The organism is Arthrobacter sp. P1_B9, assembly GCF_056406495.1.
The window spans coordinates 1-54790 of sequence record NZ_JBFUAA010000013.1 but is presented as its reverse complement, the minus strand read 5'-3'; the positions used below and the strand labels follow the sequence as shown (position 1 = coordinate 54790).

Annotated in this window: 56 protein-coding genes and 1 pseudogene; 24 read left to right on the top strand and 33 right to left on the bottom strand. The window is 66.4% G+C overall.

The genetic code is table 11. The annotated features are described in order from the left end of the window. Window positions 1-110 precede the first annotated feature (110 nt). The gene (locus AC1D1A_RS16680; protein WP_476948223.1) at window positions 111-491 is read right to left on the bottom strand and encodes a VOC family protein; all 381 of its coding nucleotides are present in this window, start codon (window positions 489-491) and stop codon (window positions 111-113) included. 375 nt (window positions 492-866) lie between these two features. Between AC1D1A_RS16680 and AC1D1A_RS16675 the strand changes: the two genes are divergently transcribed. From AC1D1A_RS16675 to AC1D1A_RS16665, 3 genes are all read left to right on the top strand, one after another. Continuing rightward, window positions 867-1349, top strand: a complete 483-nt coding sequence (locus tag AC1D1A_RS16675) for an SRPBCC family protein (RefSeq protein WP_476948222.1) — start codon at window positions 867-869, stop codon at window positions 1347-1349. 209 nt (window positions 1350-1558) lie between these two features. Beyond that, window positions 1559-2638, top strand: coding sequence for a glycerophosphodiester phosphodiesterase family protein (locus AC1D1A_RS16670; RefSeq protein WP_476948221.1), 1080 nt, complete (start codon window positions 1559-1561; stop codon window positions 2636-2638). A gap of 169 nt (window positions 2639-2807) precedes the next feature. After that, window positions 2808-4052, top strand: a complete 1245-nt coding sequence (locus AC1D1A_RS16665; RefSeq protein WP_476948220.1) for a flavin-containing monooxygenase — start codon at window positions 2808-2810, stop codon at window positions 4050-4052. Between the two features lie 140 nt (window positions 4053-4192). On the opposite strand, the gene AC1D1A_RS16660 is transcribed toward AC1D1A_RS16665, so the two are convergent. The 4 genes from AC1D1A_RS16660 to AC1D1A_RS16645 form a co-directional block, all read right to left on the bottom strand. Then, entirely contained in the window at window positions 4193-4612 is a 420-nt protein-coding gene (locus AC1D1A_RS16660) for an ester cyclase (protein ID WP_476851622.1), read from the bottom strand. 456 nt (window positions 4613-5068) lie between these two features. Next, window positions 5069-5209, bottom strand: a complete 141-nt coding sequence (locus tag AC1D1A_RS16655) for a hypothetical protein (protein WP_476948219.1) — start codon at window positions 5207-5209, stop codon at window positions 5069-5071. Window positions 5210-5583: 374 nt separating this feature from the next. Further along, on the bottom strand, window positions 5584-6366 hold the full coding sequence (locus AC1D1A_RS16650) for a hypothetical protein (RefSeq protein ID WP_476948218.1): 783 nt from the start codon (window positions 6364-6366) through the stop codon (window positions 5584-5586). A gap of 397 nt (window positions 6367-6763) precedes the next feature. Beyond that, a complete protein-coding gene (locus AC1D1A_RS16645; RefSeq protein WP_476948217.1) occupies window positions 6764-6943 on the bottom strand; it encodes a hypothetical protein in 180 nt (59 codons plus the stop codon). A gap of 3 nt (window positions 6944-6946) precedes the next feature. Here AC1D1A_RS16645 and AC1D1A_RS16640 point away from each other — a divergent pair, with 3 nt between their 5' ends. After that, on the top strand, window positions 6947-7510 hold the full coding sequence (locus AC1D1A_RS16640; RefSeq protein WP_476948216.1) for a hypothetical protein: 564 nt from the start codon (window positions 6947-6949) through the stop codon (window positions 7508-7510). Window positions 7511-7820: 310 nt separating this feature from the next. On the opposite strand, the gene AC1D1A_RS16635 is transcribed toward AC1D1A_RS16640, so the two are convergent. Next, window positions 7821-7949 carry a hypothetical protein gene (locus AC1D1A_RS16635; RefSeq protein ID WP_476948215.1) on the bottom strand — a complete coding sequence of 43 codons (129 nt, stop codon included), beginning with the start codon at window positions 7947-7949 and terminating at the stop codon, window positions 7821-7823. 58 nt (window positions 7950-8007) lie between these two features. Here AC1D1A_RS16635 and AC1D1A_RS16630 point away from each other — a divergent pair, with 58 nt between their 5' ends. After that, window positions 8008-8265, top strand: coding sequence for a hypothetical protein (locus tag AC1D1A_RS16630; RefSeq protein ID WP_476948214.1), 258 nt, complete (start codon window positions 8008-8010; stop codon window positions 8263-8265). Between the two features lie 220 nt (window positions 8266-8485). On the opposite strand, the gene AC1D1A_RS16625 is transcribed toward AC1D1A_RS16630, so the two are convergent. After that, window positions 8486-8899 carry an ester cyclase gene (locus tag AC1D1A_RS16625; RefSeq protein WP_476948213.1) on the bottom strand — a complete coding sequence of 138 codons (414 nt, stop codon included), beginning with the start codon at window positions 8897-8899 and terminating at the stop codon, window positions 8486-8488. Window positions 8900-9199: 300 nt separating this feature from the next. Here AC1D1A_RS16625 and AC1D1A_RS16620 point away from each other — a divergent pair, with 300 nt between their 5' ends. Beyond that, window positions 9200-10264, top strand: a complete 1065-nt coding sequence (locus AC1D1A_RS16620; protein ID WP_476948212.1) for a sigma-70 family RNA polymerase sigma factor — start codon at window positions 9200-9202, stop codon at window positions 10262-10264. A gap of 25 nt (window positions 10265-10289) precedes the next feature. Here AC1D1A_RS16620 and AC1D1A_RS16615 read toward each other — a convergent pair whose 3' ends face one another. From AC1D1A_RS16615 to AC1D1A_RS16585, 7 genes are all read right to left on the bottom strand, one after another. Continuing rightward, entirely contained in the window at window positions 10290-11651 is a 1362-nt protein-coding gene (locus AC1D1A_RS16615) for an MFS transporter (RefSeq protein WP_476948211.1), read from the bottom strand. Window positions 11652-11739: 88 nt separating this feature from the next. After that, on the bottom strand, window positions 11740-12549 hold the full coding sequence (locus AC1D1A_RS16610) for an alpha/beta fold hydrolase (protein ID WP_476932129.1): 810 nt from the start codon (window positions 12547-12549) through the stop codon (window positions 11740-11742). 79 nt (window positions 12550-12628) lie between these two features. Next, window positions 12629-13231, bottom strand: coding sequence for a class I SAM-dependent methyltransferase (locus AC1D1A_RS16605; RefSeq protein ID WP_476948210.1), 603 nt, complete (start codon window positions 13229-13231; stop codon window positions 12629-12631). An 84-nt stretch (window positions 13232-13315) separates the two neighbouring features. After that, the gene (locus AC1D1A_RS16600) at window positions 13316-14083 is read right to left on the bottom strand and encodes an amino acid ABC transporter ATP-binding protein (RefSeq protein WP_476948209.1); all 768 of its coding nucleotides are present in this window, start codon (window positions 14081-14083) and stop codon (window positions 13316-13318) included. After that, a complete protein-coding gene (locus AC1D1A_RS16595; protein WP_476857462.1) occupies window positions 14080-15099 on the bottom strand; it encodes an amino acid ABC transporter permease in 1020 nt (339 codons plus the stop codon). The genes AC1D1A_RS16600 and AC1D1A_RS16595 overlap by 4 nt, the downstream gene beginning before the upstream one ends. Window positions 15100-15105: 6 nt before the next feature. Further along, the gene (locus AC1D1A_RS16590) at window positions 15106-16008 is read right to left on the bottom strand and encodes an ABC transporter substrate-binding protein (protein WP_028277463.1); all 903 of its coding nucleotides are present in this window, start codon (window positions 16006-16008) and stop codon (window positions 15106-15108) included. Window positions 16009-16086: 78 nt separating this feature from the next. Continuing rightward, on the bottom strand, window positions 16087-17361 hold the full coding sequence (locus tag AC1D1A_RS16585) for an alpha-hydroxy acid oxidase (RefSeq protein WP_476932132.1): 1275 nt from the start codon (window positions 17359-17361) through the stop codon (window positions 16087-16089). Window positions 17362-17495: 134 nt separating this feature from the next. Between AC1D1A_RS16585 and AC1D1A_RS16580 the strand changes: the two genes are divergently transcribed. Continuing rightward, window positions 17496-19124, top strand: a complete 1629-nt coding sequence (locus AC1D1A_RS16580) for a PucR family transcriptional regulator (protein WP_476948208.1) — start codon at window positions 17496-17498, stop codon at window positions 19122-19124. Window positions 19125-19161: 37 nt separating this feature from the next. Here AC1D1A_RS16580 and AC1D1A_RS16575 read toward each other — a convergent pair whose 3' ends face one another. The 3 genes from AC1D1A_RS16575 to AC1D1A_RS16565 all read right to left on the bottom strand — a co-directional run bounded on the left by AC1D1A_RS16575 (window position 19162) and on the right by AC1D1A_RS16565 (window position 21359). Beyond that, the gene (locus AC1D1A_RS16575) at window positions 19162-20538 is read right to left on the bottom strand and encodes a diacylglycerol/lipid kinase family protein (RefSeq protein WP_230009345.1); all 1377 of its coding nucleotides are present in this window, start codon (window positions 20536-20538) and stop codon (window positions 19162-19164) included. Window positions 20539-20607: 69 nt separating this feature from the next. Next, a complete protein-coding gene (locus AC1D1A_RS16570; RefSeq protein WP_026538519.1) occupies window positions 20608-20943 on the bottom strand; it encodes a cupin domain-containing protein in 336 nt (111 codons plus the stop codon). A 98-nt stretch (window positions 20944-21041) separates the two neighbouring features. Then, on the bottom strand, window positions 21042-21359 hold the full coding sequence (locus tag AC1D1A_RS16565; protein ID WP_043436330.1) for an acylphosphatase: 318 nt from the start codon (window positions 21357-21359) through the stop codon (window positions 21042-21044). A gap of 229 nt (window positions 21360-21588) precedes the next feature. On the opposite strand from AC1D1A_RS16565, the gene AC1D1A_RS16560 reads away from it, so the two are divergent. After that, window positions 21589-21864 (top strand): YegP family protein, encoded by a 276-nt coding sequence (locus tag AC1D1A_RS16560; RefSeq protein WP_476948207.1) that lies wholly within the window; start codon window positions 21589-21591, stop codon window positions 21862-21864. Window positions 21865-21884: 20 nt separating this feature from the next. On the opposite strand, the gene AC1D1A_RS16555 is transcribed toward AC1D1A_RS16560, so the two are convergent. Next, complete coding sequence (locus AC1D1A_RS16555; RefSeq protein ID WP_476948206.1) at window positions 21885-22823, bottom strand: hypothetical protein; 939 nt, start codon at window positions 22821-22823, stop codon at window positions 21885-21887. Between the two features lie 15 nt (window positions 22824-22838). Then, window positions 22839-23594 (bottom strand): hypothetical protein, encoded by a 756-nt coding sequence (locus AC1D1A_RS16550; RefSeq protein ID WP_476948205.1) that lies wholly within the window; start codon window positions 23592-23594, stop codon window positions 22839-22841. A gap of 265 nt (window positions 23595-23859) precedes the next feature. On the opposite strand from AC1D1A_RS16550, the gene AC1D1A_RS16545 reads away from it, so the two are divergent. After that, entirely contained in the window at window positions 23860-25107 is a 1248-nt protein-coding gene (locus tag AC1D1A_RS16545) for a mechanosensitive ion channel family protein (protein WP_476948204.1), read from the top strand. A gap of 169 nt (window positions 25108-25276) precedes the next feature. Further along, a complete protein-coding gene (locus AC1D1A_RS16540; RefSeq protein ID WP_476948203.1) occupies window positions 25277-27157 on the top strand; it encodes an alpha-glucosidase in 1881 nt (626 codons plus the stop codon). A 303-nt stretch (window positions 27158-27460) separates the two neighbouring features. Here AC1D1A_RS16540 and AC1D1A_RS16535 read toward each other — a convergent pair whose 3' ends face one another. Continuing rightward, window positions 27461-28258, bottom strand: a complete 798-nt coding sequence (locus AC1D1A_RS16535) for an alpha/beta fold hydrolase (protein ID WP_476948202.1) — start codon at window positions 28256-28258, stop codon at window positions 27461-27463. Window positions 28259-28459: 201 nt separating this feature from the next. Continuing rightward, window positions 28460-29371 (bottom strand): pullulanase X25 domain-containing protein, encoded by a 912-nt coding sequence (locus tag AC1D1A_RS16530; protein WP_476948201.1) that lies wholly within the window; start codon window positions 29369-29371, stop codon window positions 28460-28462. A gap of 345 nt (window positions 29372-29716) precedes the next feature. Between AC1D1A_RS16530 and AC1D1A_RS16525 the strand changes: the two genes are divergently transcribed. Further along, complete coding sequence (locus tag AC1D1A_RS16525) at window positions 29717-30544, top strand: CPBP family glutamic-type intramembrane protease (protein ID WP_476851638.1); 828 nt, start codon at window positions 29717-29719, stop codon at window positions 30542-30544. Window positions 30545-30571: 27 nt separating this feature from the next. Here AC1D1A_RS16525 and AC1D1A_RS16520 read toward each other — a convergent pair whose 3' ends face one another. The 3 genes from AC1D1A_RS16520 to AC1D1A_RS16510 form a co-directional block, all read right to left on the bottom strand. Next, on the bottom strand, window positions 30572-32302 hold the full coding sequence (locus tag AC1D1A_RS16520; RefSeq protein ID WP_476851639.1) for a SulP family inorganic anion transporter: 1731 nt from the start codon (window positions 32300-32302) through the stop codon (window positions 30572-30574). Window positions 32303-32529: 227 nt separating this feature from the next. Beyond that, window positions 32530-32955, bottom strand: coding sequence for a DUF302 domain-containing protein (locus AC1D1A_RS16515; protein ID WP_476948200.1), 426 nt, complete (start codon window positions 32953-32955; stop codon window positions 32530-32532). 28 nt (window positions 32956-32983) lie between these two features. After that, a complete protein-coding gene (locus AC1D1A_RS16510) occupies window positions 32984-33241 on the bottom strand; it encodes a metal-sensitive transcriptional regulator (RefSeq protein ID WP_476851641.1) in 258 nt (85 codons plus the stop codon). A 189-nt stretch (window positions 33242-33430) separates the two neighbouring features. Between AC1D1A_RS16510 and AC1D1A_RS16505 the strand changes: the two genes are divergently transcribed. Further along, window positions 33431-34840, top strand: a complete 1410-nt coding sequence (locus AC1D1A_RS16505) for an MBL fold metallo-hydrolase (RefSeq protein WP_476948199.1) — start codon at window positions 33431-33433, stop codon at window positions 34838-34840. A gap of 96 nt (window positions 34841-34936) precedes the next feature. After that, entirely contained in the window at window positions 34937-36241 is a 1305-nt protein-coding gene (locus AC1D1A_RS16500; RefSeq protein ID WP_476948198.1) for an MFS transporter, read from the top strand. On the opposite strand, the gene AC1D1A_RS16495 is transcribed toward AC1D1A_RS16500, so the two are convergent. From AC1D1A_RS16495 to AC1D1A_RS16480, 4 genes are all read right to left on the bottom strand, one after another. Continuing rightward, on the bottom strand, window positions 36238-36681 hold the full coding sequence (locus AC1D1A_RS16495; protein ID WP_476948197.1) for a universal stress protein: 444 nt from the start codon (window positions 36679-36681) through the stop codon (window positions 36238-36240). The two genes, AC1D1A_RS16500 and AC1D1A_RS16495, sit on opposite strands and share 4 nt — an antisense overlap. 538 nt (window positions 36682-37219) lie before the next feature. Beyond that, window positions 37220-37984, bottom strand: coding sequence for a sulfite exporter TauE/SafE family protein (locus tag AC1D1A_RS16490; RefSeq protein WP_476851644.1), 765 nt, complete (start codon window positions 37982-37984; stop codon window positions 37220-37222). Beyond that, the gene (locus AC1D1A_RS16485; protein WP_476948196.1) at window positions 37981-38589 is read right to left on the bottom strand and encodes a rhodanese-like domain-containing protein; all 609 of its coding nucleotides are present in this window, start codon (window positions 38587-38589) and stop codon (window positions 37981-37983) included. The genes AC1D1A_RS16490 and AC1D1A_RS16485 overlap by 4 nt, the downstream gene beginning before the upstream one ends. Window positions 38590-38745: 156 nt before the next feature. Next, entirely contained in the window at window positions 38746-39048 is a 303-nt protein-coding gene (locus AC1D1A_RS16480) for a rhodanese-like domain-containing protein (RefSeq protein ID WP_476851646.1), read from the bottom strand. 235 nt (window positions 39049-39283) lie between these two features. Between AC1D1A_RS16480 and trxA the strand changes: the two genes are divergently transcribed. Continuing rightward, window positions 39284-39649: a thioredoxin gene (gene trxA / locus AC1D1A_RS16475; protein WP_230007315.1), complete on the top strand. Its 366-nt coding sequence runs from the start codon at window positions 39284-39286 to the stop codon at window positions 39647-39649. A 302-nt stretch (window positions 39650-39951) separates the two neighbouring features. Next, window positions 39952-40926 carry an aldo/keto reductase gene (locus AC1D1A_RS16470; protein WP_476948195.1) on the top strand — a complete coding sequence of 325 codons (975 nt, stop codon included), beginning with the start codon at window positions 39952-39954 and terminating at the stop codon, window positions 40924-40926. A gap of 89 nt (window positions 40927-41015) precedes the next feature. Here AC1D1A_RS16470 and AC1D1A_RS16465 read toward each other — a convergent pair whose 3' ends face one another. Beyond that, window positions 41016-42068: an adenosine deaminase gene (locus AC1D1A_RS16465; protein WP_476948194.1), complete on the bottom strand. Its 1053-nt coding sequence runs from the start codon at window positions 42066-42068 to the stop codon at window positions 41016-41018. A 48-nt stretch (window positions 42069-42116) separates the two neighbouring features. Here AC1D1A_RS16465 and AC1D1A_RS16460 point away from each other — a divergent pair, with 48 nt between their 5' ends. After that, the gene (locus AC1D1A_RS16460; protein ID WP_476948193.1) at window positions 42117-44732 is read left to right on the top strand and encodes an excinuclease ABC subunit UvrA; all 2616 of its coding nucleotides are present in this window, start codon (window positions 42117-42119) and stop codon (window positions 44730-44732) included. 301 nt (window positions 44733-45033) lie between these two features. Further along, window positions 45034-45684, top strand: coding sequence for a transglycosylase family protein (locus AC1D1A_RS16455; RefSeq protein WP_476948192.1), 651 nt, complete (start codon window positions 45034-45036; stop codon window positions 45682-45684). Between the two features lie 119 nt (window positions 45685-45803). On the opposite strand, the gene AC1D1A_RS16450 is transcribed toward AC1D1A_RS16455, so the two are convergent. Further along, window positions 45804-46331, bottom strand: coding sequence for a hypothetical protein (locus AC1D1A_RS16450; protein ID WP_084476203.1), 528 nt, complete (start codon window positions 46329-46331; stop codon window positions 45804-45806). Window positions 46332-46636: 305 nt separating this feature from the next. On the opposite strand from AC1D1A_RS16450, the gene AC1D1A_RS16445 reads away from it, so the two are divergent. Then, window positions 46637-47533 (top strand): MSMEG_6728 family protein, encoded by an 897-nt coding sequence (locus AC1D1A_RS16445; protein WP_476857480.1) that lies wholly within the window; start codon window positions 46637-46639, stop codon window positions 47531-47533. Between the two features lie 144 nt (window positions 47534-47677). Here AC1D1A_RS16445 and AC1D1A_RS16440 read toward each other — a convergent pair whose 3' ends face one another. Then, complete coding sequence (locus tag AC1D1A_RS16440) at window positions 47678-48157, bottom strand: hypothetical protein (RefSeq protein ID WP_476948191.1); 480 nt, start codon at window positions 48155-48157, stop codon at window positions 47678-47680. A gap of 194 nt (window positions 48158-48351) precedes the next feature. Here AC1D1A_RS16440 and AC1D1A_RS16435 point away from each other — a divergent pair, with 194 nt between their 5' ends. After that, complete coding sequence (locus AC1D1A_RS16435; protein WP_476948190.1) at window positions 48352-49371, top strand: response regulator transcription factor; 1020 nt, start codon at window positions 48352-48354, stop codon at window positions 49369-49371. Here the strand turns inward: AC1D1A_RS16435 and AC1D1A_RS16430 are convergent. Then, the gene (locus AC1D1A_RS16430) at window positions 49368-49847 is read right to left on the bottom strand and encodes a signal peptidase I (protein WP_476948189.1); all 480 of its coding nucleotides are present in this window, start codon (window positions 49845-49847) and stop codon (window positions 49368-49370) included. The genes AC1D1A_RS16435 and AC1D1A_RS16430 overlap by 4 nt on opposite strands. Before the next feature lie 275 nt (window positions 49848-50122). Beyond that, window positions 50123-50740 carry a TasA family protein gene (locus AC1D1A_RS16425; protein WP_476948188.1) on the bottom strand — a complete coding sequence of 206 codons (618 nt, stop codon included), beginning with the start codon at window positions 50738-50740 and terminating at the stop codon, window positions 50123-50125. A gap of 188 nt (window positions 50741-50928) precedes the next feature. Between AC1D1A_RS16425 and AC1D1A_RS16420 the strand changes: the two genes are divergently transcribed. The 5 genes and pseudogenes from AC1D1A_RS16420 to AC1D1A_RS16400 all read left to right on the top strand — a co-directional run. Beyond that, complete coding sequence (locus AC1D1A_RS16420; RefSeq protein ID WP_476948187.1) at window positions 50929-51873, top strand: SDR family oxidoreductase; 945 nt, start codon at window positions 50929-50931, stop codon at window positions 51871-51873. 37 nt (window positions 51874-51910) lie between these two features. Continuing rightward, the gene (locus tag AC1D1A_RS16415) at window positions 51911-52300 is read left to right on the top strand and encodes a DUF1622 domain-containing protein (protein ID WP_476851652.1); all 390 of its coding nucleotides are present in this window, start codon (window positions 51911-51913) and stop codon (window positions 52298-52300) included. Between the two features lie 40 nt (window positions 52301-52340). Then, complete coding sequence (locus tag AC1D1A_RS16410) at window positions 52341-53129, top strand: isocitrate lyase/PEP mutase family protein (protein WP_476948186.1); 789 nt, start codon at window positions 52341-52343, stop codon at window positions 53127-53129. A gap of 171 nt (window positions 53130-53300) precedes the next feature. Continuing rightward, window positions 53301-53990, top strand: coding sequence for a YqjF family protein (locus AC1D1A_RS16405; RefSeq protein WP_476948269.1), 690 nt, complete (start codon window positions 53301-53303; stop codon window positions 53988-53990). Window positions 53991-54098: 108 nt separating this feature from the next. After that, window positions 54099-54790, top strand: a pseudogene (locus AC1D1A_RS16400) (hypothetical protein); the annotation flags it as partial.

Below are 54790 nucleotides of genomic sequence, written 5' to 3'. Positions count from 1 at the left end.
AGCCCGGCGCTAAAACCGGCTCCCGCTTTGGTGGCGGGAGCCGGTTTCTCTCCGGCTTCGTAGCCGGCGGCAGCGACGCTTTGCGTCGTTGATCGGTGCCAGACTCCGGCCTACGCGCGCTGCGAGATGTTGAAGATGTTCCCCTCGCTGTCCAGGAACCAGGCTGCCTTCCCCCAGGATGCGGTGGCAATGCCGTTCTCCGTCTTCAGGCCGGGAAAATCGTAGTCTTCAAAGACGACGCCGCGGCCCCGCAGTTCTTCCATCTCACCTTCGAGATTGTCCGTTTCCCACCCAATCTGGGTGTTCTTCGCGGTCCCGGCATTGTCTGTCTGGTAGACAAGGAAGCGGGTTCCTTGGCCGCAGCTGTACATGACGCTGCCCTCCTCCATGGACTCGGAGGGTTCGATTCCCAGCTTGTCCCGGTAGTACTCCTTCGCCCTGTTGATGTCCCTCGCGGGGAGGACAGCGATGATGTTTGAATCCTTGAGCATGATGATTCCCTTCAGTGCGTTGATGACCGCAGCGATGGCGATGCTCCCCCCGGTTTCGGTCCCCGGAGTACCTGTCCGGAGCCCGTGACCGCCCCTGCGCCGAGCCGGGGGCAGCCACCTGGGACTCTTCAACGCCGCGCCACCCATCACCAGCGTGAGGGGTCCCCGAAGTTATGTGGCCATTATGGACCGATTTGGTCTTGCGGAAACAGGGGTGACTGGCATTGGGCTGAAGGGACGCTCTTCGAACAGTGAGCGACAAGGCGCCGGTCCAAGGGGGGCGTGACGGAACGCAGGCTGCTGGCGCCTGCGGCGTGACGGGCGGCGGCCGCCGGTCCGCTTCCGCCAGTGGCCGCACGATGCCAGAGTTGAAGGATGAATGCGGAGTCCGTTAATACGGGAACCGGGAATGAGGAAACTGGCGGCCTGGTCCTGAACCTGGAGTGCACGCTCGCCGCTCCCCCGGATGAAGTCTTCAGGATGCTGACGGAACCGGCCGAACTGGTGAAGTGGTGGGGTCCGCACGGCTTCATCATCCCTTCAGCCGAAGTCAACCTCGCCGAAGGCGGCCGCTACCGATTCAGCATGACCCCACCGGACGGCGAACAGTTCCACCTCTCAGGCGAGTTCCTGGAGATCGATCCCCCTTGGCGACTGATGTACACCTTCCGCTGGGAGGAACCGGCGCCGGACGACCGGGAAACCGTCGTCGACCTCTCACTCGGGAGTACCGGCACAGGCACGCGCCTGGTGCTTTCGCAGGGACCGTTCCTGACGGACGAACGCCTCGAACTGCACCGCAACGGATGGACCGAGTCGTTCGAGAAATTGCAGGCGGTCCTGGGTGGCGGCACCTAAGGAAGCCTGACCCGCTGCAGAGTTCCTGCAGGGTCATGATCCGTCCGAAACACGAACGGTCTTTCGCGTCTCCAGGCCCGTCACCCTGCCCGGTTTCCTCGTGTTCACTCCCGGTCCAGCTCCCCGCACACAACAGTCCATCTCACCTCCCTACGGTGGTCGGGTCGCCGGCACGACGCCGGTAACGTCACCCGGGAGGAACCATCACCATGCGCACACCCCTGACTGCCGTGGCCACCGCCGCGCTCATCGCCTCGCTGGCGAGCCCCGCCGTCGCCGCTTCAAACCCCGAAGCCGGCTCGCCGTCGTCGAACGCCGCCACAACAAAGGCCGCAGAGGCAACAACGGCAATCAAGACCAACGAGAGCAACGGCTCCTTTGACCTGCAGGCGCACCGCGGCGGCCGCGGCGAATGGACCGAGGAATCGCTGGCCGCGTTCGCCAACTCGCTGAAGCTCGGGGTGACCACGCTGGAACTGGACACCCACCTGACCACCGACGGCAAGGTGATCGTCTGGCATGACGACACCATCCAGGCGGACAAGTGCCGCGACACCGCGCCGGCGACTCCCGGCGATGCGCAGTACCCCTACGTCGGTGACCGGGTCGCCGACCTGTCGCTCGCGCAGATCAAGACCCTGGACTGCGGATTCACCCAGTTGAAGGGGTTCCCGGAGCAGGACGTGATCGAGGGCAACCGGATCGCCGAGCTCAAGGACGTCTTCCAGCTGGTCCGCGACGCCGACGCCAAGAAGGTCCGCTTCAACATCGAAACCAAGGTGGAGGACGGGAAGTCCGGCGGCGAGGGCATGGTGGCCCTGACCAAGGCCGTGGTCACGGAGATCTACACCGCCGGCATGGCCGGGCGCAGCACCGTGCAGTCATTCGACTGGTCCTCGCTGAACCTGACCAAGAAGATCTCCCCGCAGCTGCCGCTCGTCGCCCTGTCCAGCGGCGACGCCTGGCTCGAGGTCGGCAAGCCCGGCGCCAGCCCCAACCTCGGCGGCATCGACATCGACACCTACGGCGGATCCCTCGCCAAAGCCGCGGCAGCCCAAGGCTACGACGTCATCTCCCCCACCTTCAGCTCCGTCACCCCGGGCATGATCAAGGAAGCCCACGAGCTCGGCCTGCCGGTCATCCCGTGGACCGTCAACACCACGGCGGACATGACACGGCTGATGGACCTCGGCGTGGACGGCATCATCAGCGACTACCCCACCCGACTGCGCACCGTTCTGGAAGAGCGCGGCCTGAAGCTCCCCAAGGCCTACCCGGCTGCGAGCTAGCACCTCGATAGACGGGGCGGCCACTGAAGTGGCCGCCCCGCCGTCGTCTAAACCCCTACGCCTGGACCCAGACCCGGCGTAAGCTCCTCGCATGGAGGCCTTCGCGGGCCAGGATTCTCCCGGGATCGCGCTCCTCGCGCATGTGCACTGATCGAGGTGGTGGGCGGAAATGGACGCTGAAGTGGACACGCTCGTTGTGGGCGGAGGCCAAGCGGGTCTGGCCATGAGCTACTGGCTCGACCTGGCCGGCGTCGCGCATCAGGTACTGGAACGGCGCGCCACCCTGGGCGGTGCCTGGCAGGACCGGTGGGATGGGTTCTACCTGAACACCCCGAATTTCTCGCTGTCGCTGCCGGGCATGCCCTTCTCCGGTCCGGACCCGGACGCCTTTATGCCGCGCGATGCCGTGGTGGACTATTTCCGGCACTACGCGGAGGCCATCGGCGCGCCGGTCCGCACCGGCACGGACGTCACGCGCATCGCCGCCGCGGACAGCGACGCCTTCGCCGTGGAAACAACCCAGGGCAGCTGGCGCGCGCGCAACGTGGTGCTGGCCACCGGCGGCTTCCAGAAAGCGAAAATCCCCGCGTTGTCCGCACGGCTGCCGGGGCACATCGTGCAACTTCACACCGACGAATACCGCAACCCGGGCCAACTGCCGGACGGCGCTGTGCTAATTGTGGGCACCGGCCAGTCGGGCGGCCAGATCGCCGAGGAGCTGCTGGCGGCTGGCCGCGAGGTCCATCTGGCGGTGTCCACCTGCCCGGAGGCGCCGCGCCGGTACCGCGGCAGGGACACCTTCTACTGGATGATGCAGCTCGGACTGCACGGTCCCGAGCACGGGCTGAACGGGCTTTCCGTGGAGCGGCTGCCCTCACCCGCGGCTCGGTTTGCCTGCAACCCGCTGTTGTCCGGCGCCGACGGCGGCCATGACATCCACCTGCGGGATTTGGGCCGCCGCGGAATCCGGCTGCACGGCCACCTGGACGCAGCCGACGACGGCGACCTCGTCTTCAGCGATGACCTCGCCGAACGCCTCGCCACCATTGAGGCCGGCTTCAGCCAGCGCCTCCGACCGATGCTCGATGCGTACATTGCCGCTGCTGGGATCGAAGCGCCGGAGGCTGAACTCCGGCCGACCGACGACTGGGTTCCCTCAGAGCCGGCGCGGCTGAACCTGGCAGCGGAGGGCGTTACGTCCGTCCTGTGGGCCACCGGATACCGGCTCGACTTCGGCTTCCTCGACATCCCCGTACTGGACGAATGGAACTACCCGCGCCACAGCCGCGGCGTCACGGACTACCCGGGCCTCTACGCCGTGGGCCTGCCGTGGCTCACCGGGCACAGCTCGGCGGTCGTGGCCGGTGTGGGACGCGATGCCGAGTACATTGCCGGGCACATCGCCGGGCGCTGACAGCACCTCTGATCGAACCGCCGTCGACGTCGAACGGCTGTCCGCGTTTCCCTGTGGGGAACGTGGACAGCCTTTTTATTGCGTGCTGATATTGCGTGTTCCGGCCGCGATCGCGCCGGCCCTGTTGTTTGTCGCCTGGTTCAGGCAACGGCCACGGCACCAATCTGCTGCATGAGGCCCAGGTTGTCCGTCGTGCCCCAGTGCTCGGCCACTTTTCCGTCCTCGACACGGATGATGTCAGTGCAATCGAACTCGACGCTCTTGCCCGTTGCCGGGATGCCGGCCAGTTCCCCGCGATGCGTACCCGTGAGAATCACATGGCATGCCTCCAGGTTTCCAGCCATCACCTTGGGCTCGATCTCTTTGACCTTGATGTCCGGGAAAGCCGACCGCATCGTGTTCACGAAGAACTTGACGCCGTCCTTGCCCGGCGGTTGCCCGGGCAGGGCCTCTTCGTGATCCACATAGCTGTCCGCGGCCAACTCATCAACGAGGGCGAGGTTTCCGCTCTCAATGACGTCCCTGTAAAACCGCTCAATCAATCCAACACCTTCAGACATTTCCGACTCCTTGTGGGCGCGAGACCGAATTTTGATCCCCCCAGCGCAGTGCCCCGGCAGCATGCGCAGACCACCCCGGAGGGACCCCCCGTTTTGACTCAGCAGGCAGGTCTGGCTCCGCAGGCAGGCATCAGCGATCTGCGTAGAGCGCCGAGCAACAGTGTGAAAATTCGAGTGAGGAACGGGCGAAACGCCTCGTTAAGGCAGAACATATTCCGGTGCTTCGAGGGTGTCAAGGTGCCTGAGTCACGCATAGAAGCCCTCTGCCTAACCGGATACCTTTGCCACTTTGGAAATCCACCAGCAGCCTGGGACAGCCCTGCTGCCGCATGCAGCAGGACTGCCCAGAGCCGGACCAACGCGGCGCTTGGGCAGCAGCGCATTCGAAGAGTTGGTCCAAGCCTCTAGTCGGACTCGACCCCTTCAGACATGCTCGACAACCCCGCCGTCTTGACGCTACTTCTTGGCAGTGCGGGTAACTAGCGTTCCGCCCAATTTCGACTGCTGCTGGGCCACGTTTTCGTCATTGATGATCCAGTTCTCGCCAACGAGGACGTGCATGCCGACCATATCCGCGAACTGCTTCATGCCGTCCACAACCGCATCCCTATCGGACGCCGAAGAGTACACAGAGAGGACAGACCCCGTCCCACAAGTTCCAGACTCCGCGGCTCGTGTCACGTTGTTGGTTTGCTCGAATCCTGAGCAGTCTCCACCCGCATCAACAAATGCATTCTTCAACGAAACTACAGAACTCTGGTGCTCACCATTCGCCGGGACTGTCTTCGTAGGTGTGGATGAAGACGTAGGGGCTGTGCTCGTGAACCCCTCCCCTCCTGCACATCCGGAAAGCGCGATTACGCCTATCGCGCATGCGATTAGTAGTGATCTCTGGTAATTCATGAATATTCCTTCAAAATAGCGAGGGGTAGAAGCACGGCCTGCTCCACAAAGTGATATCCGGCGGCGGATTACTGCTTCATCCAGTTGCCGCACCGTGAGGTGTTGAAGTCTTGGCCGACAGAGAGGGTCACCGAAGGTCGGCCCCCGCTCACGATGTCGTTTTCGATGATGTCGGACCCGTTTGAGCCGGTTCGGTAGATCCCCCAGTAGCAACCCGAGGTGACGTTTGCGACTGCACGGTAGGTCCCGGGCTGAATGTCAACACCGACGGTCCAGGTTCCCTCCTCGATTGTGTTCGCGGCCTGCGTCTTTTCTGACGTCGTCACGGCTTCCTCGCGCTTCTTGACCGCCGCATCGGCCGTCTTCACAGCGGCATCGGCCTCAGTCACCGCATCCTCGCGGGCCTGAACACTGGCCTCCCGCCCCTTGATGTCAGCATCGAGCGTGTCGTACCTGCTTTGAAGGCTCGTCATATCCGACTGCAGTCCCTGCTTTTCGGCCGTGACGGCCAGAAACTCCTTGCTACTTTTCGGATCCGGCAACGTCGTCCCGACTCCGACACCGACTGCCAGGAGCAGCGCGGCGGCTCCGGCCAACCAATACCAGGGAAACTTTCTTCGGCCTTTGGTGGCTCCATCAGGCATAGTCGCCGTGCGCGGTCGCGACGCGCTGTCGGGCCCCGACGCTTCGGACTGCTTCTTAGGGCGCGGCCGCCATCCGAACTTGGACGCGACGTTCTTGACGCGTGCAGGGTGGTCGGAGACCATGGTGTCGCCTCCGTGCCCCTCGTTGACCAATGGCGGATTCACCGGTTTAGCGGGAATCCCCGCTTCGGAGTTGTTTTCAGTCATGATGTAGTTCCCCATTGGTGGTTGCAAATGATTTCTCGGGTCCAGCATTCGCAAGGTTGTTTGCTGATCAAACGCCAGACCGCAGACTGAACTTACAGCCAAGGTATGACGCTCACGTAATACGCCGCCCCGTACAGCACCTAGTGACTTTGGGCCTCAGCTCGCGGCAGTGGCTGGATTCTGCGGGTAAGACCTTCTCGTTTCCCAAGATTCATTTGCTGGAAGACGAACGTGACAGCGCAAAATTGGCTCCCTGGCGTCATTTCGCAGCGATTCTTGACGAACGGCGCTCGGGGTGCAGACATGAATGACGCCAACACGTTCTTTGTCTGCGCCACCGTATATGCTTCAGCTTGAACCACGGAACGCAACTGAAATCCGCGAATCGCCTATGTGATCAAGCAAGCAGCATCTTGCCGGCAAACCGCACAGCATTGCGGCGGATCGCTTGCTTCAGTGCCTTGGCGCAGCCGCGTTCCGGCAGGGTCTCAAACCACTGAAAAAATAGGGGAAAACTATGTCCGATATCAGAAATGACTTGGCACCTTCGGCAACGCCGGAACAGCCACAGATTCACCACGTGCAGCTTGTCGAGGACAAACGAAAGAATGGCCTCGGCCTGGCATCTTTCGTCGTGGGTATCGTCGCCGCCGCCTTCAGCATCATTCCGTTGGTCGGTATGATCGCTTTCTTCCTCGGCCCCGTCGCCATCATTCTCGGCCTCATCGCCGTGTTCCTCAAGAACCGTAAGAAGGGCCTGGCGATCACCGGGCTCATTCTTGGAGTCGTCAGCCTCATCGTCGCCGGCGTCATGACCGCCGCCATCGGCGCGGCTGCCAAGTCCGTCGATGACAGCATCAACGCTGAGCACACCGTGGAGTATGTCGTCACAACCTCCGGGCCGGCCAGCATTTCTTACTGGACTGCAGGTGGAAGCTCGACCGAGGACATTACTGCTAACTGGAAGAAATCGATCACTTCCAAGGAATTCAATATCACCAGCCTCACGGTGACCGGTGATTACAGCGACAAGGCTGGCGCCGTCACTTGCGAGATCCTGATCGACGGCAAGAGCGCAGGCAAGAACACCGGCAAGGGCGCGGGTGCCCACGCTTCTTGCTCAGGGAACACCTGGAACAAGTAACCTCAGTCGGGGCTGGTACGGGACGCTAAAGCGCGCCCGTACCAGCCAGTTTTATGCCCGAATCTTTCGGTGCCGGCCCAGCGGTCCCGCCACGGCAACTGACGCCGCATACCCATCCGCCACAAGCGGTAACCGTGAACGCCATGGGCACCATCAGTCGGATGACCTGGTGGCGTCGCTTCATTTCATGAGCCCGCTGCCACGTCGGCCGCCAGCCGAGTCTCCGGTCCGCACGGCACGGGAAATTACGACGAGCTGGAGCCGAAACGTTCATGCCGCCAGGTTTTCCATGATGGATTCAGACCACAACTTAGAAGATGGAAACAATGAGAAGATCCATAGCCGCTTTGATTTTTATGCCAGCTTTGGCATTGGTCGGGTGCAGCCAGCAAGCAGCATCAGATTTTGCGGCCTCGGCCCCGACATCTGCCGCACCCACGGCTAGCTCCTCGCCCACGCCCACGCCCACGCCCACGCCCACGCCCACAACATTGGCAGTGTCCGAGAAGGCTACCTGCACGTTGCTGGTTGGCCCAAAGGAAGATGGCCCCCTCATTCAATACATTAATGGCGTTACTGGCTTTGACGCCGCAAACCAAGCCGCAATAGCCAAGACGGCGGAGGCTCGCGACGATGTGAAGGACATTGCCAAGAGTGCGAATCCCGAGATGAAGGTGCTACTGACAGCCCTCTTCTCCGAGGACTTCAACGAATTTAAGGCCTCAGGAGTGGACCTTCTTACCCGTTGCTCGTAGGGCATTCATCCGCATCTGCTTTTCCTCACGTGACATTTCTCGTTCAGTAAATAGGCACCCGTCGACGACGAGTGCCTAGACTCCGCTTCCGGGTCTTCGAGGGTGTCAAGATGCCTGGCTGCCCACCGATCCCGGCCCAGCGGCGACACGCCAACACCATGACGGCAAGGGGCCCTTCCGTGCGGAAGGGCCCCTTGCTGCGGCCTAGTTAGGTGCTGCCTTACTCCGGTACGGCGCCGATTTGCTGCATGAGGGTCATGGTGTCCGTGGCTCCCCAGTGCTCGACGACTTTGCCGCCGTCGACGCGTATGATGTCTACGCCGCTGAACTCGACGCTGCGCCCGGTGGGCGCGACGCCCATCAGTTCTCCCTGATGCGTTCCGGTCAGGACCACGTATTGCGCCTCTAGATTTCCATCTACCAGCGCCGGTTCGGTGATCTTGGCCTTGAGATCCGGGAATGCCGCCCTCATCGTGTTGACGAAGTATGCGACTCCGTCCTTGGCGGGCGATTGTCCGGGAAGGGGGTCGTGATCGACGAAATCATCACTGACCAGTTCATCGATGAGGGCGAGGTTTCCGTCCTCAATCACCTCTGTGTAAAACCGCTTGATCATTCCAGTCCCGTCAGCCATTTCCGACTCCTTGCAGGCGCGAGACCGAAATGGATCCCCCAGCGCGTTGTTCGACGGGCCGCAAAACCACGCCGCCAGCCATTCCGGGCAAGGGCCGCGCGGGGTGCCGAGAAGACTGTGAAAAATCGGATGGAACGGGCGAACTGGCCCGCTAAGGCCGAAGATATTCCCGGCGTTTGAGAGTGTCAAGATGCCTCGTCTATCGCCTTTTTGCAAGGTCCGCCCCCAGCCCCGCCGAATATTGTCACACCGTCCACGTAGTCTGCCTTCACGAGCATGAACCGTCCGGCAGGGGATGACATGGCTGACCCAATCCACGAGGCAATCGGCAGGGCACCGTCCCTGCCCGCGGCAGGTGCTTGGGTCCCTGAAGCGTTCGATTCGGATGACGCTGGCCGGGCGCAACATCCGCAAGCCGGTGGCGGGTTGACCGATGACGCCGTCGCTGACTACCTGCGCCGCCTGGGCCAATACGATTTGCTCACCGCCGAGCAGGAAGTGGAACTGGCGCAAGAAATCGAGGCGGGGCTATTCGCGGAACGGCTCTTGGCGGATGGCACATCGCGGCCCGGCCAGGATACAGCCGACCTTCGGACCATCATCCTTCTGGGCCAGCGTGCCGCCGACACGTTGTTCCACGCCAACCTCCGGCTCGTCGTGTCGATCGCCAAGCACTACACCCACCGGGGCCTCGACTTTGAGGACTTGATCCAGGAAGGAAACCTGGGACTCCACACGGCTGTCTGCAAGTTCGACTTCACCAAGGGTTTCAGATTCTCCACCCACGCCACATTCTGCATCCGCGGCGGCATCCTCAAGGCGCTGACTGAACAGGCACGCCTGATCCGGCTGCCGGGCAACGCCGTCGACCAGCTGCAGAAGATACGGTCAGCGCAACGGACGGCCGCCATGACAGGGACCGTCTGCAACAAGGAAGATCTCAGCCAACTGACCGGAATTCCAACCGGAAAGGTTGAGTGTCTGCTTTCCGTGGACCGGCCGGCCTGTTCCTTGGACTCGTGGGTGCCCGACGGCCGGGGCGGGACCGAAGCCCTCGCCGAACAGCTGTTGGTTTCCTCCGACCACGACGCAACCGATGCGCTCTTCCATCAACAGATGAATACACAGGTACATGCCGCACTCAGCACGCTCGAGGTCCGGGAAGCCCAGGTCATTGCGATGCGCTTCGGCATCACGGGCGGCGGAGCGAAAACCTTAGCCGCGGTAGCGGAAACCTACGGCATGACCCGAGAAAGCATCCGCCAGATCGAGGTCACCGCGATGGAGAAGCTCAGACACCCGTCCCGGTCCGACTCCCTGCGGCAGTATCGGATTGACAGTCAGGGCCCATCCGGCGGGGAGTAGACGTTGGCTCGCGCAGCGCCGGACCTCAGGCCCTCCGCTCCCGCCACTGCAGCGACACGACAAGCACCACCGCGCCCAGCCCCAGCATCACGAACACCATTAGTCCCCAGTTCGCCTGCGTCACGCCGCTCCCATAGAAGATGCCGATCAGCACGGTCGCCGTGATCGCGCCGAGGTAGCGGCAGGTCTGGAAGATCCCGGCGGCCACCCCCCGCTCCTCCGGCCGGGTGGACACATACATGCCCTGGCTCGAGGAAATGGCGACCACGCAATACGGCACACCCAGCAAAGCGGTCAGCGCGAGCACCAGCGGGGCTGCGAGGGACGCCGTCAGCAGCCACATCGCCGCAGACGCGACGAGGAGCAGCACGACGCCGGCGATCAGCACCCGCCGCACGCCGAACCGGTCGATCGCGCGGACCGCGAACGGCGTCCCGACCACGGAGATCGCGGCGAGCGGCAGCATCAGCAGGCCCACGACGCCGGGATTGTAGCCGCCCGCGGTCTGCAGCAGCTGCGGCAAACCGAAGAACGCGAAGTAGTAGACGCCGTTGAACAGTGCAAAGCCCAGGTAGACCAGCAGCAGCGGCCGGTTGCGGCCCAGCAGCCGCAGGTCCAGGAAGGGCGGGCTGAACCGCAGCTCCCGCCACGCGAACAGCGCCGCAAGGACCAGGCCGCCGCCCAGCAGCCACCACCGGTAGTCGGGCAGCACATTCAGCATCGCCATCATCACCAGCACCAGGGCACCGATGAAGGCCCCAATCCCGGGCAGGTCAGAGTCGCGCACCAGTTCCGACACCCGGCCGCGTTCCCGGGCACCGTCGGCCGGGGCAAAGCGCCGGACCACAAGGATCGCCAGCAGCGAGAGCGGGACGTTGATCAGGAACAACGCCTGCCAGCCCACCAGGCTCACCAGCAGGCCGCCCACCACGGGCCCGACGGCGGCCGCCGACGTGTTGGCCATCTGGATCCGGCCCAGCGGCCGGGTGGACTTCACGTTCGCCTCCCGCGCCAGCGCGGCGACCATGACGACGGCGCTCGGGTACGCCGTCGCGGTGCCGAGGGCCATGAACGCCCGCGCTACGCAGAGCAGCGCGAAGTTGGGCGCAAAAGGCGCGAGCGCGCAGGTCACTGCCACCAGGGCCATGCCCAGCAGGAACAGCCGCCGCGGGCCGAAGCGGTCCGCCAGCCGGCCCATCAGCGGCTGGCCGGCCGCGGAGGTGAGGTAGAACGCCGTGATCACCCAGGTGACCGTGGCGACGTCGAGCCCGAAGTCCTCGCGCAGCACCACCAGGGCGACAGCGATCATCGACGAATTCAACGGGTTCAGCGACGTGCCGAGGCTGAGTCCGGCGACGGCCAGGCCTGCACGGGGAGAGTTGCTCACGGCAACAGTCTGTCCTACGACGCCGGCCGAAATCGAACCGGACGACGCATGCCGCCGTCGTCGTCGATCTGGCGCCAGCCCTCCATGTCTAGCCGTTGTTCCCCGCGCTGACCGCCGAGGTGATGAATGACGTGACCATGCTGAGGACCGGGCCGGCGGGAACCAAGGTCTGCCCGTGGTTGCGGCCAGGCAGTGCCTGAAATTGGGCCCTGGGCATGAGCTGGGCCGCCCGTTCCGAGTCCGCATACCGAAGCGGGTCTTCCGTGCCGGCGAGCAGCAAGGTGGGGGTGTCCATTGTCCGAAGAACGGCCTCCGGGATTCCGGGCTCGTCCTCACTCCGCCGGAAGTAGGCGCGCAAGGCCGCGGGGTCGTTGGCCAGCAGCGCGGCGGCCGTCTGCGGATCAAGGTCACGGCCCGTGGCGATACTCCACTGGCGCAGAAATTCCGGCATGCCGCCCCGGTCCAGGGCCTGGTCATATCCAGGGAAGAAGATCGATTCGATTTGCCCGGCCGGGGAGCGGTACGTGCCGCCCGCAGCCGTAAATGTCTTGACACGCTCGGGGCTGCTGGCCAGCAGTGAGAAGCCGACTCGCGAGCCGGCAGAATACCCCACGTAATGGGCTGCCTGCGCGCCGGCGGCGTCCAGGACTGCCACAACATCCCCGACGAGCAGGTCCATGCTGTAGGCGTCTTCGTGCTGCGGCTTGTCGCTGCGGCCGTGTCCCCGCAGATCCAGAGTCACCACGTGAAAGCGCTCCTGCAAGGCCTTCGTGTAGCCCAGTCCCCGCCAAATGGCACGGGAGAGCCCTGAACCGTGCACCAGAACTATAGTGGGGCCGGCGCCCTGCTCCTGAAAGGAAATTCGGACACCATCCACGGCGTTGAAGGCATCACCCATAACGTACTGCTCCTCTCGGAGACCTCTTCGGTCGATCAGGTCGGGCGGAAGTCCTGCCGGATAAGGGTCTTGCCCGGCGTCAGGGTTTCCGGGCGATGACGTCGAAAATGTGCCAGTGCTTGGGACCGCGGAAGGATTGGCCGTCGGCATCGTAGATCTCGAACGTGAGGATATCCAGTCCCTCGAACAAGCCTCTGGCCTCAGCTTCGGTGTGGAAGTTCCATTCGGGAATGGCGGCCCAGGAGTCCCGTTCGCCGAACAGATTCACGGAAATGACGCCGGAGGGGCGCAGCGCCCCCAGCAGCATCCGCCAAAGGCGGGCGAAGTTTTGGGGGTGGACGAAGGGCAGCGAATAGCTGGCCAGGATGAGCCCCGCCTCCGGGAGCGGCGGAAGGTCCTCGAACGGGCTTAGCTCGACGTCCAGCTGTTCGGCGAGCGCCGCGGGCACAGTTGCGAGCAGCTGGTCCCGGGTGTCCGGCTGTGAATCGACGGCGAGGACCCGCCAGCCGCCGTCGAGCAGCTCCAGTGTTTCCTTGCCCGCGCCGCAGCCGAGATCGATGGCGCGGCGGCCGTTCCCCGGGCCGGCGAAGGCCATGGCGTCGAGGCACAGCGTGCGCACCCCGCGGGTTGCCTGGGCGGCGTTGTAGTCCGCCCAGATCTTGCTGTCCGCGGGGCTGTCCACGGATTCAGTGTTGCACCGGCGCGGCGGCGATGCCACCGTCTCCGGAGAGGCATGGGCTCACCGCCGCGCCGTCAACCCTCGGCGTCACAGCACCTTGGAGAGGAACGCCTTGGTCCGGTCGTGCTGGGGATCGCTCAGGATCTGGCGGGGAGCCCCGGCCTCCACCACCACGCCGTCGTCCATGAAGACCAGGGTGTCGGCCACCTCGCGGGCGAACCCCATCTCGTGGGTCACCACAATCATGGTCATGCCGCTCTTGGCCAGTCCTTTCATGACATCGAGGACCTCTCCCACCAACTCCGGGTCCAAGGCACTGGTCGGTTCGTCGAAGAGCATCAGCTTGGGGTCCATGGCCAAGGCACGGGCAATGGCCACCCGCTGCTGCTGGCCGCCCGAAAGGTGCGCCGGATAGGCATCGCCCTTGTCCCCCAGCCCCACGCGCTCCAGCAACTCCATGGCCCTTGCCGTGGCAGGGGCCTTGGAAATCTTCTTCACCCGCATGGGCGCAAGAATGATGTTCTCCACCGCGGTCAGGTGCGGGAACAGGTTGAACCGCTGGAACACCATTCCGATTTCCTGCCGCTGGAAAGCAGCTTCCTTGAGCTTGAGTTCGTAGAGCTTCTCGCCTTTTTGACGGTAGCCGACCAGCTGTCCGTCGACCGACAGCCGGCCGCCGTCAACCACTTCCAAGTGGTTGATACAGCGCAGGAACGTCGACTTGCCCGAACCGCTGGGCCCCACGATGCAGAGGACTTCCCCGGGGTCGACCTCCAGGCTGATCCCACGCAGGACTCTGTTGGATCCGAAATTCTTGGAAACCTTCTCCGCAAGAACCATTGGCACGCCCGTCATCCCTTACCTCCAAAATCTGTGCCGAGCGGTGCACCCGGCGCGCCAGGTCCGGCCGTCGGCGCCGGTTCGGGCGCGGCGGGTGCCTTGCCTGTCTTGATCCGTCCGGTTCCGCGGGAGAACCGCTTTTCGATGAAGTGCTGCCCGACCATGAGGACGGAGGTGAAGAGCAGGTACCAGAGCGAAGCAACAATCAGCAGCGGGACGGGGGTGAACGTCACGGCTGAAATGCCGCGGGACACTCCGTAAAGGTCGATGCTCAACGGGATCGCGGCCACCAGGGATGTGGTCTTGAGCATTGAAATCACTTCGTTGCCGGTCGGCGGAATGATGATCTTCATGGCCTGCGGAACCACCACATACCGCATGGTCTGGCCCCAGGACATGGCCAGGGCCGTTGAAGCCTCCGCCTGGCCCTCGTCCACGGACAGCAGGCCGGCACGCACGATTTCAGACATGTAGGCGGCCTCGTTCAAGGCCAGACCGATCACGGCGGTAATGAACAGGTTCGTGAAGATCTCGTTCGGGACGGTGACCCACGGCGTCGTGAACGGAATCCCCAGCGTGAACACCGGGTAGATCAGGGCCACGATGCCCCAGAACACCAACTGCACGTAGACAGGGGTTCCGCGGAAGATCCAGATGTACAGCCAGGCAATGCTCTTGAGCACCGGGTTTGGTGAGAGCCGCATGATGGCCAGCAGCAGGCCGATGACGATCGCGCCGATCATCGAGTAGATGGTCAGCCACAACGTCACCCACGCGGCCTGGCTGATCCGGCGGTCAAAAATGTACTTCCCGACATCCGGCCAGCCATAGTCCGAGCGCTGGGCGGCGTCCAGGACAAATACCGCCAACCCCAGCAGCAGAACCACGGCAATCACGATCCGCCACGGGTGCCGCAGCGGGATCGCGACGATCGCCTCCGCCGGCGAGTTGTCCGTGTCCTGCCCACCCCGGGCCCGCAGCTTCCTGTCAGGCTCCGACTCAATCATCCTGTCGGATTCCGGCTCGCTCATTTGCTATCACCCTTTGGCTGCCACGTTGAGAGTTGCTGTCTTGACGCCACCGGACTCGACGCCCCACTTGGACAGGATCTTGTTGTACGTACCGTCGTCGATCAGTGCCTGCAACGCCTTCTGCAGGACCGGGGTAAATTCGCTGCCCTTGGCCACGGGCATCCCGTACGGCGCCACCTCAAAGGCGTCGCCGGCGGTCTGCAGCTTGTCCTTGGTCTTGGAGATCGCATACAGAGTCACGGGCGAATCGGCGCTCATCGCATCGACCTGCCCCACCACGAGGGCGTTGGTTGCCTGGTCCTGCGCGTCGTACTTGAAGATGGTGATCGCCGGCTTGCCTGCATCCGTGCACGCCTTCGACTTGGCCGGCACCTCATGCGTGTCCTCATAGGTGGTGGCCTGGACGGCGACCTTAAGCCCGCAGGCGTTGTTCGGGTCCACATTCTTGCCCTTGGGCGACGCCCACTGGATACCGGCCGAGTAGTAGTTCACGAAATCGACCTGCTTTTCGCGTTCCAGTGTGTCGGAGAAGGACGACATTCCCATGTCGTCCTTCCCTGCCTTCACCGCCGGCAGAATGTTATCGAAGGTGCCGATGTCGAAGTTGACCTTCAACCCCATAACCTTGCCCAGGGCATTGGTGAGGTCCACGGACCAGCCTGCCGGTTCGCCGTTATCGTCCTTGAACTCGTTGGGCGGGTAGTTGTTGGCCATGCCGACGTTGAGCACGCCGGAGCTCTTCATTTTTTCCGGGAGCGAGGCAGCAATGGAGTCATTCTTTTGCACGTCGATGGCGTCAGCGGTACCGGATGCCGAGCCGGTGGCGGCGGGTTCGCTGTTGTTGACACAGCCCGAGAGCGAGAGCGCCGTGGCTATGGTCAGAACTGGAAGAAGGTATCGGGTGCGCATGGCTTCCTTAGCTGTTCAGGGATTCTCTAGGCTCCCGCAACGCTGCGGGAGGGCACTGCATGACTGCTTATTCAAAACTCAAGAATTTGTGTTTTCCGACGCTCTTGTCTCAAGAAGTTCTCCGGAATGACGAATATCCCGAAGAATTTCCCCGCCCCGGGCCTTCAACTCGGAAATACTGGAGACGCCCACTAACGTCATCGTACGCCGCAGTTCATCCCCGAAGATGTCGATGATGCGTCCGACGCCCGGTGAGCCGGCCGCTACCAATCCGTACAGGTAGGCCCGGCCGATCGAACAGGCATCGGCTCCCAGCGCCAGCGCCTTGAGGATGTCGCTCCCCCGTCGGATGCCCGAGTCCACGTAGATCTCGATCGAATCGCCCACCCGTTGCCGCGATTCCTGGAGGACGTCCATGGGGCTCAGCATGTGATCGAGCTGGCGGCCGCCATGATTACTCAACTGGACGGCGTCCAGGCCAATCCGGGAGGCCTTCGCGACGTCGGCCGGGTTGACGCAGCCCTTGAGCACGATTTTGCCGTGCCAGGCCTGCCGCAGGGCCTCAAGTTCCTTCCAGCCGCTGCTGGCATCCGAGTGGCCCAGGATGTGCTGCCACATGGTCGGGGTCACCACGGAGGAGGCGGCGGGGCTCTGCGGATCCAGGTTCGGGAAGCTGATGCCGTCCGACTTCAAAAAGTTGATCCACCAGGAAGGGCGCCGGGCGATGTCCGCGATGGTTGAGAGCGTGAGCGCGGGAGGGGCGGTGAATCCGTTGTGGAGGTCGCGTTCCCTGGAGCCCAGTGCCCGCGTGTCGACGCCGACAATCAGGGTGTTGAATCCGGCTGCCTTGCAGCGGGCCAGTTTGTTCTTCATCGCCTGGGCGTCGGAGGTGAGGCCAAAGTTGAACCAGCGGTCAAGGGACGGGTGGTGCTCTGCGATGGTTTCCATGGGCACGGTGCTCAGCCCGGCCAGCCCATAGGGGATGCGGGCCCGGTCCGCGGCGGCCGCGACGGCCAGTTCGCCCTCGGGATGGAACAGCCGGGTCGCCCCGGTGGGGGTCAAGGTCAGCGGCAGCGCGCTTTCTTTTCCGAGCAGGGTCGTCGTCGTATCGGGTCCGGACACCGGGCCCCAGCTGGGCATGAGGGCCCAGGCGTCGAAGACGGCCCGGTTGCGGCGCAGCGTCACTTCATCTTCGGATCCCCCGTCGAGATAATCGAAAATCCCGGCCGGCAGGACCTTGCGCGCCGCTTTCCGGAATTCCTCGACGTTGTAGGCGCCCGCCAGCACACGCCGTTGGCGGGACAGGACGGGGGCCTTCACCTGGACGAGTTGCCTGGCTTCGCTGATTTTCAATGACGGCCTTCCGTTGAACTGTGCTGCGTTATGGTTCAGCGTAGGAAATGAAGCTCCGCATCACCATGGAGTTATCGACAAATTGAGGGGCCAATCATTAGTAGCGAATACCAAACAGCTTCCTGGGTGTCCCGGTGACGGCACCGGAGGTGAAGACGCACGCGCTGCCTACCCTGGCCGACGTCGCCCGCTCGGCGGGCTCGGAAATTCTCAGCCTCGTGGAAATGCCGTCAGATGACCGGCAGACTGTGGCCGGCTCGGTTCTCTACGACTCGACGGCGCGGCCCGCCAAGTTCCCGGGTGCCGTTGCCCTGGCCATTGGTTTGTCCCTTTCCGGGAAGCGTCTGGGCGCGAAGGTGCGGGAACTCAGCGACGCCGGGTACGTGGCGATCGTCTACAAATCCAACGGCACCTCGGACGAAGTCCTGCGGGCAGCCGCCCGGGACAATGGGATGGCGCTGTTCCGGGCCTCCGACTCGGTGCCCTGGAACCAGCTTTCGGAGATCATGGACGCGGCAGTGGTCCCGCACCGGCAATCGGGCCGGACCCTGGTGGACATCCGGCCCGGAGACCTGTTCGACCTCGCCAACACGGTGGCGGCCCAGGCTGGCGGTGCCATCGCGATCGCCGATCCCGAGCAGACGATCCTGGCGTATTCCACCCTCCCGGACCAGCCCATTGACGAGACGCGCCGGAGCTCCATCCTGAGCCTGCAGGTGCCGCATTCGGTGGAAACGGACAACGATTACCGCCGTGTCCATGCTGCCACCGATGCGCTGGATGTGGCCACGCAGGATCCCTCGCTCCGGCGCACGGCCATAGCGATCCGGGCCGGCGACTCCGTTCTGGGCTCGCTCTGGCTCCTTGAACTGGCGGACCACCACAACGAGGACGCCAACCGGATCCTGCGCGAAGCCGCCAACGTGGCCGCGCTCCACATCCTGCACAAACGGACCACCTACGTCTCGAACCTGACCCGCCAGATCGATCTCGTCCAGCCGCTGCTGTTCGATCCGAAACGCGCCGAACTGGCCGCCATCAGGCTCGGGATCTCGGCGCCGTCGATCCGGGTTGCGGCCCTGGGCGTCTGGCCGTCCGAGGCCATCGCGGCCGAAACGCTGCAGTCCCGCCTGCGGCTCTTCGACACCATCCGGACCGCCTGCGCCATCCGGCTGCCCTCGGCCGTCTGCGGGCTCTCGGACAACATCGTGTACATCGTCCTGCCGCAAACCACCGAAACCTCACGCCACTTCCAGCGCACCGCGCTTCTGAAAATTGTGCAGAATGCGCGGCGGCTGCTCGCACGCCCGGTCCTGGCCGCGCTCGGCGCCGCGGCGACGATCGACCGGCTGGAGGACTCCAGGGTCAACGCGGAACTGGTCTTGTCCGAACTTGTGCGCAACGTCGCGGAGGGGCGCATCGCCGCCGATTCTGATGACATCGTGGCCGACGACGACTCCCTCGGCTCGCGCCTGCTGCTGCGTCAGTTCGTCTCGGCGCTGACGGCCGCCGGCCAACTGCCCGGATCGCACGCGCTGAGCATCGCGGCGTACGACGAACAGCACAGGAAGTCCTTCGAGGAGACGATCTACGCCTACCTCAGCTGCGGCGGAAACGCGATCGACGCCGCCAAGTCGCTGGATGTGCACGTCAACACGGTCCGGTACCGATTGTCCCGGGTGGAGCCGCTCTTCGGCATAGACCTCGACGACGCCGAAACGCGCCTGCTCGTGTGGCTGCAGTTGTGGGCACGGCACAACTAGTCGCCGTCGTACACGGTTCAGGCCAGATCTGCCGAGGCTACGATCCCCCGCCGGCGTGCGGAGGAACGGCGGACGACGGCGCAGACGGCGCAGACACGTGCCGGCCCCACGCCAGCTCGCGGAGCCGGACCAGATCCAGCGCCGGTTGGGCCGGTGGGACGCCCGGACGGTTCCGCGGAACCAGTACCCGCAGTGCGCGGGGTTCGATGGTGCACCGTACCGGTGTGCTCATCAGCAGAGCCTCACCGTCCACTCCGACGGGGATATCGGGCACGTCGGCGTCGACCACCACCTCCGCCGCGGTGCGTTGGATCAGGCCGCGCTTCGTGGCACGGCGCAGCAGGCCGACCGCTTCCCGGGTGTTGGCGGCGGAAATCGCCACCGCGCCGAGCACGCCGCGGTCCAGCCGGGTTCGGCGGCCCAGGCCGGCGAGGTCATTGCTGCCGTACGGACCGTTGCTCACCAGCACCGCCTGCGGGCCGTCCACCGTTTCCCCGTCAGCCTGCGCCCGCAGCCGCGCACCCTTATCGCCCCTGATCAGGTCCGGAAGCATCTCCAGCACGGTACCGGCCTTGTCGTCGCGGTACGCAGGGCTCTGCACCACCTCGGCGTACACCCCGAAGGATGCGTTGTTGACGAAGGTGCGGCCGTTGATCTTGCCGAGGTCGACGTGAAGCTCCACCCCGTCCCGGAGGGCATCGAGGCAGCCTGTCGGGTCCTCGCGGTCCAGCCCGAGATCCAGGGCGAAATGGTTGCGCGTGCCGGCGCTGATCACCAGGAACGGAAGGTTGTGCTCGGCCGCAATGCCGGCCACCAGCGCCTGGGTTCCGTCCCCACCGGCGACGCCGAGCAGATCGGCCCCGCGCTCCACGGCCTGCCGGGCCAACGCGTCGACGTCGACCGGTCCCGGTCCCTCAAGAAGCGCCACCTCGGCGCCGAGTTCTTCCGCCTTCCGCTGGAGGTCGAACTTCACCACCTTGCCCCCGCCGGAACGCGGATTCATCACCAGGAAAGCATGCTGCCAGGCAGGGGCGGGGTGCTCGGGCATGGCTTTGCCCTCACTCCTTTCCCGGAGCGCGGCGCGGGCACAGACCAGGGCAACGAATGCCAGCGCAGCGGCAATCGCCACCTCCCGGAGCAGGCTCCCCTGGATGTAGAGGGCCACGACCACAAGGGGTGCGAGTACCGCCAGCGCCAGCGCAAACCAGCGCAGAAGACCGCGGCTGATGAGGAACCAGTAGATCGCTGCCACGGCCACCAACACGGCGCCCAGGCCGGTCGTGACCAGCGCAATAGTGCCTGCCAAACCCGCCGCCACCAACGGGACAGCCACCGCGAGGACAACTGCGGCGAAGGCCCCCCTGGCCCACCACCGCCGGGTCTTTGGGACCTCGTCGAAAGGGATGACAGTCATGTCCTGCTCCTTGCGGTAATCCGGCCCCTGGAGTGGCTTCGACCGGTCTCGCCGCCTGCGGCTGGGCCGTCAGGTCTTGATTTTCGCCACGGTCATGAGGATCGCCGAATCTTCCTCGGCCTCCAGGCTGTGCAGCCCCTCGGGCACGATCAGCAGATCGCCGGTCTTGCCCTGCCACGATTCGTTGCCGGCCCGCAGGCGCACGCAGCCGCGGAGCACAAACACGGTCGCCTCGCCGGGGTTCTGGTGCTCGCTCAGCTGCGTCCCCGCCCTGAACGCCATAACGGTCTGGCGCAGGACTTTCTCATGCCCGCCAAACGCAGTGTCCGCAGCCCGTCCGCTGGGTGCCGCAACCGCGGCAGCCAGCTGCTGCCGGGCAAGGGCATCGAGCGATATCTTCTGCATGGGGCCACCCTACTCAGAAACCGGGCCCCTGCCGAGGGTCCTTCGCCCCGGACCGGCCCCGGACCGGCCACGATACCGGCCGCCGGAAAGCTGCAGCCCTAGTAGGCCACGTCGAATCCGCCGAACTCCCCCGTCGCGGCCGAGACCGATTCTTCGACGTCCTCCACCCGGCCGGGCGCCTCCGGCGAGCGCAGCCAGCGCCGCAGTTCCAGCACCACGGACTGCGGCCCCTCGGCCACGATGCCCACGGAGCCGTCGGTGTTGTTCCGGACCGTGCCGCTGAGCCCCAGTTCCTCGGCCTTTCGGACCGTCCAGTAGCGGAAGCCGACCGCCTGGACCACACCGGACACCCGCGCGTTCAGCCGCACCGGCTCGCCGGAATCCGCCGGAAACTGCACAGGATGTTTGCCCGCCATGTTCCCAATGTAGCGCCCATCCGGGCGCCCGGTTTCGTCACACAGGACTTGGTACTGCCGGCCCAGTCTCATCCGCCAGACACCAAGGGACCTTTGCCTCTTTCCCGGGGACGCCGTCCACGAAAGGGTGGCTACCGGCACTGCAGCGATTTGTCGAAGACCCGGCAACAGCACAAAGAAGTGCTCTTACCTCCACCGGCGGTCACCACCGCCAGACAAGGACAAGACAATGGCTGGACAGTTCGAAATCTTCACCGACGCGGAATCCAATGTACGGTTCCGGCTCCTTGCCGCCGACGGGACCGTGTTGGCGATTTCCACAGCATTCGACGACAAGCGCCAGGCGGCGGACGGCATCATGGCCGTGCGCGAGTGCGCCGGCACCGGGCTGATCCGGGAGGTCGGCAGCAACCCGTGGACCGGGCAGCGCAGCGGCAGGAACGCCTCGCCGACACCTGCGGTCCGGGAACACCGTCACCGCCACCGGCACCTGCCCGCTGTCTAACCCAGCGTCGTCTAACGCAGCTACTTCGCCGGTTCCGTCGCGGCGCCAGTCCCCGTGCCCGTGGCCGCGCCGTTGCCCGCCGGACGCAGCGACGTGATCATCTTCCGGACGTCCTGGTACTCCGCCGTGCTGGCGTAGAGCTTCGCCTTCTCCAGGTACGGCAGCCCGGGGTCCCCCGGCGTCGTGTTTTTCCCGGGGTCATACGCCTGCCCGAACAGCGCGCCGCTGGGCGGCCAGAGGAAGAGCTGAAACATCGGACACGACGTGGGCCCGGTCTCCTCCGGCATCATGGTGATGCCGTACGACGCGTAGGTGGGCGGCGAAGCCTCCGCCGCCCCGAAGTCGCCCCGGGCCTCGAAGACGTAGCGCGGCGGGCTCTGGTCCGCCGCACCGGGTTCGGCGAGCGCCTGCATCGGCTGAGAGTCGATGAGCAAGTAGGGCTGTTGATCGCCGCATTCGGCGCCCGTGACGATGTTCGTGCGCAGCGCGGCCATCTGCTTCCCGGCGGCGTTCACAACGTCCACGAACTCACCGCCCAGCGGCGCCTCCCCTGCAGGGTCCCGGATCTCCCACGCGGCCGGGTAGTCGAAACTCAGCGTCCCGTCCGACGTCGTGAACGTCTTCCAGCCGGACGACGACGGCGGGAGGGCCGACGTCGTCGGGGTTGCCGCCGCGGTGCTCCCCGGAGCCGTTCCCGATGCTGTGTCCGTGGCTGACTCCGACGGCGTGGTTCCCTGTGTCCCCTGCGAAGAGTCTCCCGACTGGGTGTTTCCCGGCTGGTCATTTCCCGGCTGGGTGCCTCCGGCAGGCGGACCTGCGGACGTTGCCTCCGGCGCAGCGCCGGATGTCGCAGGGGGCGCCGCCGGTGAGCCGCAGCCGGCCAGCAGCAGGGCCGCGAGCACCAGCGCCGAAACAAACGGAGCCGGAACCGCTGCCGGTGTGAGCCGTCGCCTCGCCATGAGCCCGGGCCGGCCCTACTGCCCCGCCGGGCGCAGCGAGGTGATCATCTTCCTGATGTCCTGGTATTCGGAGGTCTCCAGATAGGCCTCCGGGGTGTCGACAAAGGGCTCGTTGCCCGGGGTGGTGTCGAAGGGGTTATAGACGCCCCCGAACGACGCTCCGCTGGGCGGCCAGGTGAAGAACTGGAAAATCGGGCAGGCATCGGGCCCGGACGGCTTGGGCGCGGAACTGATGCCGTAGGCCATGACGTTGGCCTTCGTGGGGTCCTTCTCGGCCGGATACAGCCGCAACTCAAAGATGAAGTGCGGCGTGACGCCCTGCTGGGCCAGGGCCGGAACCTGCACCAGATCGAGCACCTGGTAGGGGATCCGCTGCGTGCATTCCGCGCCCGGGGCGACGTTGGTCTTCAAGGTGGCCAGCGACTTGCCGCCCGCGTTCAGGACCTCCAGGAACACGCCGCCGGGGGCCGCCTCGGCGCCGCGGTCCTTGACGGTCCACTCGGCGGGGTGATCGAACTCGAGCTTCCCGTCCGGGGTCTTGAGGCTCTGCCAATCCGCCGCCGTCGGCGCCGGAGTGCCCGGCGCCGACGGCGGCTCGGTCGGCGGGACATCGACGGCGCCGCTGCTGGCCGGCGCGGACGTCAGTGGGGGCACGGTGGGCATCGACGGCGACGTCGGCCCCGGGCCCGCGGGCGCACCGCAGGCGCCCAGCAGCGCCGCAACCAAGAAGCCGGCCGACGCTGCCGTGCCGAACGCCGCGAGTCGACGCATGTCACCCTCCCCCTGGGATTCAAGTGGTTCGACCATTGTGGAGCGTCCGTCGGCAAAATCAAGAGGCAAAAGTCCCGGAGTGGCGGGCCGAACTCTGTCCGGGCCCGCGGCCGGACTGCGCCGGACTGCGATGGTCCGCGCCGGAACCTGCCGAAGACTTGCCGAAGACTTGCCGTGCCCGCCGGCTCCTGCAGCGGCGTGAGGAGACCCACGTTGACATCCCGGCGATTTCAGTTGCCCGTGGAAGCTTGCTAGAGCTTAAGTAATGCAAGAGTTCCTCACCCAAGCAATGCCGTTCCTGGCCATGGCCCTCGCCGTGGTTGCCGGGCTCGTCCTGTCCTGGCTGGTGCGCAAGATTGTGCTCCGGCTCAACCGCAGCAAGCCCGAACTGCGCGAGACCTCCCGCGTGGCCCGGCTGCCGCTGCGCTTGTCGCTGTGCCTGATCGCCGTCCGGATCGCGCTCGCCACGAGCGGCGGGGGTCTCGAATGGCGCCACGGCCTGGACCATTTGCTGCTGATTGCGCTGATCGGTTCGCTGGCCTGGCTGGCCATCGCCATGCTGCTCGTCATCGAGGCCATGGTGCTGACCCGGTACCGGGTGGATGTCGCGGACAACCGGCGCGCCCGGCGGCTGCGCACCCAGGTGATCCTGGCCCGGCGGATCGGCGTCGCACTGATTGCGGTGGTGGCTCTGGGCAGCATGATGCTGACGTTCCCCGCGATCCAGGCGCTCGGCGCCGGGCTCCTGGCTTCCGCAGGCGTGATCTCGATTGTCGCGGGCCTCGCAGCGCAGACCTCGCTGGTCAACGTCTTCGCCGGCATCCAGCTCGCCTTCACGGACGCGATCCGGGTGGACGACGTGGTGGTGGTCCAGAAGGAATGGGGCCGGATCGAGGAGATCACCCTGACCTACGTGGTGGTCCACATCTGGGACGACCGCCGGCTGATCCTGCCCTCGACGTACTTCACCACCACCCCCTTCGAGAATTGGACCCGGCGGCAGTCCGAGGTCATGGGCACCGTGGAGTTCGACCTCGACTGGCGCGCTCCCGTCGAGGCAATGCGCGGCGAGCTGAAGAAGGTCCTGGCCGATACGCCGTTGTGGGACAAGCGTGTGGGGATCCTGCAGATCACGGACGCCACCGCCGGCTTTGTCCGCGTGCGCATCCTGGTCAGCGCCGCGGACAGCGCCTCCCTGTTCGACCTCCGCTGCCTGATCCGCGAGGAACTGGTGCTGTTCCTGCAGCAGGACCACCCGACGGCGCTCCCCCACGTCCGCCTCGAATCGCTGCCGTCGGCACTGGCGGCGTCCACTTCCGGCAACGCGTCCGACGCCGTCACGGGCTCCAAGCGCCCCGGCAAGGCTACGGCCGAGCACCACCGGCACCCGGATCCCCACGACTCCCAGCTGTTCACCGGATCCATCGAGGCGATCCAGCGCTCCAAGGCCTTCTCCGGACCGGGCGAGGACGTCTTCGAGGACCGCGACAACGCCATCGCCTCGCAGAACTGAAATGCAGGGGTTCCTTGTCAAGAGGGGCCGGGCGGCCGCGCCTGGACAGCACGACAGCACAGCCGGACCGGGCAGGTCTTCCCAGCCCCCGCCAACTGGTCAATAATCAGACGTTGGCGGGTCAGCAACGCGCTGCCCCCTTGTCTGCCGGACCAGCTGAGGAGTCCCCATGACGGTCGAAGAAGCCCCCACGGAAACACCCAAGGCGACTGCCGGCGACTGGTTCCAACGCGCCGTCGTCTATCAGATCTATCCGCGCAGCTTTGCCGACTCCAACGGCGACGGCATCGGCGACCTCCGCGGAATCATCGGCAGGCTGGACTACCTCCAGCGGCTGGGGGTCGACGTCGTCTGGCTCTCCCCGATCTACACCTCCCCGCAGGACGACAACGGCTACGACATCAGCGACTACCGGAACGTGGACCCGCTGTTCGGTACCCTCGAGGAGCTCCGGGAACTGACCGACGGGCTGCACGCGCGCGGCATGAAGCTGGTGATGGACCTGGTGGTCAACCACACCTCGGACGAGCACCCCTGGTTCGTGGAATCCCGGTCCTCGAAGGAGAACCCGAAGCGCGACTGGTACTGGTGGCGGCCGCCGCGGGACGTCGACGCCGGCGCCTCCCCGCGGCGCAAGGCGGCGGAGCCAACCAACTGGGGCTCGGCGTTCTCCGGGCCCGCGTGGGAGTTCGACCAGGCCACCGGGGAGTACTACCTGCACATCTTTTCGAAGAAGCAACCGGACCTGAATTGGGAGAATCCGGAGGTCCGCGCCGCGGTCTACGAGATGATGAACTGGTGGCTGGACCGGGGCGTGGACGGGTTCCGGATGGACGTCATCAACTTCATCTCCAAGGACACCTCGCTCCCGGACGGCCCGGTGGCCGACGGCAAGCTCTTTGGTGACGGCTCCCCGTTCTACATCGACGGCCCCCGCATGCACGAGTTCCTGCAAGAGATGCACCGGGAAGTCTTCGCGAAGCGCACCGGCGAACTGCTCACCGTCGGCGAAATGCCCGGCGTGACCGTGGACGACGCCATCCTGTACACCGACCCAGCCCGGGCCGAGGTGGACATGGTGTTCCAGTTCGAGCACGTGGCGCTGGACCAGGAGGACGGCGACAAGTGGCGGCCCAAGAAACTCCTGCTCACCGAGCTGAAGCGGACCCTGGGCCGCTGGCAGGACGGGCTGGCCGAGACGGGCTGGAACAGCCTGTACTGGGGCAACCACGACCAGGCCCGCGCCGTGTCCCGCTTCGGCGACGACAGCCCCCGATACCGCGAGCTCTCCGCCAAAATGCTGGCCGGCGTCCTGCACCTGCACCGCGGCACGCCCTACGTCTACCAGGGTGAAGAACTGGGCATGACCAACATGACGTTCGGCGCGATCAGCGATTACCGCGACATCGAGGTCCTCAACCACCACCGCGAAGCCACCACGCACCTGGGCCACACCGACGCCGAGGTCCTCGCCGCCCTCGCGCCGCTGAACCGGGACAACGCGCGGACCCCGGTCCAGTGGGACGCCTCCCGGCATGCCGGCTTCACCACCGGGGCACCCTGGATCGCGGTGAACCCGAATGCCAACCACATCAACGCCGCCGCCCAGGTGGATGATCCGGATTCGGTCTACAGCTTCTACCGCCAGGTGATAGCGCTGCGGCATGCGGAACCGGTGGTCTCGCACGGGAACTTCACCATGCTGCTGCCGGATGACCCGCACGTCTATGCGTTCACCCGGGCCCTGACCGGTTCAGATGTTTCTTCCGGCAGTCCCTCAGACAGTCAGTCGGACGGCGCCGGGATTCCGGAGCTGCTGGTGCTGGGCAACTTCTCCGGCGAGGTGCGCGACGCGGACCTCGGGGACGAGGCCTGGGCTGACGCGGAACTGGTCCTGGGCAACTATCCGTCCGACGCCTCCGACGGCGCCTCCGACGGCGGCTCTGCCGTGGGTTCAGCCGCGGGTGCGGGGCGGGAGGGCCTTTCCGCGGGCGCGGTGCGCCTGCGGCCCTGGGAACTGCAGGTGTTGCGCCGGCGCCGCGGCGCCTGATCGACGATCCTGAACGCCAGCCCACGAAAGGAAGCCACGCATGACTATTCCACCACCCCCGGCCCCGATCCGTTTCCGCCAGAACCCGGCCCCACGACGCCGCCGCCGGAGCCCGGAGACCCGTTCCCGCCGGAACCCGGTCCGGTCACGCCGCCGCCGGTTCCTGGGCCCGAGCCGGTACCCGGCCCCGCGCCCACGCCGTCACCGGAACCGGGGCCGTTCCCGACGCCGCCCGGCCCCCTCCCGATTCCGGATCCCGGCCCGGTGCCGCCGCGGCCGGACCCGACCCGGTTCTAGCGGGCGTCACCGCGCGGAGAGTCCGTGCAGGAACCGGCGCACCGCGGCGTTGAAGGCAGCCGGCGCTTCGACGGCCGCCATGTGCCCGACGTCGGGAATCATCACCAGCGTCGAGCCAGGGATCCGCCGGTTCATCTCGCGGGCCACGTTTTGCGGCGAGCGAACGTCGTCCGTGCCGTACAGCAGCAGGGTGGGCACCGCGATGGTGGGCAGCACGTCGCGGTAGTCGGCGTGGGCGTTCGCGTTCAGCAGTGCCCGCATGCCGCCCGGGTGGAAGTCGGCCATGATGGCGCTGGTTTCCTGCACCGCCGCCGGATCAGCGTGTTCCGTGAACAGCGTGGGCAGCCATACGGGGATGAATTGTTCCGCCGGCTGATCGAGTTCGGCGAGCACCTGCGCATAGCGGCGCTCGACTTCCTCGGGCGGCAAAGATCCGGCCCAACCGGCGTACGCCGAGACCAGCAGCAGCGACGCGGGCACTGACGGGTGTGCCCGGTAGAGCTCCAGTGCAATGCCGGAGCCCATGGACAGCCCGAGGACGTGCGGCCGGCCGGGAACCGCTTCCCGCAGAAAACCTGCCAGGGCGTCGCCCAAGTCCTGTCCGGTGAAGTCCGGCGGCGGATCGTCCGAGCCGCCGCACCCGGGTGCATCCCAGGCGAAAACCGTGAAGTCAGCCGACAAATCCTCGAGCTGCCGCCGCCAGATGCGGCTGTCTTCGTAGGCGCCGTGCAGCAGGACCAGCGGCGGACCCTGGCCCGCGCGCCGGTACCGGATGCGCAGGCCCGCAACCTCGACGGTCTCCATGAGGCAATGCTAGGGCGGCGCGCCGCCGCTCGGCAGGGTCAGGCGGGGCAGACCCAGGCTTGGCGGACTCAGGGGGCAGGGTCAGGCGGGGCAGGCTCAGGACGCGCAAACCCGCCCGCGGCGCGCAAATGACCCTGCGAACACCCGATTTCGGGTGTCGCAGGGTCATTTGCGCGTCGGCAGGACGGTTGCGCGTCGGTGCTACGGCTGGACGATGTCCCGGGTGCGGTGATCGTACTGGATGACCAGGAGGCCGCCGCCGTGGTGGACTTCGTGGTTGGGTCCGTCGAAGACGCCAAATGCACCGTAGTTTTCGTCCCAGGACCGGTTGAGGGCGATCTTGAAGGAGTAGAAGCCGGCAGGAATGTCCGCGGCGATCTTCCAAAGCTGATCCACCTGGTCCAGTTCCATCTGGACTTCGTCGTACTGCGGCGCCCAGTTGGCGGGCGCGCCCAGCAGAATGCTGAAGTCGCCGGCAACCGCGACGGCGTCCGGCTGCTCGATGGTGTCGACGCTGACAGCCGAGGCCGTCGCCGGGGCTTCTGCCGGAGCTGCCGCGGGCTGTGCGGCCTTCGCTGCGGGCTTGCGCTTGCGCACGGCCTTGGCCACGGGGGCCACGGCCTCCTCGATGAGCTTGGCGGCCTTGCCGGCCACCTTGGATGTGGTCGACGGCGCTTCCCCGGCCGTGGCGGCTGGCGCCGCTTCTGCCTTTGCTGCCTTCTCCGGCTTCGCCGGCTTTGCCGCGGGAGCAGTCGGAAGCGGCGTGCCCGCCGGAACGGGGGTGCCGGCGTCGAGCGCTGCAGCGAAGGCGGCAGGCTCGGCGAAAGCCACCGTGGCGCGCTGGCCGTCGTCGGTGATGGACCAGCCGGAGCGGCCCTTGACCAGCCAGCCGGCCTTGACCAGCTTGGCCGTGGCGGTGGTCAGGGTCTTGTGGCCGCGGGGAATGCCGCCACTGAGGAGTTCGCGTTCGTGGTCGTTGAGGGGCACCCGTGCGATTGCCTCGCCCAGTACGGCTCCGGCGTTCGGCTTCTCGCCGGTCCATACCTCCTCTGCCAGGACATCCAGCACGGCCTTTAGCCGAAGGTTGGTGTTTTCCGCGGTGTTCGCGCCCATGGGTCTCCTTTAGAAGCAATTGATCCACCTGCATTTTGCCAAGGAAATGTTAGTTTTTGCGAGCGGATCCGGTTAACTCTGTGTGTCGTGACCCACTATGACAGGGCCGGGCGGGGGTCGCGAGGGACCAACGCGGCCCTACCCGCGAGTAGAAAACCAGCGCGGGGTCACTTATGGCCCATCAAAGCGCCACGGACCGGCCGTAAGTGACCCCGCGTTGTTCTCGTGATGCCAGCGGAACGCCGGCTGCGGTCCGCGGAGGGTGCCCGTTTCGGCATTGCTGGATTCGGGGGCGCCCGCGGGCGGACAATGAGCCGTATCCGTCCCTGCTCCCCAGGAGCCGTCATGCCGCGTTTCAAGGTCTGGCTGCAGCGTCACCGCCTCCCGGCGTTCTTTGTCCTGGCCTTCGCGATCTCCTGGTGCTCCTGGCCGCTCTATGCGGCCGGGCTGATGCCGCAGTTCGAATTCCTGCCGATCGGTCCGCTGGCTGCGGCCCTGATGGTCATTGGGCTCGCCGAGGGCAGGGCCGGCTTCCGGGCGTGGGGCCGGCGGCTCATCCGGTGGCGGGTGGGCTGGGTCTGGTACGCCGTGGCCCTCCTCCTCCCGCCGTTGATGGCCTTGGTCACCGGATTCGCGAACATGGCACTCGGCGCCCCTGCACCGGGGCTGGCCCAGGTGACGTGGTCCGGGCTCCTGGCCGTTTTTGCCGTGCGCCTGGTCAATCCGCTGGACGGACCTCTGGGAGAGGAACCCGGTTTCCGCGGGTATGCCCTGCCGCTGCTCCAGGCGAGGTGGGCGCCGCTGCGGTCCGCGGCACTCCTGGGCGTTGTGGTGGCCCTCTGGCACGTTCCACTGGTCGTGTTCGGGCAGCTCAGCCTGATCGGGCTGCCCACCACCTTCGCCATCACCTTCCTCTACGTGTGGCTGTTCAACCGCACCGGCGGAAGCGTGCTGCTCACCTACCTCTTCCACGACAGTCAAGGCACGTTTACGGTGGGTTCCTTCGGTTTCTCCGGTGCCGAGGCTGGCCGGGCGGAACTGATCTACTTCGCCGTCGTGGTTCTGGCAGTCCTGACCACCGTTGTCCTGGACCGGGGTGCCTGGCGCGCGGCGCCTGCCTCCGCCGTCGACTCCGTGCTGCTCACTTCGGGGTCAGATCGTATCCACCGCTAAGGAGGAACCACGTCTGCTCCCCTGCCGTCACTCCTCGGCGCTCCATTGGGCACCGGTCTGGGCCATGTAGGCGGCGACCGCTGCCTCGGTGGTGGGATAGAAATGCTCCGGCTCGATTTCGCGGGTCAATCCGTACTTTTCGATCTTCTCCCGGGTCCTGTGCTTGACCTCGGCGAACACCAGGGAGATACCCTGCGCGTTCAGTTCGACATCCAGATCGAGCAAGACGTCCGCGGCGGTGGTGTCCACGTCCGTGATCGGCTCGGCCGCGATGACGATCCACCGCGGTTTGGGTTCCGTCCGGGCCAGGTGCCGGATGTTGTCGCGGAACGGCCGGACGTTGGCGAAGAACAACGGGGCGTCCCACCGGTAGATCACCAGGCCGGGCAGGTGCTTCGCATCCGGGTGGACGCGGATGTCGTGAAACCCCTCATAGCCGGGCACCCGCCCGATCACGGTCTCGTACGGCCACCACGCCCGGCGGAAGATGTTCAGGATGGACAGCCCCACCGCAATGCCGATGCCGGGCAGGACGCCCAGGAACGCGACCCCAAGGAAGGCGGCCATGCACAGGTAGAACTCGGTGCGCCTCTGGTGCCAGAGCCGAACCGTTCCGGGAATGTCGGCGAGGGAGATCGACGCCGTCATCACCACGGCCGCCAGTGCCGGCTGTGGCAGGTTCCGGAACAGCCCCGGCAAAAACACCAGCATGAGGAGAATCAGCACGGCGCCCGTCACGCCCGTGAGCTGCGACTTCGAGCCGGAACGTTCAGCGACAGCGGTCCGGGATCCGCTGGTGCTGACCGGGAAGCCCTGGAAGAGGCCCGCGGCCAGGTTCGCGGCACCGATCCCGATCATCTCCTGGTTGCCGCGGATTTCCTGCCCGGTGCGTGCGGCGAACGCCGTCGACGTCGAGATCGTGTCCGTCAAGGACACCAGCGCAATACCGAGGGCCCCGGCGAACATCAGCCCGAGGTCCGCGAAGTCCACCTGGGGAATGGTGAACGGCGGGAATCCCCGCGGGAGTTCCCCGACCAGCGAGACGCCCTTTGCGGCCAGATCGAAGACCGCCGTGGCCGCGATCGCGGCGACCACCATGACGAGTACCGCCGGGACCTTGGGCAGCCACCGCTGCAGAACCAGTATCAGCACAATCCCGCCGATGCCGACCGCCGCCGCGGCGACCACTGTCTCGCCATTGGCCACGCCCTCGACGAATCCGACCAGGTCGCCAATGAAGTTTTCGCTTTCGATCTTGAACCCGAAGAGCTTCGGGAGCTGGCCCACCAGGATGGTGATCGCGAGACCATTCATGTAGCCGATCATCGTCGGCTTGGAGATGAGGTCGGCGATGAAGCCGAGCTTGGCCACGGACGCCAAGACCATGATGGCGCCGACCATGAGGGCAAGCATCGACGCGAGCGCGATCGCCTTCTGCGGGTCGCCGTCGGACGCGACAAGGGGCAGGACCGTCGCGGCGATCATGGGCCCGAGGGCAGAGTCGGGCCCCAGGACCAGGATGCGGGACGGGCCAAAGACCGCGTAGGCGAGCAGGCAGAGGATGCTCGTGTACAGCCCGGTGATCGGCGGCAGCCCCGCCAGCTCGGCATAGGCCATGCCCTGCGGAACGAGCAACGTCGTCAGGACAACCCCGGCAACGATGTCCTTGCCGAACCAGTCCTTATGGTACGTAGCCACGGCATTGAGTCCGGGCGCCGCCTGGCGCAGCCAGCCCTTGCGCTCGCGGGTCTTCGTCATATCTGCACTCTGCCGCCCGCCCCCGCCCCGCGCATCCCCCGGCAAGGGTGAGCCGGGGCCAGCCGTGGCGGCGTCTACTGACAACGCGGGCGTGCACGCACAACTCATCTACCCTCGGATCCCCCCGGAACAACTCCAGAGGCTGACATCCAAACGGTAGTGTTGATGCCTCAGCACCGGCCGGCGGCCCGGCCGGGCATGTTGATGCCGTCGAGGTAGGGAGTGCTTCAGTTCCCCGGGATTTCTGCACCGCTGAGTGTGCGCAGAGCTGCCCGGAGCCGTGCGTCGGCGTCGTTGGCGACGTCGCGGACGGCCGGGCTGTTGCTGAGCTTGACCATGGTTTGCGGGTCGATGGCCTGGATGGTGGTCTCGGCGGCGTCCTTGCCCCGGCGGACGACGACGTTGCAGGGCAGCAGCGCGCCCATGTCCGGTTCTGCGGAGAGTGCCCGACTGGCCAGGGCCGGGTTGCAGGCGCCCAGGATCATGTAGTCGCCGAGCTCCTCGGCGGCACCGGCGCCGAGTTTGGCCTCAAACGTGGCTCGGACGTCGATCTCCGAGAGAATGCCGAAGCCTTGTCCGGCGAGGGCCTCGCGGGTGCGCTGCACAGCCTCTTCCCAGGTCAGCGGGACCGTGACGGTATGCGTATAGCTCATGGCTGCTCCTGCGGTAATAGTGGCGGCATCAGGCAAGGGACAGGAAGAGCTTTTCCAGATCCTTGGTATCCATGCTCGTGTCCCCGCGGAGAAGGCACTGCTCGAGGCCGGTCGCGATGATGGCGAAGCCTGCCCGGTCCAAAGCCTTCGAGACAGCGGCGAGCTGGGTGACGATGTCCTTGCAGTCCTTCCCCTCCTCGAGCATGCGCGTGACGCCGGCGAGCTGTCCCTGGGCGCGCTTGAGCCGGTTGATGATCGGGGTGAGTTCGGTCGAATCAAGTTCCATGGCGGGCTCCAAAGGTGGGCGGTACTTTGCCAATTGTATACCCCGGCGGGTATAACGGCCAGCAGTGGGAAGCCGGCAGCCAGCCTGCCGCATGCCGGTTGCAAGATACCCCCAGGGGTATTATCGTTGTGGGTAGACCGACGGAGAATCCCCTCCCGGAAACTCCCCCGCCCAGCGAAAGAGAGCCCCATGCTTATCGAGCGTATTTACGACGAAGACCTCGCCCAGGCCAGCTATTTCATTGGCTGCCAGGCCAAGGGTGAGGCGGTCGTTGTTGACCCGCGCCGCGACATCGCCGTGTACCGTTCCCTGGCCGCGGCCAACGGGATGAAGATCGTGGCCGTCACCGAGACCCACATCCACGCGGACTTCCTGTCCGGCACCCGCGAACTCGCCGCCGCGACCGGCGCCACCGCCTACGTCTCCGGCGAGGGCGGGGACGACTGGCAGTACGGCTTCCAGGCCGAACGCCTCAACGACGACGACGTGATCACCCTGGGCAACATCACCGTCAAGGCCCTGCACACTCCGGGCCACACCCCGGAACACCTGTCCTTTCTGATCACCGACGGCGCGTTCGCCGACACCCCCGGCTATCTGCTCTCCGGTGACTTTGTCTTCTCCGGGGACCTGGGGCGCCCGGACCTGCTGGACGAGGCCGCGGGCGGCATCGACACCCGCTTCGCCGGCGCCAAGCAGCTGTTCGCCAGCCTGCGCGATAAGTTCCTGACCCTGCCCGACCACGTCCAGGTGCACCCCGGCCACGGGGCCGGCAGCGCCTGCGGCAAGGCCCTCGGCGCCATCCCCTCCAGCACGGTCGGCTACGAACGGCTCTACGCCTGGTGGGGCCCCTACCTGGCCGCCAACGACGAGGAGGGCTTCATCGCCGAGCTCCTCGACGGCCAGCCCGACGCGCACGCCTACTTCGGCCGGATGAAGCGCGAGAACCGGGAGGGCCCAGCAGTGATGGGCGAACGCGCCCCCCTGAGCGAACTCGCCACCGAAACTGTTGCCCAGGGCCTCGCCGCTGACGCCATGACGTTCGTGGACACCCGCTCGAACGCCGAAGTCCACGAAGGCACCGTCACCGGTTCCCTGAACATCCCCTTCGGCAAGTCCACCGCCAGTTTCGGCGCCTGGGTGGTCAACCCCGAAACCGACAAGAACCCGCTCGTACTCCTGGCCCCCAGCCAGGCCGCCGCGCAGGAAATGTGGGACCACCTGGTCCGCGTCGGCATCGACGACGTCGCCGGCTACGTCACAGGCCTCGAAGGCCTGCCCGCCAGCACCCCCAAGCTCATCCAGCCTGAAGAACTGGATGGCTTTGAGGCCGCGATGGTCCTGGACGTCCGCAACCGCACCGAACACGCCGCAGGACACATCCCCGGCTCCCACCAGCTCAGCGGCGGCCGCGTGATGTGGAACCTGGACCAGCTCCCCTCCGAAGGCACCATCGTGTCCTACTGCCAGAGCGGGGTCCGGAACTCCGTCGCGGCCAGCGCCCTGCGCCGGGCCGGCTACGACGTCGTCGAACTCGACGGCAGCTACGCCGGATGGGCCGCCTGGCAGCAGGCTCGGGAATCTGTTTCCAGCAACTGATCGCGGCACGACCCGAAGTAATTAATTGACAGCGTTGGCGGCGGCCGGGACACCCGGCCGCCGTCGACGCATGTCCCGGACAACTGGAGTTCAGAGATGACGCCCGGCAACACCCCGTCACCGCAAGGCCGCGCAGTCCGGCGGGAACGCCCACAGCGCACCGGCATCACCCTGGGCCTGCGTCAGAACCTGGCCCAGTTCATACTCCTGGTCGCCGTCAATGCCCTAGTCGGCGGCACCCTCGGCCAGGAACGCACCGTGCTGCCGCTGCTGGCGGACCAGGTCTTCCACCTTGACCTCTACACGTCCGCCCTGACCTATATCGTGGCCTTCGGACTCGCCAAGGCCGGCACCAATTACTTCGCCGGCACGCTCTCGGACCGTTACGGCCGAAAACCCGTCCTTGTGACCGGCTGGCTCATCGCCATCCCCGTGCCGCTACTGCTGATCTTCGGAACCTCCTGGGGTTGGATCGTTGCCGCCAACGTGATCCTCGGCATCAGCCAGGGCCTCACCTGGTCCACCACTGTGGTCATGAAGATGGACCTCGTCGGACCCTCCCGGCGCGGCCTGGCGATGGGCCTGAACGAGGCTGCCGGCTACCTCGGCGTCGCCGGGACCGCCCTGGCCACCGGCTACATCGCCACCAACTACGGGCTCCGCCCTGGGCCGTTCCTGCTCGGCGCCGCCTACATCGCCCTGGGACTGGGCCTGTCCGTTCTGGCCGTGAAGGAAACCCAGGGCTACGCCAGAGTGGAGGCCGTCAACCACACGGCCGCCCACGCGGCCGCCCACGGGGAACTAAGCAACCGGGAGATCTTTACCCTCACCAGCTTCCGGGACAAGTCCTTGTCCTCGGTCAGCCAGGCCGGCATGGTCAACAACCTCAACGACGGCCTCGCCTGGGGCCTGTTTCCGCTCCTTTTTGCCGCCGCCGGGCTGAGCATCGAGAAGATCGGCATCCTGGCCGCCGTCTACCCTGCCGTCTGGGGCGCCGCGCAGCTCGTCACCGGAGCCATGTCGGACAAATACGGCCGTAAATGGCTGATCGTCGGGGGCATGCTAGTCCAGGCCGTAGCGCTCGGCATCGTTGCCTTCGGCACCGGCTTCGGGATCTGGTTCGCCGCCGCCGCATTCCTCGGTCTCGGAACAGCCATGGTCTACCCCACCCTGCTCGCCGCCATCGGCGACGTCGCTCACCCGCAGTGGCGCGCACGCTCAGTGGGAATCTACCGGCTCTGGCGCGACGGCGGCTTCGCCGTCGGCGCCCTGCTCTCCGGCATTCTCGCGGACGCCTACGGCATCCCCGCTGCCGTCGCCGTCGTCGCGGCCCTCACCGCGTTGTCGGGAATCCTCGTGGCCGTCCGGATGCGCGGCACCGACCACAAACCTGCAATCTAAGGAGCCGCCCTGGCACCGGTACGGACCACCAGCACAGGACAACGGGCATGGTGCACCGCATGGCTCGATACCGACCCCAGTCGCATTTCGGCGAAGCCGCCATGGCCACGCGATCCGACCACCAGGAGATCGGCCCCGGCCGCAGCCTTCAGGAGCACCTCCGCGGTATGCCCCTCCTTCACTTCACCGGTGACCGCAACACCGGACCCGGATGCCCGCCGCAGCGCATCTGCGTGCACATTCCGGGCGTTGTCGCCGAAGGCTTCATGGTCCTCAGCCTTGCCAGCGGCGTCCCCGAGGAGGGGGTAGTGCCATGCTGTGACAACGTGAACCTGCCCGGCTCTCAGCCGGGCTTCCTGAAGGGCCCATTCCAGAGCTGCCAGTGACGAGTCCGACCCGTCGACCCCAACAACAACCCGGAAGACCGCCTCTGCCGCCATCGAGCCTCCCGATACGCGTCTGCCTGGCACAACGTCGTGCCGCACGGCCCACGATCCTCCCGCTGCGCAGTGGAATCAAGGGGACAACTCGGCTGGAGCCGGACGCGGTGGCGATGCTGCGCCCAGACCGTTGGCGGCCTCAAAACACTCCCTCGAAGGCTGCCTTGGCGCCGGCACGCGGGGCTGCCGCTCTATCTCGCGGTGAAGTCTTCACCCGCATAAATACCCCAGGGGGTATACTGATGAGACTATCCACTTATGCAAGGGAGCAACCAGATGTGCCGTGCGGTGACATGTAAGAAATGCCAGAAGACCACATGGGCAGGCTGCGGCCAGCACGTCGACCAGGTCATGCGCGGGGTTCCGAGCTCCCAGCGTTGCCGAGGGCACGAGCAGGAAAAGTCGACCGGCAAGGGCTTCTTCGCGAAGCTGTTCGGGCGGTAGGTGGACCCTGCCGGCGCCCAAGCACAGGCGTTGAGGAAGGGAAAGCGCCGGAGGACATGTCCTCCGGCGCTTTTTTCACGTTCCCTGGCGCCCCTCAGGACAGGAGCGCCTGCACAGCGACGTAGGCGGCGATCACCAGCACCAGGATTCCAAAGCCACGCTTGAGGACCCTGTCCGGGATGCCGGTGCCGATCCGCCCTGCCGCGAGTGAGGCGGCCATCGCGGTGACGGCGAAGGCCGCCGTGACGGCCCAGTCGATCTGCAGATCACCCAGGTGGGCGGCGAAGCCGGCGGCCGAGTTGATCACGATGATCACGAGGGAAGTTCCAACAGTCAGCGCCATCGGGAGTCCGAGAGCCAGGGTGAGTGCCGGGACGATCAGGAAGCCGCCCCCGACGCCGAGTAGACCGGTCAGGAACCCGACGACGGCGCCGGTGGCGATCGCCTTGGGCAGGCAGCTGCGCCAGTTGACGCCGCCGCCGGGCAGCGCGCAGGCGCCGCCGACGGATGTCGACGGCATCAGCATCCGGATGCCGGCGAAGACCATGATCGCGGCAAAAGCCAGCAGCAGGACCTTCGGGTCCAGCAACCTGTTGACCATCGCGCCGAGGTAGGCCGTCACGGTGCCTGCGGCGCCGATGATCAGCGCCAGTCTCCAGTTCACCCCATTCCGCAGCCGGGGCAGCACCGCGACGGCGGAGGATGCGCCGACGACGACCAGCGACGTCGGGATCGCCGCCGCAAGCGGCAGCCCCACGCCATAGACCAGGGCGGGCACGGCGAGGATGGATCCGCCGCCTCCGACCAGGCCCAGCAGGCCACCGACGATCAGCCCGAACGCCGCCGCGGAAATGATCACGCCTTCGCGTCCAGGCTCTTTAGGGCCTGGTGCGCGGTGGGCTCGTTCGCGGAGCGGTTCCACGGCATCTTGGAGAGCACCTGACCCATGGCACAGCTGTTAGTGGCTGCGGAGAACGTCAGGCCAGCACCGATGCCGCCGGCAATTAGGCCTAGTTTGGGCGAGATGAACTTGCTGCCGAGCATGCCGGCAAGGACAAGGGAGCCGGCGGTCATCCGGACCTGGCGTTCCAGGGCCCAAGTGCCACGGCCGCGGACGACGTTCCCGCCGGCGGCCGCGTAGGCGGGGACCCCGCCAGACAGAACGCTGGCACTGGCCAGGCCTACGGCGTCCAGGTGCTTGCGGGCCTGCTCGGCCCGGTTACCGGATTGGCAGACGAGGACCACGCGGGTACCCATTTTTGCCGCGAATTCTTCCGCGTGTTCGCTGAGCATGGACAGCGGCACATGGTACGAGCCATTGATGTGCATGGCATCGAACTCTGCGCCGCTGCGCACATCAATGACCATGAGATCGTCGTGGTTATCTTCCCAGGCCTTCAGGGTCGAGGCATCGATTGACTTGGGAGCGCTAAGAACAGGGGTGGTCGTATTCAAGGAATTCATGATCTCTTTCGGTATTTCTTGGAGCATTTCTTGTGGCGGCCCGCTAATACGCAAAGCCGCCCTCCACCGCCCGGTTCGCCACGTCAGGGACACGGTCCGGGCAAATGGAAGCCCGGGCGGCGCTTGGGGGCGTGCCGCCCGGGCAGTCTGGTGGGGTCAGGCGGTCGGGAATCCCGCGGCAGTCCAATCAAGCATTCCGCCGGGCACGGTGTAAGCCGTGTAGCCTGCGGCCGCCAGCTGGTCAGCCGCTGCCGCACTGCGGCGTCCGCTGCGGCACACGGCGATGACCGGACGGGACTTGTCCAGGTCGCTGAGGCGGCCGGCCAGTTCGCCCAGGGCAATGTGCGTGGCACCGGGGATCATGCCTTCGGCGATTTCAGCGGGTTCGCGCACATCCACGATCTGGGCATCGCTGCCGGTCTTGAGCTGTTCCGCGAGCTGCTGCGGGGTGATTTCCATGTGCTGGACCTTTCGGTAGGACTGGCCTGTTGAGCGGAAAAATGTTGAGCGGCAAAATACGGGACCAGGGGTTGCCCGGGAAAGACCCGCGCCGGCGTAGGTCAGGCGCAGGAAAAGTGTGCGGATATCCTCCAAGGCGGGCATCTTTCCCTCTCCATCATGATACCCCCTGGGGTATAAATGCAAACCCGGCGCCACGCTTGCTGATATACCCCCGGGGGTATAATATTTTGCCATGGCAACCATCGACATTTCCGAGAAAACCTTCAACGACACCATCACCGGCAACGGCATCGTGCTGGTGGACTTTTGGGCAGCCTGGTGCGGCCCGTGCCGGATGTTCGCCCCCACGTTCAGCAAGGCGTCCGACAACCACACGGACGTCGTCTTCGCGAAGGTGGACACGGAGGCCGAGCCCGGCCTCTCCGCCGCCGCCCGCATCACCTCCATCCCCACCCTGATGGCCTTTAGGGACGGGATCCTCGTCTTCTCGCAGCCCGGGGCAATGAACGCGGCCGGGCTGGAACAGCTCATCACCGCCATCAAGGACCTGGACATGGACGAGGTCCGGGCGAAGATGGCAGCCGCCCCGGCGTCGTAGGGATCAAGCGGCCCCCAGCCATTGCCTGGGCGATCGCCCTCGCATGCTCATACTGACGATCCGCGGGTCTGGAGGTCTGCAGCCGTTCTGGCTGGGTCCGATGGCATACGCCGTTTTCACTCCCGGGCCGGACCGGCATTACGCGAGCCAGGGAGCACCGAGCCAAAGCAGACCTCCCGTTGTGTCCCCGGCCCGATGGGCCTAGAGTTGCGGTCTGCCCACCGCGCGCCGTCCCGCCGCTGAACATGCGCCGGATCAGGTGCCGGACAGGGCGTCCAACCGTTCCCGTTGAGGAGATATCTATGGAAACCCGCACGCTCGGTACACTCACCGTCTCGGCCCTGGGGTTGGGCTGCATGGGCATGAGCGAGTTCTACGGCCACGGCGAGGATAACGAGTCCGTCGCCACCATCCAGGCGTTTCTCGACGCCGGCGGAAGCCTGCTCGACACCGCGGACATGTACGGCCCGTTCACCAATGAGGAGCTTGTGGGCCGGGCCATCGCAGGGCGGCGCGACGACGTCGTCCTGGCCACCAAATTCGGCAACGAACGGCGGCCCGACGGATCCTGGGTGGGCATCAACGGCTCCCCCGACTACGTGCGCGCCGCTTGCGATGCCAGCCTGCAGCGGCTGGGCGTGGACCACATCGACCTGTACTACCAGCACCGGGTGGACAAGACCGTCCCGATCGAGGAAACCGTCGGGGCCATGGCGGAGCTGGTCCAGGCCGGCAAGGTCCGGCACCTTGGCCTGTCCGAGGCCAGCGCCGACACCGTGCGCCGGGCCCACGCGGTGCACCCCATCACCGCCCTGCAGACCGAATACTCGCTGTGGGAGCGCGAGCCGGAGACCAAGGTCTTCCCGGTCCTCGCCGAGCTCGGCATTGGCTTTGTGCCCTACAGCCCGCTGGGCCGTGGATTCCTGACCGGCCAGTTCCGCAGCCCCGAGGACTTTGCCGCAGACGATTTCCGCCGGCACTCCCCGCGCTTCCAGGGCGAGAACTTTGACCGCAACCTGCAACTCGTGGACCGGGTCAAGGAGTTGGCGGACGCGAAGGGCTGCACCCCGGGGCAACTGGCACTGGCCTGGCTGCTGGCCCAGGGCGAGCACATCGTTCCCATCCCCGGCACCAAGAAGGTCAACCGGCTGCGGGAAAACCTGGGCGCCGCCGACGTCGAACTCTCCGCCGAGGACCTGGCCCGCCTGGACGAACTGGCTCCCGCCGGGGTGGCAGCCGGAGCGCGCTACCCGCACATGGACTCGATCGACGTCTAAACCGGCCGTTCGACAGCCAACGCGGGGTCACTACGCGCCCGTCCGGGGCCTCCGGATGGGCGCGTAGTGACCCCGCGTTGCTTGGGTGGTTAGTGTCCGGACGCGGCGAGCTCGGCCAGCAGCTCGGCCTTGCGTTCCTCGCTCGCGAAGGAGGACCGGATCGAGTTCGCGGCCATCCGGACGCAGTCGAACTCGGACAGGCCGATCACCGATTTCAGCTGCGCGAAGTTGTCGTCCACGTACCCGCCGAAATACGCCGGGTCGTCCGAGTTCACGCAGACATTCAGCCCCGCCGCGAGCATCGCCGGCAGCGGGTGCCCGGTCAGGGTGTCCACCGCGCGGAGCCTGACGTTGGACAGCGGGCACACGGTCAGCGGCATGAGCTCGTCCACCAGCCGTTCCACGAGCTCCGGGTCCTCCATGCAGCGGATGCCGTGATCGATCCGCTCCACGTCGAGGAGGTCCAGCGCGTCGATGATGTACGACGGCGGGCCCTCCTCGCCGGCGTGCGCGATCCGGTGCAGCCCGGCGTCCTTGGCCCGGGCGAAGAGCCGCTCGAATTTGGCCGGCGGGTTGCCCACCTCGGCGGAATCGAGCCCGATGCCGGCGATCGGGGCGCCCATGGCGAGCAGCTGCTCCAGCACCTCGAGGGCGGAGTCCTCGGTGAGGTCGCGCAGGAAGGCCGCGATCAGGAGGGTGGAGATGCCGAACTCTTCGCGGGATCCGGCCAGCACCGAGGCCACGCCGTTGACGCACGTCGCCAGCGGTATCCCGCGGGACAGGTGGGCCTGCGGGTCCAGCATGATCTCGGCGTGCCGGACCCCGGCGAGCGCCGCCCGGGCCAGGTAGGCGCGGGTCATGTCGGCGAAGTCCTGCTCCGTCTGCAGCACGGCCATGTTGGCGTAGTACAGGTCCAAAAAGGACTGCAGGTCAGTGAATTCGTAGCGCGAACGCAACTCGTCCAGGTCCGCATAGGGCAGTGCGATCCCGTTGCGTTCCGCCAGCGCGAAGATCAGCTCCGGTTCCAGCGTTCCCTCGATATGCAGGTGCAGCTCGGCGACCGGGAGCGGGAGCGGTTCGCCCGTCTCCGGTTCTTCCGGCTGTTCCGCTGTCAACTGGGCATCGCCGTCGTGTGTTTCCATCCGGTAAGGATATGCCCGGCGCTCCCCGGAGCGGATAGAGTCGAACCAATGCAAAGTAAACAGCATGCTTCCCATTTGCCGCGCCCGGCCGGCCGGGACCTCATTCCTGATCTCGCTCCAGGCAATCCGACGGACGGTTTTGTCCGGGTGCGCGGCGCCCGTGAGAACAACCTGCGCAACGTGGACGTGGACGTGCCCCGCGACGCAATTGTCGCCTTCACCGGCGTCTCCGGCTCGGGCAAGTCCTCCCTCGCGTTCGGCACCATCTATGCCGAGGCGCAGCGCCGCTACTTCGAATCCGTGGCCCCCTACGCCCGCCGGCTCATCCAGCAGGGCCACAACCCCAAGGTGGAAATGATCACCGGGCTGCCGCCCGCCGTCGCGCTCCAGCAGCGCCGCGGGACGCCGAGTTCGCGCTCCACGGTGGGCACCCTCACCACGCTGTCCAACTCTTTGCGCATGCTCTTCTCCCGCGCCGGCAGCTATCCGGACGGCGCCGGCCCGCTGGACTCGGACGCTTTTTCGCCGAACACGGCCGCCGGCGCGTGCCCGGAGTGCCACGGCCTGGGGATCGCGCACACCGTCACCGAGCCCTCCCTGGTCCCGGACACTTCGCTGAGCATCCGCGACGGCGCCATCGCCGCCTGGCCCGGGGCCTGGCAGGGCAAGAACCTGCGCGACATCCTCACCCACCTGGGCCACGACGTCGACACCCCCTGGCGGAAGCTGCCCAAAAAGGACCGCGACTGGATCCTGTTCACCGAGGAACAACCCGTGGTGGAGGTGACGCCCCAGCGCGACCGCGTGGCCAAGCCGTACAAGGGCCGGTTCTGGAGCGCCAGGAGCTATGTGCTGCATACGCTCGCCGATTCCAAGAGCACCACAATGCGCGAGAAGGTGCTGCGCTTCATGGAAACCGGCCCGTGCCCGGTCTGCAGCGGCAGCGGCCTGACCCCGGCCGCGCTCGCCGTCACCTTCGCCGGGCACACCATCGCCGAGCTCAACGCCGTCCCCATGACCGAACTGGCGGACATCATCCGCCCCACCACCGAACTCACTGAGGCCGGCACCGCCTCCCGGAAGCAGTCATCCGGCGAGGGCAACGAGGTGGCCGTCGCCATCACCCGCGACCTCCTGCAGCGCGTCACCGTGCTGCTGGACCTCGGCCTGGGCTACCTGGCGCTGGGCCGGTCCACGCCCACGCTCTCCCCCGGCGAAATGCAACGGCTCCGGATCGCCACCCAGCTCCGCTCCGGGCTGTTCGGCGTGATCTACGTGCTGGACGAGCCCTCCGCCGGACTGCACCCCGCCGACGCCGAGCCCCTCCTCGCAGTCCTGGACCAGCTCAAGTCCTCCGGCAACTCGGTGTTCGTGGTGGAACACAACATGGACATCGTCCGCCGCGCCGACTGGCTGGTGGATGTCGGTCCCCGCGCCGGTGAAGGCGGTGGCGAGGTGCTCTACAGCGGCCCCGTGGCCGGTCTCGCCGAGGTAGACGCGTCCGTGACCCGGCCGTTCCTGTTCCCGGACGGTTCGGCTGGTTCGGACGACGGCGGCGTCCGCCACAGCGCGGACGACGGCGGCGGGTCCCCCGCCAGCGGTACCCGGCGGGAGGCGGCCGGCTGGCTGGAACTGCGCGACATCAGCCGCCACAACCTGCGCGAACTCGACGCCGACTTCCCGCTCGGCGTGCTGACCGCGGTCACGGGCGTCTCCGGCTCCGGCAAGTCCACGCTGGTCAGCCAGGTCCTGGCCGAGGTGGTCGGCGCCAGGCTGCACCCGGAGCCAGACGCTGCCAAGGCCCCCGAGGACCTGGAGGCCGACGCCGGTGAGTCCACCGGGCCGCTCAGTGTCGGACCGGTCTCAGGCCTCGACCAGCTGGACCGGCTCGTCAAGGTGGACCAGAAACCGATCGGCCGCACTCCGCGCTCCAACCTCGCCACTTACACCGGCCTCTTCGATGCGGTCCGCAAGGAGTTCGCGGCCACGGACGAGGCCAGGGCGAGGGGCTTTGGTGCCGGCCGCTTCTCCTTCAACGTTGCCGGCGGCCGCTGCGAGACCTGCCAGGGCGAGGGCTTCGTCGCCGTCGAACTGCTGTTCCTGCCCGGCAGCTACGGCCCCTGCCCCGAGTGCCATGGCACGCGCTATAACCCGGAAACCCTTGAAGTGACGTACAAGGGCAAAAACGTGGCGGAGGTGCTGGGCCTGACGGTCAATGCCGCCGCAGAGTTCCTCGAAGGGGTACCGGCAGCGGCGCGCAGCCTGCAAACACTGCGCGAGGTGGGCCTGGGCTATCTCCGCCTCGGCCAGCCGGCCACCGAGCTCTCCGGCGGCGAGGCCCAGCGCATCAAACTCGCCACCGAACTGCAGCGTGCCCAGCGCGGCCACTCCCTCTACCTGCTGGACGAGCCCACCACCGGCCTGCACCCGGCCGATGTCCAGCTCCTCATGGCCCAACTGCACCGGCTCGTGGACGCCGGCAACACCGTCATCGTGGTGGAACACGACATGGATGTGGTGGCCGCAGCGGACTGGGTGATCGACCTCGGCCCGGCCGGTGGCGACGCGGGCGGCGAGATCGTGGCGATCGGGACCCCGACCGCCGTCGCGGGCTCCACGGAGAGCCGGACGGCTCCGTACCTGGCCGCAATGCTCGGAAGCTGATCCACGCGGGGCGCGGGCGTCGGCGTCGGGGCCGGCGTCAACGCGGGTCACGGACGTCGGCGCCACTGCGGGCCGGATGATAACGGCAGAAGCAGGGAAAGTAACGTCTTGATAACGGCGCGGGGCTGACTTAGCCTAGTGTCCATGCCCGGCAACCGGGTATTGCATGCCCGGTGCTACCACCACCAGATACTGCCCGACCGGTAGACACCGCTATGACCTCTATTGTCAGGGGCGGGCAGTGGCGTAAAAACGTCCGGGGACGGACCGAGCGCTGGTGGGCCTCAGGAGCATCTAAACCATGAAGAAATCAACCTATGGCACTGCCGCGCGCCGCGGCGTCACTTTTGCGGCCGTCTCAATTGCAGGCGTGGCCCTGTCCGCCTCGGCCGCGAACGCGGCCGTACCGGCCACAGCCCCTGCCTCCACGTGGGACTCGCTGGCCCAATGCGAAAGTGGCGGGAACTGGGCCACCAACACAGGAAACGGATACGCGGGCGGGCTGCAATTCAGCGCCAGCACGTGGGCGGCCCATGGCGGCACGGGATCTCCGGCCAATGCCAGCCGTGCGCAACAGATCGCCGTCGCCGAGAAAGTGCAGGCCAGCCAAGGCTGGGGCGCGTGGCCAGCCTGCGCCGCCAAGCTGGGACTGCGCGGCGGCGCCGCAGCTCCGCAGAGTGCAGCCACATCACAGCGGCCCGCCGCGATTCCCGTCGCAGCCAAGGCCCCCGCCAGATACGCCCCTAAGACAGCCGTGCCGGCACCCCGCCACGTTGCACCGGTAGCCGTAAGCGGCCAGACCTACACCATCCGGAGCGGCGAAACCCTGAGCACGATCGCCGGGAAGCTCAACATCGCCGGAGGCTGGCACGCGCTGGCCGACGCCAACACGGCGACCATCAGCAACCCCCATCTGGTGTTCCCGGGCCAAGTGCTGCAGCTGCCCGCATAGGGCGGTTACAGCACTTGGCGTACAGCACGACACACAGCACGACGCCGGAGCGATCCCGCAAAGGGGACGCTCCGGCGTCGTGGTGCTTCAGTGAGCCGTGCTGGCTCAGCCGTGCGGGCTCAGGCGGCCTGTGGGATTTCGCGGATAATCCGCACTTTCCAGGCGGCGTCGTCGCTCGTGTCCAGCAGGGCCACCGTGCCCATGGCCAGATGCAGCGCTACCCGTTTCGCGGCGAGGAGCTCAAGGTAAAGGCTTTCGTTCATCCGGGCCGGGGCGTCAATAACGTACTTCACAGCGTCGCGGACTTTGCGGTAGTTGGCGCTCCGCTCCCGGTGAAGGTGCAATTCCAGCATCCGGCGCTGCTTGATCCTGGGCTCGTGGCGGTTCAGCCAGGACACCGCGGCGTGGACGGCTACCACCAGGGTCAGTGAGATGACGTAGATCTCCCAGCCGCTCGAGAGCAGGAACAGGGGCAGGTTGGCGATCGCCACCGCGGCGATGAAGAGGCGGAGGGCCACCAGGCGCCGCATGGTGAGGGCCACGCCAGCCATAGCCGCGCGGAATCCGCGCTGCTCGTCGCGGGCGGCAACCGGATCCAGCGTGAATTCCTCCAGCACCACTATCCCGTGGGCGTCGGGGCTGAGCATTTGTCCGTACCTGGGCACGAACGGCGCCGGTGCCACACTTACTGTTGGTGGCTCTGCTGTAAAGGGCAGCGCAGTAATGGGCTCCGCTGACTTAGGCTCTGCTAGAGATGGTTCTGCTGAATAAGGCTCTGCTTGATAAGGCTCTGCTTGATAAGGCATGGGCGTGTCTTCCGTGGCGGCGGGAGTGGTTCATGTTATTTTAGCGGCTCCCCAGCACGCCTGTCTGCCCTGTTCCGTCATGTGAGCACCCTCACCGCCGCGCGCCAGCAATTGGCGCATTTGGTCCGTGGCCTCAAACTGGAGAGATGCAGACTTTCCTCCCCTTCCCTGATTTCCAGCAGAGCGCCGCGGTTTTGGACCGTGTGCGGCTCGGCAAGCAGCGCGTCGAAGCGCTGCAGATCCTGCGTGCGCTGGTGATCCCGGAGTACGGCTGGCAGTCGCACCCGGCGATCAGGATGTGGATGGGGTACGTTCCTGCGCTGACCATGTACGGCCTGGCCATGGTGGATGAATGGACGGCCCGCGGCGGCGAGGACACCATGCGCGAGAAAATCATGGAGTTCGCCCCGCAGGCGGCCCACCCCGACTACGCCGCCAAGATCCCGATGCCGCCATGGCTTGGCAATGCGGATTTCCACCTCAGCCACCGGTCCCGGTTGATCGCCAAGGATCCGCGGTTCTACACAGAGGTATTCCCCGGCACGGACCCGGACCTGGAGTACATCTGGCCCGAACCGAAGCACGAGCTGGTGCCCGAGGATCCAGCCGGGGACCGCATGTGGGTCCTGCGCCTGCCCCTCGGCGACACCGAGCCCGCACAGCTGAAGACTGTCAGCCTGCCGCCGGTTGGCCGCAGCAAGGTCCCTGCGGACGACGACTACCAGTTCGTTTACGCCGACTCAGGCTCGCGCCGTCCCAGCAAGGTGCGCAAGCTGCCCCCGAAGCAGCTCGTCAAGAAGCCCACCCGCAAGCGCCAGCAGCAGGAGGAGGCGTTCACCACCCTGCCCGGCAACTCCGTGGTTGCCATCCCGGTCAACGACGGCGCCGCCTTCGCCGTCGGCAAGGTCCTGGGCCGCCCGATCACGGTTGATGGCCAATTCGCACGCAACTTCCAGGTCGACGAGATCGTGGACCGCTCCGCCTTCGATTACCCTGCCCTGATGCAGGATCCGCGGGCCTTCTTCCCGATCCCGGCGAGGTAGCAAAGGGCCGCACTGAACGACGCCGGGCGGCCCCGGGCGGGTCCCGGCGTCGTTCGCTGCGATCGCCGCGATGGCGGAGTCCGGCGCGGGCACGCGGTTCGGCGGCGGAGTCCGGCGCGGGCACCCGGTCCGTCGGCACGCTGTTCAGCAGGTGACAGATTGTTGCAGAACCGGCCCGGTCCATGGGCCTACCCGGGCGGAGAAAGTGAACGTGTAGGTTCCCTTGCCGTTGCCTTTGCTGAGAACCTTAACCTCATGCGTGGTGTCCTCGGGGGCAATCTCGCTCACTGCTTGGGGCCCGGTCGGAGACGTCAACGTCGCCGTATACCCCGTGGCCCGGCTCACAGCGGCGAAGCCCGTGAAACTGATGGCTGCACCCTTTTTCCCCTGGTCGGTGGTGCATACCAGCGTGCCGCCGATGGATGCCGGAGCAGGGACCGTATAAGTGCCCACGTTCAGGGCGGCAGTGGTTCGCGCCGTGAACGCCCCGTAGGCCATCCCGGGAGCCCCCAGCACCAAGGCCACTGCCAGAGCGACGGCCAGCAGCCCAGTCCTGTGAGCCAACCCCGCGGGCGAAACCTGCGGGGATGCCGCAGAGTGCTTGGCGAGGTTCACTGATGGCACTTTCTCTCCGGGCCGTTGATCGTTGCCTCAACTCTGACAGCCGAGCCTCAACACCGCGCCGGGTTGAACTTCAACTTTTGCTCAAGAAAACCTGTTAGCCTGAATCCCACTGTTACGCCTGTGGCTTGTGTCACACTCCGTGACGCGTGGGGTGGTTGCTACTCACGGGTCAATTGGTCTTAGAAGCTGGGGTTATGTTGGATTCACCGGGTCAGCTCCGTGCTGTGGTTGTAGAGGGCGACGACGACGTGCGGCTCCTCATCTGCCGGACACTTCAGTTGCAGGGCTTCGCCGTCTTTGAAGCCGGTTCCGGAGCCGAAGGCCTCCTGAAGATCCAGGAACACCGCCCGGACCTTGTCACGCTGGAACTGGAGCTTCCGGATTTGGACGGCGTGGAGGTCTGCCGCCGGCTGCGCAAATTCTCCGATGCCTACGTCGTCATGATCACGGCCCGGTCGGACGAGATCGACGAGGTGATGGGACTGGAGATCGGTGCGGATGATTTCATTCGGAAGCCGTTCAGCCCGCGCTCGGTTCAGGCCCGGGTGACGGCAGTGATGCGGCGGCACCGGCCCACCGCGCAACGCCCCACGCCGCGGCGCCGTGCAACGGATTTCATGCCGGCCGCTCTCACAGCGCCCGCTCCCGGGGACTCAGCGCACCGGGACTCAGCGTCCGGTACGCCCGGGGCGCCCGGTGCCCCTGGGGCGCCTCCCCGCCGTCGTGCGAGCGACGTCGGCGCCGTCCCCCCGGTCTCCTTGCAGGCCAGCGCCGCCGCGCCCGCGGCGTCCGGGGAGCAGTCGCCCGAGTCCACCGCAGCCACAGGTTCCGGCATCCGGCACTCAGATGCCCACGGCGTCCTCCGGCACGGGCCGCTGGTTGTCGAGGCCGAGGGCCGGGTGGCGTCCCTCCATGGTGTCGAACTGGAATTGACGCGCACCGAATTTGATCTCCTGGAGGCCCTGGCCGGGGCACCGCGTCGTGTGTGGACCCGGAAGGCCCTGTTGACCCAGGTCTGGGGCAACGAATGGCCCAGGGAGGAGCACCTCGTGGAGGTGCACGTCGGCAACCTGCGCAAGAAACTTGGCGACAATGGCCGCGAACCGCGGTTCATCCGCACGGTGCGCGGCGTTGGCTACCGCATGGCGCCGGTGGAAGCAGCGGCCAATCCCGCCGGCTTGCGCGGAATCCAGGACCACGCCTCCGCCGGTTAGCGCGGCTTCCGCCAGATCGCCGTCAGCACGACGACGACGAACAGGGCAGAGGCGCCGTAGAGGAGGATCGACTGGGCAAGCGGCTCACGCAGGGCCCTGATGCCGTGGCCCAGATACGGCACGACTCCGGCCTGCGTGTAGACGTAGTCCTCGGACAACACCGCAGTCCAAGGGTCTGGACCGGCGTTCGCGTCGCCCTTGGTGGTCACCGACGTCGCGCCGGCATCGTCGCGCTTGATGCTCGCCACCCGGTGGGTTTCAATCCGGTGATCGTCAATGGGGATGCTGTAGGTGATGACGTCGCCGACCTTCAGCTCGGAGACCGGCGTCTTCACGCTGACGACGACGTCCCCCGGGTTGATCCCCGGCGACATGCTCCCCGTGAGCATGGTGGACGTCTGGTAGTTCAGGAAGCGCGGCCCGACGGCGAGGAAGAGAAATACTAAGGCAGCGGCGACGAGGAGGACCGTGAGCACAGCACTCCCCGCGGCGCCTACCGCCTTGGACAACAGACGCCCCCGTGCGAGCGGCATCGGTTGAGCCCGGCGTCGTGCACGGCTGGATACGGAATGGTCCTGGACTGGACTGTCCTGCACGGTGCCATCTGCTGGGGGGAGGTCGGTGGAGTCCCTCGAATCTGCGGTGATTGCTGCGCTCACGGGACGGTACCTCCTGCCGGTGTTGCTGGTACGGGTAAAACCGGGGGCTCAGTACGGCCGAGACCAGGCCGCACTGAGCCCCCGGAGACCAGTTACTTGTTGGCGGCGGCGCGCTGGACGGCGTCGAACACGAAGTTGATGGTGCTGGACAGGCCTTGGAACGTGTTGTCCGCAGTGACCGGCACAGTGGTGGTGACTCGGAGGTAATCGGTTTTCGTGGCCGTCAGAGAGGCGAGGCCGGTCAGCGCCATATTGCTGCCCACCACGGCCCGGGTCGACAGGACCGTGGTGGTACTTCCGGAACAGGTGTAGGTGAACGACGGCGACGTGCCAGCCTCTGTCCACGGGACCGAGCACCCATCAACCTTCAACTGGAGACCATTGGCCGAGTCGGAGTCAAGCTTGGAGGACGGCGCGACGGCCGTGGTGGTGAGGGTGACGGAGGCCAGGTTTTGGTCACCGCTGTTGGTCAGGGTGACGGCACGCTGGACGCTGTCACCGGGAACCGCGCCCGAAGCGGCAACACTGAGGCGGTTGTTGGCGCCGGTTCCGACGTCGAACTTCACCGTGCCCGAGCTGACCGCGGCGGAAGCCGAGGTGCTGGACGTGAAGCCACCGTAGGTACCCATCCCGGCCACGCCGGCGGCCGCGGCGAGGAGTGCTGCGGACGCAAGGACCTTGCTGGAGGTGGAATTGAGGTTGAGACCCATCAGAGTTCCATTTCGTGGGGCCGGCCGTGGCTGGCCGGGCGACGTATGTAGCATCCGCCAGCCCCCTGGCTGACCCTTACAACGATGCCCGGCGCAGTTCAAGGCAAGGCTTCAGCGGGCGACAAGATCAGTTCAAGATTTCCTCAAGCCAGTCCGTGGCGCTTCCCGAAGGCTGGCAGACTGGCTTCATGACTATTCTGCTGGCCGGTTGCGGCGATCTTGGCACCGAGGCCGGGCTGCGTTTCGCGGCGGCTGGCCACCGCGTGGTGGGGTGGCGCCGCTCGCCGCAGAAACTCCCGGCCGCCATCGAGGGAGTCGCCGCCGACCTGGGCTCCGCTGAGCTGCCGCCCATCCCGGCGGACACCACCGCCGTCGTCGTCGCGATTGCCGCGGATTCCCCGACCGAGGAGGCGTACCGTGCCGCCTACGTGGACGGGCTGTCGAACGTCCTGGACGCGGTCCTCGCCTCCGGGGCAAACGTCCGCAGGGTCCTGTTTGTGTCCTCGACGGCCGTCTACGGAGATGCCGGCGGCGGCTGGATTGATGAACGCACTACGCCGGAACCCGGCGGGTTCTCGGGCCGCATCATCCGCGAAGCAGAGGAACTCCTCCACAGCCGCCTGCGCGGCACCGGCATCACCCCCGTAGTGCTGCGGCTCGGCGGAATCTACGGCCCCGGCCGGACGCGATTGATCGACCAGGTGCGCGGCGGAACCGCGGTCATTCCTGCTGCTTCGCGTTTCACCAACCGGATCCACCGCGACGACGCCGCCGCCGCGATCGTCCATCTGTGCACCGTGGGCACGGTTCCGGCGGCGGTCTATCTGGGCGTGGACAATGAACCGGCCGAACTCGGCGACGTGCTGGAATTCCTGGCCGCGGAACTGGGACTCCCTCGGCCTGCGTCGGAGTCCACTGGTACCGCGGGTGCGGCGGACGGCGAGGCGGCGGCGGGCGGCACCACCGGCACATCGGCGTCGGGCGGCAAAGCGGCGGGCGGCGAACCCTCCCGGGGCGGAAATAAGCGGGCCAGCAACGGGCTGCTCCGCAGCACAGGTTTCGAGTTTCAATACCCCAGTTTCCGAGAAGGCTACCGAGCCGTTCTCGCCGGTATCGGCGCCCGGCACCCCTAAAGTTTGAATCTCACAGCCCACTTCTCTGAGGGGAACCATGGATTTTCAGCACATTATCGAGTCGGTCGGGGGCTTCATGGACTTCGCCGGTGTGGCCGTCATGGTGGTCGGCGCCCTCGTCTCTATCCCCTTGGCGCTGCGCGGATTCCAGCCGGAACGCCAGCCGGCGGGCTCCGCACCGCTCTCCGTGTACCGCTCCTACCGGCAACTGCTGGGCCGCTCCATCCTCCTCGGGCTCGAGCTGCTCGTCGCGGCCGACATCATCCGTTCGGTCGCCGTCGCGCCGACCTTCGAGGGCGTCGGCGTGCTGGCCATAATTGTGCTCATCCGGACCTTCCTGAGCTTCTCGCTCGAGCTGGAAATCACCGGACGCTGGCCCTGGCAGACTCAGCGCGAGGGATCACCTGACTCTTCCGCGGCAGGCTGAAACCCTTCCGGCTGGCACGGTGCCCCGCTAGGCTCGCGGCATGACAGACCACGCGCGTTCCCGTGCCTCCAAAGCCACCGAGCTGCTCCGTCTCCACCACGCACCGGAAATTCTCCAACTCGTCAACGTCTGGGACGCGATCACCGCGAAGGTCGTTGCCGGCGTTCCGGGGACCAAGGCATTGGCCACGGCCAGCCACTCCATCGCTGCGTCGCGCGGGTACGAAGACGGCGAGAACATTCCGGTGGACGAAATGATCGCCGCCGTCGGGGTGATTGCCGCCGCCACGTCGCTGCCCGTCAGTGCTGATCTCGAAGCGGGCTACGGCAATCCCGGCGAAACTGTTCGCAAGGCGATTGGCGTCGGCGCTGTCGGAGCCAACATCGAGGACCAGATGCGCCCGCTCGCCGACGCCGTTGAACAGATGAGCGCTGTAATCCGCGCCGCCGAGGCCGAGGGCATCGACTTCGTCCTCAACGCCCGCACCGACGCCTTCTTGAAGGGCAAGGACCGGGACCCTTCTGCGGTGCTTGCGGACGCCATTGAGCGCGGCCGGGCCTTCCTCGACGTCGGTGCGACCGCGGTGTTCGTGCCGGGCCTGCTGGACGAGCCGACTGTCACCGCGTTGGTGGAAGGCATTGGGTGGAACAAGGTCTCGGTCATCAATGTGCCCGGATCCCTGGCACCGGCCAAATTGCAGGAACTTGGCGTGGCGCGCATTTCCTACGGCCCGTGGACCCAGCGCGTGGCGCTGACAGCGTTGGCCGATGCGACGGCGGCAGTATTGGCCGGCGGAGCCCTTCCGGAAGGCACCCGGGCATTGAACTGACCCTGCTTCCGCGGACCCTGGCCGATGCCAAGTGACCCCGGCTGCCGTCCAATTCTCATTGTGCCGACCGGCTCGTACACTGCTGACCGAAGACCCTGCCGACGAAGGGAGCTGATCCGATTGGGCGTTGATCCGTGGCCGGCTGCACCCGAGCTTCCGGCGCCAATCATCATGGACCAGCGGTGGTTGGATGCCGTCTTCCTGCACTGGCGCATTCCTGAGGCAGTGGCGGCGCGGTTCATGCCACCAGGCGTCGCGCCGGATGTGTTCGACGGATCCGCCTGGGTGGGGCTAATCGGCTTTCGTATGCAGGGTGCCGGAGTTGGTCGAGGTCCCGGCATCCCCTATTTCGGAAGCTTCAACGAGATCAACGTGCGCCTCTACTCCCGCGAGCCGGACGGCACCCGTGGTGTCGTCTTCCGGAGCCTGGATGCTTCACGCTTGGCGGTGGTGCTGGCCGCGCGGGCGGCCGGGATACCTTATGTGTGGTCGCGGGCGAGCTACGTGGGTGCCGATGGATTTACCGGATCGGCGTCGGCTGGGTATTCCGTGCGACGCTTTCGAGGCGGCACCCGGAGCGATTTCTCGGTCGTCCCTGAGCCCGACGTCGCAGCCACCGACGCGCTGTCGATCCACCTCACGGCGCGGTTCGGTCTGCATTCACAGTTCAGGGGCAGGACCATCTATGTGCCCAACACGCACAGTGCATGGCCGCTGTACCGCGCGCAGCTGTTCGGCCTTGAGGACCAACTCGTGCGCGCCGCGGGAATCGAAGTGGCCGGGCCACCCGAATCCGTACTTTTCTCGCCCGGAGTTCACACGCAGTTTGGCCGCCCACGGGTCCTGCACAGCACGACATGAAACCTGCCTGATCGCCCGTCGATCCGTGGGCAGGTGGCGCCGCGGTCTCAGATTGATCACGCACGGTGCCCTCCTAAAATTGTCGGAGCCCTCAAATAGACTCGAGCCATGGAAGCCGTCAGGGATTTCATCAGGGATTTCACCGCCTGCGGGGACGAGGCGCAGGGCACGGACCGGGGCGCAACCCCGGTCGGGCAATCCGGTATGGACGCCGCCCTGGCCGCGCTGCGGGCGGTGGGTTCGACGGCGGTGGAGGATGCGGGGTCGTGGGGCTTCAGGGCCGCGTCGGACTTCGCCGGCAGCGTGGAGGAAGTCTCCCGCGCGGTGGAGTATCTGCAGCTCGTCGCGGCCGCCGCCGTGGACCGGACCAGGAAGCAGTCCGCAGCCGCGGCCACGGGGGCTGTAACGGGGGCGGTCACCGGGTGGACCACCGGCTGGCGTGAGAGCGGCGCCGGGTGGCAGACCGGCGCACCCGGAACCGCGGAAGCTGCCGGCGCCTCCTTGGCCTCGGCTCCCGCCGGCGGGCCCCGTTCCTCGGCTCCCGCCGGCAGGTCTGTTGGGGCGGTTCCCGCCGGCACCTCCTTGTCCTCGGCTCCCGCCGGAAGCCCCGGAACGGGTGAGCCGGCGGTGCCGGAATCGGTGCTGGATGACGGGTACCGGAACACGGTGGAGTTCCTGCGGGCACGGCTGCGGATCAGCGCCGCGGAGGCCAGGCGCCGGCTCTGCCTCGCCGACACGCTGCTGCCCCGGCAGGGACTCGCCGGCCGGCCCATCCCGCCTCCCGCCCGTGCACCCGGAGC

Excerpts from the sequence above, each read along its gene's own strand:
- AC1D1A_RS16530 (WP_476948201.1), bottom strand. The coding sequence starts at position 29,371 with ATGGGCGCGAACACCGCGGAAAACACCAACCTTCGGCTAAAGGCCGTG.
- AC1D1A_RS16435 (WP_476948190.1), top strand. The coding sequence starts at position 48,352 with ATGTTGGATTCACCGGGTCAGCTCCGTGCTGTGGTTGTAGAGGGCGAC.
- AC1D1A_RS16600 (WP_476948209.1), bottom strand. The coding sequence starts at position 14,083 with ATGACGGGCGTGCCAATGGTTCTTGCGGAGAAGGTTTCCAAGAATTTC.
- AC1D1A_RS16495 (WP_476948197.1), bottom strand. The coding sequence starts at position 36,681 with ATGGCGGCAGAGGCGGTCTTCCGGGTTGTTGTTGGGGTCGACGGGTCG.
- AC1D1A_RS16575 (WP_230009345.1), bottom strand. The coding sequence starts at position 20,538 with ATGACTGTCATCCCTTTCGACGAGGTCCCAAAGACCCGGCGGTGGTGG.
- AC1D1A_RS16595 (WP_476857462.1), bottom strand. The coding sequence starts at position 15,099 with ATGAGCGAGCCGGAATCCGACAGGATGATTGAGTCGGAGCCTGACAGG.
- AC1D1A_RS16560 (WP_476948207.1), top strand. The coding sequence starts at position 21,589 with ATGGCTGGACAGTTCGAAATCTTCACCGACGCGGAATCCAATGTACGG.
- AC1D1A_RS16610 (WP_476932129.1), bottom strand. The coding sequence starts at position 12,549 with ATGGGTGATGCCTTCAACGCCGTGGATGGTGTCCGAATTTCCTTTCAG.
- AC1D1A_RS16670 (WP_476948221.1), top strand. The coding sequence starts at position 1,559 with ATGCGCACACCCCTGACTGCCGTGGCCACCGCCGCGCTCATCGCCTCG.
- AC1D1A_RS16545 (WP_476948204.1), top strand. The coding sequence starts at position 23,860 with ATGCAAGAGTTCCTCACCCAAGCAATGCCGTTCCTGGCCATGGCCCTC.
- AC1D1A_RS16510 (WP_476851641.1), bottom strand. The coding sequence starts at position 33,241 with ATGGAACTTGATTCGACCGAACTCACCCCGATCATCAACCGGCTCAAG.
- AC1D1A_RS16665 (WP_476948220.1), top strand. The coding sequence starts at position 2,808 with ATGGACGCTGAAGTGGACACGCTCGTTGTGGGCGGAGGCCAAGCGGGT.
- AC1D1A_RS16410 (WP_476948186.1), top strand. The coding sequence starts at position 52,341 with ATGACAGACCACGCGCGTTCCCGTGCCTCCAAAGCCACCGAGCTGCTC.
- AC1D1A_RS16420 (WP_476948187.1), top strand. The coding sequence starts at position 50,929 with ATGACTATTCTGCTGGCCGGTTGCGGCGATCTTGGCACCGAGGCCGGG.
- AC1D1A_RS16415 (WP_476851652.1), top strand. The coding sequence starts at position 51,911 with ATGGATTTTCAGCACATTATCGAGTCGGTCGGGGGCTTCATGGACTTC.
- AC1D1A_RS16535 (WP_476948202.1), bottom strand. The coding sequence starts at position 28,258 with ATGGAGACCGTCGAGGTTGCGGGCCTGCGCATCCGGTACCGGCGCGCG.
- AC1D1A_RS16625 (WP_476948213.1), bottom strand. The coding sequence starts at position 8,899 with ATGGCTGACGGGACTGGAATGATCAAGCGGTTTTACACAGAGGTGATT.
- AC1D1A_RS16650 (WP_476948218.1), bottom strand. The coding sequence starts at position 6,366 with ATGACTGAAAACAACTCCGAAGCGGGGATTCCCGCTAAACCGGTGAAT.
- AC1D1A_RS16555 (WP_476948206.1), bottom strand. The coding sequence starts at position 22,823 with ATGGCGAGGCGACGGCTCACACCGGCAGCGGTTCCGGCTCCGTTTGTT.
- AC1D1A_RS16500 (WP_476948198.1), top strand. The coding sequence starts at position 34,937 with ATGACGCCCGGCAACACCCCGTCACCGCAAGGCCGCGCAGTCCGGCGG.
- AC1D1A_RS16515 (WP_476948200.1), bottom strand. The coding sequence starts at position 32,955 with ATGAGCTATACGCATACCGTCACGGTCCCGCTGACCTGGGAAGAGGCT.
- AC1D1A_RS16550 (WP_476948205.1), bottom strand. The coding sequence starts at position 23,594 with ATGCGTCGACTCGCGGCGTTCGGCACGGCAGCGTCGGCCGGCTTCTTG.
- AC1D1A_RS16675 (WP_476948222.1), top strand. The coding sequence starts at position 867 with ATGAATGCGGAGTCCGTTAATACGGGAACCGGGAATGAGGAAACTGGC.
- AC1D1A_RS16480 (WP_476851646.1), bottom strand. The coding sequence starts at position 39,048 with ATGGAAATCACCCCGCAGCAGCTCGCGGAACAGCTCAAGACCGGCAGC.
- AC1D1A_RS16450 (WP_084476203.1), bottom strand. The coding sequence starts at position 46,331 with ATGCTCAGCCCCGACGCCCACGGGATAGTGGTGCTGGAGGAATTCACG.
- AC1D1A_RS16525 (WP_476851638.1), top strand. The coding sequence starts at position 29,717 with ATGCCGCGTTTCAAGGTCTGGCTGCAGCGTCACCGCCTCCCGGCGTTC.
- trxA (WP_230007315.1), top strand. The coding sequence starts at position 39,284 with ATGGCAACCATCGACATTTCCGAGAAAACCTTCAACGACACCATCACC.
- AC1D1A_RS16460 (WP_476948193.1), top strand. The coding sequence starts at position 42,117 with ATGCAAAGTAAACAGCATGCTTCCCATTTGCCGCGCCCGGCCGGCCGG.
- AC1D1A_RS16445 (WP_476857480.1), top strand. The coding sequence starts at position 46,637 with ATGCAGACTTTCCTCCCCTTCCCTGATTTCCAGCAGAGCGCCGCGGTT.
- AC1D1A_RS16465 (WP_476948194.1), bottom strand. The coding sequence starts at position 42,068 with ATGGAAACACACGACGGCGATGCCCAGTTGACAGCGGAACAGCCGGAA.
- AC1D1A_RS16455 (WP_476948192.1), top strand. The coding sequence starts at position 45,034 with ATGAAGAAATCAACCTATGGCACTGCCGCGCGCCGCGGCGTCACTTTT.
- AC1D1A_RS16590 (WP_028277463.1), bottom strand. The coding sequence starts at position 16,008 with ATGCGCACCCGATACCTTCTTCCAGTTCTGACCATAGCCACGGCGCTC.
- AC1D1A_RS16680 (WP_476948223.1), bottom strand. The coding sequence starts at position 491 with ATGCTCAAGGATTCAAACATCATCGCTGTCCTCCCCGCGAGGGACATC.
- AC1D1A_RS16620 (WP_476948212.1), top strand. The coding sequence starts at position 9,200 with ATGGCTGACCCAATCCACGAGGCAATCGGCAGGGCACCGTCCCTGCCC.
- AC1D1A_RS16470 (WP_476948195.1), top strand. The coding sequence starts at position 39,952 with ATGGAAACCCGCACGCTCGGTACACTCACCGTCTCGGCCCTGGGGTTG.
- AC1D1A_RS16660 (WP_476851622.1), bottom strand. The coding sequence starts at position 4,612 with ATGTCTGAAGGTGTTGGATTGATTGAGCGGTTTTACAGGGACGTCATT.
- AC1D1A_RS16425 (WP_476948188.1), bottom strand. The coding sequence starts at position 50,740 with ATGGGTCTCAACCTCAATTCCACCTCCAGCAAGGTCCTTGCGTCCGCA.
- AC1D1A_RS16485 (WP_476948196.1), bottom strand. The coding sequence starts at position 38,589 with ATGAATTCCTTGAATACGACCACCCCTGTTCTTAGCGCTCCCAAGTCA.
- AC1D1A_RS16520 (WP_476851639.1), bottom strand. The coding sequence starts at position 32,302 with ATGACGAAGACCCGCGAGCGCAAGGGCTGGCTGCGCCAGGCGGCGCCC.
- AC1D1A_RS16405 (WP_476948269.1), top strand. The coding sequence starts at position 53,301 with ATGGACCAGCGGTGGTTGGATGCCGTCTTCCTGCACTGGCGCATTCCT.
- AC1D1A_RS16565 (WP_043436330.1), bottom strand. The coding sequence starts at position 21,359 with ATGGCGGGCAAACATCCTGTGCAGTTTCCGGCGGATTCCGGCGAGCCG.
- AC1D1A_RS16505 (WP_476948199.1), top strand. The coding sequence starts at position 33,431 with ATGCTTATCGAGCGTATTTACGACGAAGACCTCGCCCAGGCCAGCTAT.
- AC1D1A_RS16570 (WP_026538519.1), bottom strand. The coding sequence starts at position 20,943 with ATGCAGAAGATATCGCTCGATGCCCTTGCCCGGCAGCAGCTGGCTGCC.
- AC1D1A_RS16540 (WP_476948203.1), top strand. The coding sequence starts at position 25,277 with ATGACGGTCGAAGAAGCCCCCACGGAAACACCCAAGGCGACTGCCGGC.